The organism is Clostridium disporicum, from assembly GCF_001405015.1.
Lineage (GTDB): Bacteria > Bacillota > Clostridia > Clostridiales > Clostridiaceae > Clostridium > Clostridium disporicum_B.
The window spans coordinates 1-57,671 of record NZ_CYZX01000002.1 but is presented as its reverse complement, the minus strand read 5'-3'; the positions used below and the strand labels follow the sequence as shown (position 1 = coordinate 57,671).

Annotated in this window: 54 protein-coding genes and 1 other annotated feature (1 of these 55 running past the window's edge); of the genes, 2 read left to right on the top strand and 52 right to left on the bottom strand. The window is 29.0% G+C overall.

Translation table 11 applies throughout. From position 1 onward, the window contains the following. The 46 genes from ARA56_RS01450 to ARA56_RS01225 all read right to left on the bottom strand — a co-directional run. A protein-coding gene (locus ARA56_RS01450; RefSeq protein WP_055263215.1) for a DUF512 domain-containing protein crosses the window boundary here: on the bottom strand, positions 1 to 1,245 show its 5' portion. Its footprint begins 90 nt before the window's first position; the window shows 1,245 of its 1,335 coding nt (coding positions 1–1,245); it begins with the start codon at positions 1,243 to 1,245; its stop codon lies beyond the left edge, outside the window. A 137-nt stretch (positions 1,246 to 1,382) separates the two neighbouring features. Then, complete coding sequence (phoU, locus tag ARA56_RS01445) at positions 1,383 to 2,039, bottom strand: phosphate signaling complex protein PhoU (protein ID WP_055263213.1); 657 nt, start codon at positions 2,037 to 2,039, stop codon at positions 1,383 to 1,385. Between the two features lie 21 nt (positions 2,040 to 2,060). Further along, complete coding sequence (gene pstB / locus ARA56_RS01440) at positions 2,061 to 2,825, bottom strand: phosphate ABC transporter ATP-binding protein PstB (protein ID WP_055263211.1); 765 nt, start codon at positions 2,823 to 2,825, stop codon at positions 2,061 to 2,063. Positions 2,826 to 2,870: 45 nt separating this feature from the next. Then, positions 2,871 to 3,695, bottom strand: coding sequence for a phosphate ABC transporter permease PstA (pstA, locus tag ARA56_RS01435; RefSeq protein WP_055263209.1), 825 nt, complete (start codon positions 3,693 to 3,695; stop codon positions 2,871 to 2,873). A gap of 2 nt (positions 3,696 to 3,697) precedes the next feature. Then, positions 3,698 to 4,594, bottom strand: coding sequence for a phosphate ABC transporter permease subunit PstC (gene pstC, locus ARA56_RS01430; RefSeq protein WP_055263207.1), 897 nt, complete (start codon positions 4,592 to 4,594; stop codon positions 3,698 to 3,700). An 89-nt stretch (positions 4,595 to 4,683) separates the two neighbouring features. After that, positions 4,684 to 5,532 (bottom strand): phosphate ABC transporter substrate-binding protein, encoded by an 849-nt coding sequence (locus ARA56_RS01425; protein WP_055263205.1) that lies wholly within the window; start codon positions 5,530 to 5,532, stop codon positions 4,684 to 4,686. A 202-nt stretch (positions 5,533 to 5,734) separates the two neighbouring features. After that, complete coding sequence (locus ARA56_RS01420) at positions 5,735 to 7,420, bottom strand: ATP-binding protein (protein WP_055263203.1); 1,686 nt, start codon at positions 7,418 to 7,420, stop codon at positions 5,735 to 5,737. 3 nt (positions 7,421 to 7,423) lie between these two features. Further along, complete coding sequence (locus ARA56_RS01415) at positions 7,424 to 8,122, bottom strand: response regulator transcription factor (RefSeq protein WP_055263201.1); 699 nt, start codon at positions 8,120 to 8,122, stop codon at positions 7,424 to 7,426. Positions 8,123 to 8,145: 23 nt separating this feature from the next. Next, positions 8,146 to 8,883 (bottom strand): peptidoglycan editing factor PgeF, encoded by a 738-nt coding sequence (gene pgeF / locus ARA56_RS01410; RefSeq protein WP_055263199.1) that lies wholly within the window; start codon positions 8,881 to 8,883, stop codon positions 8,146 to 8,148. A 195-nt stretch (positions 8,884 to 9,078) separates the two neighbouring features. Further along, positions 9,079 to 9,531: a transcriptional regulator NrdR gene (nrdR, locus tag ARA56_RS01405; RefSeq protein WP_055263197.1), complete on the bottom strand. Its 453-nt coding sequence runs from the start codon at positions 9,529 to 9,531 to the stop codon at positions 9,079 to 9,081. Positions 9,532 to 9,591: 60 nt separating this feature from the next. Next, positions 9,592 to 9,870 carry a YlmC/YmxH family sporulation protein gene (locus tag ARA56_RS01400; RefSeq protein ID WP_055263195.1) on the bottom strand — a complete coding sequence of 93 codons (279 nt, stop codon included), beginning with the start codon at positions 9,868 to 9,870 and terminating at the stop codon, positions 9,592 to 9,594. 90 nt (positions 9,871 to 9,960) lie between these two features. Continuing rightward, the gene (gene sigG, locus ARA56_RS01395) at positions 9,961 to 10,734 is read right to left on the bottom strand and encodes an RNA polymerase sporulation sigma factor SigG (protein ID WP_055263193.1); all 774 of its coding nucleotides are present in this window, start codon (positions 10,732 to 10,734) and stop codon (positions 9,961 to 9,963) included. An 80-nt stretch (positions 10,735 to 10,814) separates the two neighbouring features. Next, entirely contained in the window at positions 10,815 to 11,522 is a 708-nt protein-coding gene (gene sigE, locus ARA56_RS01390) for an RNA polymerase sporulation sigma factor SigE (RefSeq protein WP_055263191.1), read from the bottom strand. An 8-nt stretch (positions 11,523 to 11,530) separates the two neighbouring features. Further along, positions 11,531 to 12,334 carry a sigma-E processing peptidase SpoIIGA gene (locus ARA56_RS01385; RefSeq protein WP_055263189.1) on the bottom strand — a complete coding sequence of 268 codons (804 nt, stop codon included), beginning with the start codon at positions 12,332 to 12,334 and terminating at the stop codon, positions 11,531 to 11,533. Between the two features lie 187 nt (positions 12,335 to 12,521). Next, positions 12,522 to 13,646 (bottom strand): cell division protein FtsZ, encoded by a 1,125-nt coding sequence (gene ftsZ / locus ARA56_RS01380; RefSeq protein ID WP_055263187.1) that lies wholly within the window; start codon positions 13,644 to 13,646, stop codon positions 12,522 to 12,524. Between the two features lie 413 nt (positions 13,647 to 14,059). Continuing rightward, positions 14,060 to 15,115, bottom strand: a complete 1,056-nt coding sequence (locus ARA56_RS01375) for a type IV pilus twitching motility protein PilT (RefSeq protein WP_055263185.1) — start codon at positions 15,113 to 15,115, stop codon at positions 14,060 to 14,062. A 101-nt stretch (positions 15,116 to 15,216) separates the two neighbouring features. Then, positions 15,217 to 15,912: an RNA polymerase sporulation sigma factor SigK gene (gene sigK / locus ARA56_RS01370; protein ID WP_055263183.1), complete on the bottom strand. Its 696-nt coding sequence runs from the start codon at positions 15,910 to 15,912 to the stop codon at positions 15,217 to 15,219. A 128-nt stretch (positions 15,913 to 16,040) separates the two neighbouring features. After that, positions 16,041 to 17,666 carry a penicillin-binding transpeptidase domain-containing protein gene (locus tag ARA56_RS01365; protein ID WP_084758924.1) on the bottom strand — a complete coding sequence of 542 codons (1,626 nt, stop codon included), beginning with the start codon at positions 17,664 to 17,666 and terminating at the stop codon, positions 16,041 to 16,043. A gap of 55 nt (positions 17,667 to 17,721) precedes the next feature. After that, positions 17,722 to 18,339: a uridine kinase gene (gene udk, locus ARA56_RS01360; RefSeq protein ID WP_055263181.1), complete on the bottom strand. Its 618-nt coding sequence runs from the start codon at positions 18,337 to 18,339 to the stop codon at positions 17,722 to 17,724. A 21-nt stretch (positions 18,340 to 18,360) separates the two neighbouring features. After that, positions 18,361 to 19,596 (bottom strand): peptidase U32 family protein, encoded by a 1,236-nt coding sequence (locus ARA56_RS01355; protein WP_055263179.1) that lies wholly within the window; start codon positions 19,594 to 19,596, stop codon positions 18,361 to 18,363. A gap of 3 nt (positions 19,597 to 19,599) precedes the next feature. Beyond that, on the bottom strand, positions 19,600 to 20,244 hold the full coding sequence (locus ARA56_RS01350; RefSeq protein ID WP_055263177.1) for an O-methyltransferase: 645 nt from the start codon (positions 20,242 to 20,244) through the stop codon (positions 19,600 to 19,602). Positions 20,245 to 20,261: 17 nt separating this feature from the next. Next, the gene (gene mltG / locus ARA56_RS01345; RefSeq protein WP_055263175.1) at positions 20,262 to 21,275 is read right to left on the bottom strand and encodes an endolytic transglycosylase MltG; all 1,014 of its coding nucleotides are present in this window, start codon (positions 21,273 to 21,275) and stop codon (positions 20,262 to 20,264) included. A gap of 87 nt (positions 21,276 to 21,362) precedes the next feature. Further along, positions 21,363 to 23,189: a translational GTPase TypA gene (typA, locus tag ARA56_RS01340; protein ID WP_055263173.1), complete on the bottom strand. Its 1,827-nt coding sequence runs from the start codon at positions 23,187 to 23,189 to the stop codon at positions 21,363 to 21,365. 207 nt (positions 23,190 to 23,396) lie between these two features. Continuing rightward, on the bottom strand, positions 23,397 to 25,064 hold the full coding sequence (locus ARA56_RS01335) for a ribonuclease J (protein ID WP_055263171.1): 1,668 nt from the start codon (positions 25,062 to 25,064) through the stop codon (positions 23,397 to 23,399). A gap of 64 nt (positions 25,065 to 25,128) precedes the next feature. Then, complete coding sequence (locus ARA56_RS01330; protein WP_148315727.1) at positions 25,129 to 25,593, bottom strand: Fur family transcriptional regulator; 465 nt, start codon at positions 25,591 to 25,593, stop codon at positions 25,129 to 25,131. Between the two features lie 20 nt (positions 25,594 to 25,613). Further along, a complete protein-coding gene (locus ARA56_RS01325) occupies positions 25,614 to 25,886 on the bottom strand; it encodes a DUF1292 domain-containing protein (RefSeq protein WP_055263167.1) in 273 nt (90 codons plus the stop codon). Positions 25,887 to 25,938: 52 nt separating this feature from the next. After that, a complete protein-coding gene (gene ruvX, locus ARA56_RS01320; protein ID WP_055263165.1) occupies positions 25,939 to 26,358 on the bottom strand; it encodes a Holliday junction resolvase RuvX in 420 nt (139 codons plus the stop codon). A 43-nt stretch (positions 26,359 to 26,401) separates the two neighbouring features. After that, a complete protein-coding gene (locus tag ARA56_RS01315) occupies positions 26,402 to 26,659 on the bottom strand; it encodes an IreB family regulatory phosphoprotein (protein WP_032118073.1) in 258 nt (85 codons plus the stop codon). A gap of 130 nt (positions 26,660 to 26,789) precedes the next feature. Then, positions 26,790 to 29,438 (bottom strand): alanine--tRNA ligase, encoded by a 2,649-nt coding sequence (gene alaS, locus ARA56_RS01310; RefSeq protein WP_055263163.1) that lies wholly within the window; start codon positions 29,436 to 29,438, stop codon positions 26,790 to 26,792. A gap of 64 nt (positions 29,439 to 29,502) precedes the next feature. Next, positions 29,503 to 29,677 (bottom strand) — a binding site (T-box leader). A gap of 63 nt (positions 29,678 to 29,740) precedes the next feature. Further along, positions 29,741 to 30,769: an AI-2E family transporter gene (locus tag ARA56_RS01305; protein ID WP_341379650.1), complete on the bottom strand. Its 1,029-nt coding sequence runs from the start codon at positions 30,767 to 30,769 to the stop codon at positions 29,741 to 29,743. Next, positions 30,766 to 31,254: a PRC-barrel domain-containing protein gene (locus ARA56_RS01300; protein ID WP_055263159.1), complete on the bottom strand. Its 489-nt coding sequence runs from the start codon at positions 31,252 to 31,254 to the stop codon at positions 30,766 to 30,768. Before ARA56_RS01300 ends, ARA56_RS01305 begins: the two co-directional genes overlap by 4 nt. A gap of 128 nt (positions 31,255 to 31,382) precedes the next feature. Then, positions 31,383 to 32,459 (bottom strand): tRNA 2-thiouridine(34) synthase MnmA, encoded by a 1,077-nt coding sequence (gene mnmA / locus ARA56_RS01295; RefSeq protein ID WP_055263157.1) that lies wholly within the window; start codon positions 32,457 to 32,459, stop codon positions 31,383 to 31,385. 18 nt (positions 32,460 to 32,477) lie between these two features. After that, entirely contained in the window at positions 32,478 to 32,921 is a 444-nt protein-coding gene (gene nifU / locus ARA56_RS01290) for a Fe-S cluster assembly scaffold protein NifU (RefSeq protein ID WP_042395324.1), read from the bottom strand. A gap of 1 nt (position 32,922) precedes the next feature. Beyond that, positions 32,923 to 34,107 carry a cysteine desulfurase NifS gene (nifS, locus tag ARA56_RS01285; protein WP_055263155.1) on the bottom strand — a complete coding sequence of 395 codons (1,185 nt, stop codon included), beginning with the start codon at positions 34,105 to 34,107 and terminating at the stop codon, positions 32,923 to 32,925. Beyond that, positions 34,108 to 34,560, bottom strand: coding sequence for an RrF2 family transcriptional regulator (locus tag ARA56_RS01280; protein ID WP_055263153.1), 453 nt, complete (start codon positions 34,558 to 34,560; stop codon positions 34,108 to 34,110). It abuts the gene before it with no gap. A gap of 186 nt (positions 34,561 to 34,746) precedes the next feature. After that, positions 34,747 to 36,015 carry a replication-associated recombination protein A gene (locus ARA56_RS01275; RefSeq protein WP_055263151.1) on the bottom strand — a complete coding sequence of 423 codons (1,269 nt, stop codon included), beginning with the start codon at positions 36,013 to 36,015 and terminating at the stop codon, positions 34,747 to 34,749. 152 nt (positions 36,016 to 36,167) lie between these two features. Further along, positions 36,168 to 36,977 carry a CAP domain-containing protein gene (locus ARA56_RS16265; protein WP_070205626.1) on the bottom strand — a complete coding sequence of 270 codons (810 nt, stop codon included), beginning with the start codon at positions 36,975 to 36,977 and terminating at the stop codon, positions 36,168 to 36,170. A gap of 287 nt (positions 36,978 to 37,264) precedes the next feature. After that, the gene (adhE, locus tag ARA56_RS01265; protein WP_055263149.1) at positions 37,265 to 39,916 is read right to left on the bottom strand and encodes a bifunctional acetaldehyde-CoA/alcohol dehydrogenase; all 2,652 of its coding nucleotides are present in this window, start codon (positions 39,914 to 39,916) and stop codon (positions 37,265 to 37,267) included. Positions 39,917 to 40,219: 303 nt separating this feature from the next. After that, positions 40,220 to 40,804, bottom strand: a complete 585-nt coding sequence (locus ARA56_RS01260; RefSeq protein WP_055263147.1) for a hypothetical protein — start codon at positions 40,802 to 40,804, stop codon at positions 40,220 to 40,222. 141 nt (positions 40,805 to 40,945) lie between these two features. Then, on the bottom strand, positions 40,946 to 41,407 hold the full coding sequence (locus ARA56_RS01255) for a MarR family winged helix-turn-helix transcriptional regulator (RefSeq protein WP_055263145.1): 462 nt from the start codon (positions 41,405 to 41,407) through the stop codon (positions 40,946 to 40,948). 135 nt (positions 41,408 to 41,542) lie between these two features. Beyond that, a complete protein-coding gene (locus ARA56_RS01250; RefSeq protein WP_055263143.1) occupies positions 41,543 to 42,460 on the bottom strand; it encodes a tetratricopeptide repeat protein in 918 nt (305 codons plus the stop codon). Between the two features lie 43 nt (positions 42,461 to 42,503). Further along, positions 42,504 to 42,833 carry a hypothetical protein gene (locus tag ARA56_RS01245; RefSeq protein ID WP_055263141.1) on the bottom strand — a complete coding sequence of 110 codons (330 nt, stop codon included), beginning with the start codon at positions 42,831 to 42,833 and terminating at the stop codon, positions 42,504 to 42,506. Positions 42,834 to 42,847: 14 nt separating this feature from the next. Then, positions 42,848 to 43,975 carry an SEC-C metal-binding domain-containing protein gene (locus tag ARA56_RS01240; protein WP_055263139.1) on the bottom strand — a complete coding sequence of 376 codons (1,128 nt, stop codon included), beginning with the start codon at positions 43,973 to 43,975 and terminating at the stop codon, positions 42,848 to 42,850. Between the two features lie 122 nt (positions 43,976 to 44,097). After that, positions 44,098 to 44,478, bottom strand: coding sequence for a zinc-ribbon domain-containing protein (locus ARA56_RS01235; protein ID WP_055263137.1), 381 nt, complete (start codon positions 44,476 to 44,478; stop codon positions 44,098 to 44,100). Positions 44,479 to 44,653: 175 nt separating this feature from the next. Continuing rightward, positions 44,654 to 45,598, bottom strand: a complete 945-nt coding sequence (locus ARA56_RS01230; RefSeq protein WP_055263135.1) for an SPFH domain-containing protein — start codon at positions 45,596 to 45,598, stop codon at positions 44,654 to 44,656. Position 45,599: 1 nt separating this feature from the next. Beyond that, a complete protein-coding gene (locus tag ARA56_RS01225) occupies positions 45,600 to 46,028 on the bottom strand; it encodes an NfeD family protein (protein WP_055263133.1) in 429 nt (142 codons plus the stop codon). A 327-nt stretch (positions 46,029 to 46,355) separates the two neighbouring features. Here ARA56_RS01225 and ARA56_RS01220 point away from each other — a divergent pair, with 327 nt between their 5' ends. Further along, on the top strand, positions 46,356 to 48,260 hold the full coding sequence (locus tag ARA56_RS01220; RefSeq protein WP_055263131.1) for an NAD(+) synthase: 1,905 nt from the start codon (positions 46,356 to 46,358) through the stop codon (positions 48,258 to 48,260). A gap of 21 nt (positions 48,261 to 48,281) precedes the next feature. Here the strand turns inward: ARA56_RS01220 and ARA56_RS01215 are convergent, their stop codons facing one another. The 6 genes from ARA56_RS01215 to ARA56_RS01190 form a co-directional block, all read right to left on the bottom strand. Further along, positions 48,282 to 48,878, bottom strand: a complete 597-nt coding sequence (locus ARA56_RS01215; protein WP_148315726.1) for a hypothetical protein — start codon at positions 48,876 to 48,878, stop codon at positions 48,282 to 48,284. Between the two features lie 39 nt (positions 48,879 to 48,917). Beyond that, complete coding sequence (locus ARA56_RS01210) at positions 48,918 to 49,568, bottom strand: deoxynucleoside kinase (protein ID WP_055263127.1); 651 nt, start codon at positions 49,566 to 49,568, stop codon at positions 48,918 to 48,920. Between the two features lie 51 nt (positions 49,569 to 49,619). Next, positions 49,620 to 51,533, bottom strand: a complete 1,914-nt coding sequence (locus ARA56_RS01205) for a hypothetical protein (RefSeq protein ID WP_055263125.1) — start codon at positions 51,531 to 51,533, stop codon at positions 49,620 to 49,622. A gap of 91 nt (positions 51,534 to 51,624) precedes the next feature. Then, positions 51,625 to 52,488 carry an NAD(P)/FAD-dependent oxidoreductase gene (locus tag ARA56_RS01200; RefSeq protein WP_055263123.1) on the bottom strand — a complete coding sequence of 288 codons (864 nt, stop codon included), beginning with the start codon at positions 52,486 to 52,488 and terminating at the stop codon, positions 51,625 to 51,627. A 14-nt stretch (positions 52,489 to 52,502) separates the two neighbouring features. Beyond that, on the bottom strand, positions 52,503 to 52,817 hold the full coding sequence (gene trxA / locus ARA56_RS01195) for a thioredoxin (RefSeq protein ID WP_032118049.1): 315 nt from the start codon (positions 52,815 to 52,817) through the stop codon (positions 52,503 to 52,505). Between the two features lie 150 nt (positions 52,818 to 52,967). Next, positions 52,968 to 54,677 (bottom strand): ABC transporter ATP-binding protein, encoded by a 1,710-nt coding sequence (locus ARA56_RS01190; RefSeq protein ID WP_055263121.1) that lies wholly within the window; start codon positions 54,675 to 54,677, stop codon positions 52,968 to 52,970. Between the two features lie 177 nt (positions 54,678 to 54,854). Between ARA56_RS01190 and ARA56_RS01185 the strand changes: the two genes are divergently transcribed. Beyond that, positions 54,855 to 57,467, top strand: coding sequence for a cation-translocating P-type ATPase (locus tag ARA56_RS01185; RefSeq protein ID WP_055263119.1), 2,613 nt, complete (start codon positions 54,855 to 54,857; stop codon positions 57,465 to 57,467). Positions 57,468 to 57,671: the final 204 nt, after the last annotated feature.

The window sequence follows — 57,671 nt, the reverse complement described above, 5'->3', positions numbered from 1 at the left end:
TTCTATATCCTCTACTCTCACATCATCTAGCATTATATAATCAGCAGGCGCTAACTCATATCCTTTTCTGAACATATTACTAGACATAATTAAATATTCACTTTTAATTCTACCCTTTAATTGACTTATTATATCTTTACCAGTTAAAAGACCTGTAACTGTTATAGATTCACCATAAAAATGATTTATTATTTCAAATACATCAATTTTTATATTTTCATTAGCTTTCATTATCTTCTTAGCACCATTCATAACTTCATTAAATGCAAGTTTTCCAGTAGCTATAGTAAATGTACCGCTAATATCTTTTCTTAGATTTTGCACTCCATAATTAATTGCTTCTCTAAAGCATCTAATCATTCCAACTCCATCTTCAATTTGTTCATACCCTTTATAAAATTCCTCTTCAGGTACATCTATTCCTGATACAATATAAAATTCATCAGACATTCTTATAAAAGGATCTCCAATTTCATTCATAAATTTTTCTTGGAATTTCATAACCATTTCTAATTCTTCTCTGGCTAATTCTTTATCAAATGTTTTTACCTTCACTAGTCCATCTCTAAACTTAGTAACGCCTATTGGTACTACTGCAACATTAGCTACTGATGGATACAGGCTATATAAATCATTTATAGTTTTCTTTAGCTCTTCCTTATTATTTACTTCTGGAATAAGAACTATTTGGCAATGCATTTCAATACCAGCATCTGCTAACTTTTTCATTCTATCATATACTTGCCCTGCAAATCTATTACCAAGCATCTTAACTCTTAACTCTGGATTTGTAGTATGTACAGAAATATTTATAGGACTAATCCTATATCTAATAATTCTATCGATGTCTTCATCTTTCATATTTGTTAGTGTTACAAAATTTCCTTGAAGAAAAGATAGTCTTGAATCATCATCTTTAAAGTATAAGGTTTCTCTCATTCCTTTAGGATTCTGATCTATAAAGCAAAACATGCACTTATTACTACACCTTTTTGCTTTATCCATTATTCCGCCGCCAAATTCTAATCCAAGTTCTTCGCCGTAATCCTTCTCGATTTCGTATTCCCAAACTTCTCCATTAGACTTCTCCATTTCTAAAACTAACTCTTCATCTGCTGTTAAAAATCTATAATCAATAATGTCTGTTATTTTTTCTCCATTTACTGATAATAAAATATCATTAACTTCGATGCCAACCTCTTCAGCAATACTATAAGGTATTACATTTGTTACTACATTCCTCATAACGTCACTCCTATAATAACCTATCATCTCTATGATATATTAACCTAATAATTATCTTCAGTCAACAAAAGAGATTATTCTAAGCCACATTTTCACAATAAAATAAAGAATATGAGAAGTTCTCATATTCTTTATTATTACTCATTTAAATCTACATAATCACCTTTTTTAGAAAAAATTATCCACTCGCAAATATTTGTTACGTGATCCCCAACTCTTTCTAGGTATTTTGATGCAAATAAAATTTGTGCTCCTCTATTTATCATAGTTTCATCTTTAGCCATCTTCTTTAACATTTCATTGAATAGCCCACGATACAATATATCAACTTTATCATCCATTTTACATATCTCATAAGCTTCTTCAACATTTCCATCCACAAATGCTTCAATTGATTTTCCAATCATTTTAATTAGAATATCAACCATCTCCCATATTGAATCACACTCTTCACCTATTGGTTCTAACTCAACCCTTTTAGTTATTTTACATATGTCTACTGCATAATCTCCCATTCTTTCTAAATCTGTAACAATTTTAGATGTCGTAAAAATTTTTCTTAAATCTGTAGCAACAGGGGATTCCATAGCCATAAACTTCAAACATTGCTCTTCAATTTTTTTATTTAGTTCATCTACCTTATCATCATTTTTCATTACATTTTCTACAAGATCCATATCTCTATTTTTAAAAGCTTCAATACTATCATATAATTGTTTTTCTACCAAACTTCCCATTTCTGCCAATTCAGAAATTAGTACTTTCATTCTATTATCTAGAACAGTTCTTGTCATAATCTCACTCCCTTTTAAATTTTAGCCGAATCTTCCTGATATATAATCCTCTGTTCTCTTATCTTGTGGTCTATAAAAAATATCTTCTGTTTTTCCATATTCTATAAGTTCACCGGATAAAAAGAATGCAGTTTTATCTGCAATTCTTCCTGCTTGTTGCATGTTATGTGTAACTATAACAACGGTATAATCTTTTTTTAGTTGATCCATTAGCTCTTCCATTTTATTTGTAGATATAGGGTCTAGAGCCGATGTGGGTTCATCCATTAATATTATTTCAGGTGATACTGCAATAGTTCTTGCAATACAAAGTCTTTGTTGTTGCCCACCTGATAAACCTAAAGCACCTTTTTTGAGTCTATCCTTAACTTCATCCCATAATGCAGCACCTTTTAAACTTTTTTCAACTATTTGGTCTAAAGTCTTTTTATCTTTAACCCCATGAACTCTCGGACCATATGCTATATTGTCATATATAGACATTGGAAATGGGTTCGGCTTTTGAAATACCATTCCTACTTTCTTTCTTAAATCTATTTCATTAAAATCTTTATATATATCTTTACCATCAACTAGAATTTCACCATCTATCTTCACTCCTGCAATAAGATCATTCATTCTATTTAAAGTTCTTAAAAAAGTCGATTTACCACATCCTGATGGTCCTATTAATGCTGTAACCTTGTTTTTTTCTATATCTATATTAATATTCTTCAGAGCTTGATTATCTCCATAAAACAAATCTAAATTTTTTACCTGAATTTCAGGCGTTATTATATTTGACATACTTACACCTCTTAAAATTGTATAATACTCACTATTTAAATTTAATTAATACTCAGCCTTATTTAACTTCTTACTTATTAACTTAGCTACAATATTTAATATTAAAATCATTACTATCAAAACTATTCCAGCAGCAGCTGCAGATGCAATATCACCTTTTTCTTTTGTTTCTAAAAAGGCATGAACTGTCAATGTTCTTCCGCTAGACATAATACTCTTCGGTATTTTATATACTGTACCTGCTGTTAAAAATAACGCAGCCGACTCTCCTATTACACGTCCCATTGATAATATTACTCCTGAAAGTATTCCTGGTGTTGCACTTGGGAGAATAACTTTATACAAAGTTTGAAACTTAGTAGCTCCAAGTCCTAAAGAAGGCTCTCTATATGATGATGGAACAACTTTCAATGCCTCCTCTGTAGTACGTATTATTACAGGTAATATAATTATAGATAAAGTTAATGAACCTGCAATAAGTGAATATCCAAAATTTAATGCAGCCACAAAAAATGCTGCTCCGAATAATCCATATACTATAGAGGGTATCCCTGCTAAAGCTTCTGTTGAGTACCTTATAATCTTTACCATCTTTCCTTGCTTAGCATATTCTTGTAAATATACCGCAGAAAGAACTCCTATAGGTGTAGCTATTGCAAGTGATAAAGCAACTGTATACAACGTAGATATAATAAATGGTTTTATTCCTCCACCACCAGAAGGTTTATATTCACTAAATAAATAATTAAAATTAATTATTTTATATCCTTTTATAAATATAAATCCAAGTATGAAAACTAATATGCTAACAGTTATTACAGCTGATAAATATAATAATACTTTTAAAATACTCTCTTTGAATTTTCTCATTTTTATTTACCTTCCTTACTAGAAAGTTTTGAAATAACTAAATTTAATATTAAAATAAATGCAAACAACACGACCCCAGTTGCAAATAATAATTCTTGATGTGCTTGTGATGCATATCCCATTTCCAACGCTATATTACTAGTAAGTGGTCTTACCTTATCAAAAATAGCTGTTGGTATTTGTACTGAATTACCTGCCACTAAAATTATAGCCATCGTCTCTCCAATAGCTCTTCCACTTCCAAGAACTATTGCTGCTAATATACCTGACTTTGCTGCAGGCACAACCACTTTAAAAGTGGTCTCTATATGTGAAGCTCCTAATGCTAACGAACCCTCTTTATAACTTTTAGGAACTGCTTTTATCGCAGTGGTTGAAACTGAAATTATTGTTGGTAACATCATTACAGCTAGTACAATAATTACTGCAAATAAACTTTGTCCTTGCGCTAAATTAAAAGTTCTTTGTATCCATGGAACAATTATTGCCAAACCAAATAATCCATATAACACAGATGGTATTCCAGCTAAAAGTTCAACTGCTGGAATCATAAATTTTGATACTCCTTTTGGTGCAACTTCAGCTATAAATATAGCTGTTAGTAATCCAATTGGAACCCCTATAATTAAAGCTCCTACAGTACCATATATTGAAGCAATTATCATCGGTAATATACCGTATTTAGGCACTTCTGATGTAGGGTACCAATCAGTACCAAATATAAATTCTATAAAAGATTTATCTCCTGTAACAAAAGGCTTTAATCCCTTCATAAATACGAATCCTATAATTAAAATTAAACTTACCACTGCAACAAGTGCACATATTAAGAATATCACTCTAGTAATCTTATCAACAATATATTTACTCGTATTACTCTTTATATTTCCCTCTACCATTTTAGTCCTCCTAATGGTAATAAATATCCTTGATTTTATGTAGTAAAAACGCCTCAAGCATTGAGGCATTCTTACTCAAATATTAATTATTATTCTAAAGTTATTAATTTGTTATCTTTAACAATTTGTTGACCTTCTGAACTTAAAACATATTCAATTAAAGCTGCTCCAGCTTCAGTTAAAGTATCTTTCTTAGTTACTAATAAGAAAGGTCTTGATAACTTATATTCTCCTGCCTTTACGTTATCTGGTGTTGCTTCAACATCATTTACTTTTAAAGCATTTACACTATCATCTATATATTCAAAAGAAGCAAATCCTATTGCATTTTCATTCCCTGCAACTGTAGTTTTAACAGCTCCACTTCCATCTGCAATTGAAGCATCTTTTATTAATTCCTCTGATTTATAACCAACTATTTCTTGGAAGGCATCTCTTGTTCCTGAGCCTTCTTCTCTACTTATAACAACTATTGGAGAATCAGATCCGCCTAACTCTTTCCAGTTAGTTATTGTTCCTGTATAAATTCCTTTAATTTGTTCTAAAGTTATGTTTTCTACTTTATTTGATGGATTTACTAGCAATGCAATACCATCATGAGCAATTACTGTTCCATCCACTTGTGAAGCTTCTTCACTCTTTAATTCCCTTGAAGACATTCCAATTTCTGAAACACCATTTATAACATCTTTAATCCCTGCACCTGAACCATTTTCTTGAACTTCTAATGTTATGCCTTCATTTGCAGCTTCATATCTTTCTTGAACTTTTAACATTAATGGCCCAACAGAAGTAGATCCCGAAATTGAAATAGTTGTTTGAGTTTCAGTTCCAGCATCTCCGCTTTGTCCATTATTTCCTCCACAACCTGTTAAAGTTGCTCCCATCATCATTACTACTAAAGCACCTACCATCAATTTTAACTTTTTACTCTTCATAAATTTTCCTCCAAATCCACTTCATTTAATTTGTTCGATTTATCAATTTATTACCTTACAATAACAATAATAATATCTTAACGTTAAAGGAATATTATGCTATTGTTAAAGAGTATTATAAGAATGTTAAGTTGCTGTTAATTGTAATAATATAAAAAAATTAAAAGAGTTTATTGGCGTGTAAAGCCATAAACTCTTTTAATTACTTTCTAATTTTAACTATAAACTTTGTACCTTCTCCTAATTCTGAATAAACATCTACTTCGCCATTAAATAGTTTTACAATATGTTTTACAATAGCGAGCCCTAATCCAGTACCTTTACTGGATCTTGATTTATCAACTCTGTAAAATCTTTCGAATATTCTCGGTAAATCTTCCTTTGGTATACCAACCCCATTATCTTCTACTTCCATTATAAGATAATTATTCTTTTCTAAAAGCTTAACTTTTACCTTCCCATTCTCTTTTGAATATTTCACTGCATTATCAATAAGATTCATACTTAACTGATAGAATTTATCTCTATTCCCACTTAAGTCCCCATTATATTCATCAACTAACTTAACTTCTATGCCTTTAGAGCTAGCTTCAGTACTTATTACATCTATAACCTCTTGTACTACATCCATCGGCTTAAATTTTTCCATTCTAGTTACTTTCATATTTTCAATATTAGATAAAATTAATATATCATTAATTAGTCTACTTAATCTATCAGCTTCTTTATTTATAATATCTAAAAATTTCTTTCTAGTTTTATTATCATCAACATACTTTAAAGTTTCTGAAAAACCTTTTATAGATGTTAATGGAGTTTTTAGTTCATGAGAAACATTTGCTACAAATTGACTTCTCATGTTCTCTAATCTTTTTATATCTGTTATATCAGCCAAAGTTATAACTATACCTATAGTATTTACATTACCATTAATTATAGGAGCTTTTTTCACCTTTAACTCTCTTTCAACTGGATGAAATAATTTTATTTCTTTAGAATCAATTTCTGGAATGTCTTTAACAAATTGCAAAAAATCATAATCTATAATACACTCTTCAATTTTCTCTCCTATTATTTCTCCTTTTAATCCAAATAAATTTTTTGCATAGTTATTTATAAGCATTATCTTTCCATAGTTATCAATTGCGATAACTCCACTATCCATACTTTCTAATATTGCTTCTAATTTGTTTTGTTTATCGTAAGAATCATTAATCTTAATCTGTAATTCATCTGCCATTTTGTTAAAACTTCTTGCTAAAGATCCAATTTCATCATCATTATATACCTTAGCTCTATTGTATAAGTCTCCATTCAAAATCTTAGCAGTAGCCTCTTCTAATTCCTTTATTGGGTATATTATAATCTTTGTTAATTTAACAGATAACCATAAAGCTAAAATAGCTACTATAATTATAATAAATATATAATATTTATAAGTTCCTGATAAAAATACCATTATTGCACTTGTTGGCACAGAACTTCTAACTACAGTATTTTCATCTATTTTGGTCGCGTAATATACTAGATTAACTGTAGAGGTACTACTATACCTTACGCTTGAACCCTCATTATTAATAAAAGCCTGATGAATCTCTTCTCTATCAATATGATTATCAGAAAGTGATCCCTTACTTTCTGAGTCATACAAAACATTACCTTGTCTATCTATTATAGTAAATCTAACTTGATTATTATCTATTCTAAATTTACTGAAATCAACATCATTCTCTTTAATTTCTTTAATAAATAACTCATTATATACAGATAAAATACCCTTAGTTCTATCTATCTCTTGTATATTTATTAATTCTTTAAATGCTAAACATACTAATACTAGAGAAAATATTACAGTTGCAAGAGATGAGATTATAATTCTCTTTTTCATATATTATAGATCTGGGTTAAATCTATACCCTACTCCTCTTATAGTCTCAATAAATTTAGGGTTTTTATCATCATCTTCTATTTTCTTTCTTAAATATCTAATATGAACATCTACTGTTCTAGTTTCCCCTATATATTCATAACCCCAAATCTTATCTAAAAGCATTTCTCTTCTTAAAATTTTACCTCTATTTTTAATTAACATTTCTAATAATTCAAACTCTTTCAATGTTAAATCTACTTTTTTACCCTTTATTCTTATTTCCCTTTTTTCAAAATTTGCAGATAAATCCCCGAACACCATAATATCGCTTTGTTCTTCTTTAGCACCTACTCTTCTTAATACAGCCTTTACTCTTGCCAAAAGTTCTCTTACTGAAAACGGCTTTGTTATATAATCATCCGCCCCTAACTCTAGTCCTAAAATTTTATCAAACTCTTCACTTTTAGCAGTAAGCATAATAATTGATATATTTTTCACTTCACTCTTTGTTCTTATCTCTTTACATACATCATACCCATCTTTTCCTGGAATCATCAAATCTAAAAGTATTAAATTAGGTCTTTCATTTATAGCTAAATTAACTGCATCTATTCCATTATTACATGTTATTACATCATATCCTGAAGATAACAAGTTATATTTTATAAGTTCTACAATATGTTCTTCATCATCTACTACTAATATTTTTTCATTAGCCATTAAGTATTCCCCCTGAACTTTTATTATTTCTTGTAAGCAAAAGTAAATAACCTTCCATACGTTCCAACACTTTTTCTATAAGAAAATAATTTTATGTCTTTTTCACAATAAGTACACAGATTAATTGTATAAATATTATCTTCTTTAATATTTATATTTCTTAAATCTTCTAAGATACAACGCTCCATACTAAGATTTCTACCTTTAAATAGCTCATTTTCATTTATTTTAGTCTTATTTAAAAAGCTTTCTTTTAACTCTTCAGATACCTCATAACAGCACTGTCTTATATGAGGTCCAATATAAACTTTAATATTCTCTATTTTAACATCATATTCTTGAATCATTTTTTCAATAGTCTTTTTTGTTATCGAGTTAAAAGTTCCCTTCCAACCACTATGAATCGCAGCTATGACACCTTCTCTTTCATCTACTAAAATTACCGGAACACAATCTGCTGTAAAGGCTCCAATAATAACTTTTTCTTCTTTTGTTATTATAGAATCCCCTTCATACTCTCTAAATTCTTCTGCATCACCTTCAAATACAAATACATTATCACTATGTATTTGATGAAGATACACAACTTCATTAACATTAAAATCTTCCTTTAATGAATTTATATTTTTTTGCCCTTCTTCAGTATTTCTATTAAAACTTCTAGAATCCTTAGCTGTTGAAAATACAACATCAACCTTCTCCCCTTCAATAACTAAAAAATCCTTAAAAACTTTTAAATTATTTATATTTATTTTTTTCATAAAAATCCTCACTTTTAATATACTTGTGCATATTTTAACATTTTTTATATTTGTTTTCTATTCAATTATATATTTTTTACTTAATTTTAACTTTAAGTAAAAATGATAATATAAATTTTAATTTATATATAATTATTATCTTTGCCATAAACAATATAAAAATAGACTTTCTAAATTGAGAAAGTCTATTTTTTATTATTTAGTCATTAAATTTTTTATTTCTTCTAAAAATGTATTTATATCTTTAAACTGTCTATATACAGAAGCAAATCTTACATATGATACTTCATCTATTTTTTTCAATCTTTCCATTATCATTTCACCAATCAACTTTGTCTCTACTTCTGTCAGCATTTTATTAGATATAGACTTTTCTATATCTTCAGCTATATCCTCAATTTGCCTTCTAGAAATAGGTCTTTTTTGACATGCAATAATTAGCCCATTGACGATTTTTTCTTTATTAAAGTTTTCTCTTGTTGAATCTCTTTTTATAACTAAAATTGGAATATCCTCAATTTTTTCATAAGTTGTATACCTTTTGCTACAGTTTGCACACTCTCTTCTTCTTCTAATAGTTGTATTATCATCTGTAGATCTAGAATCAACTACCTTGCTTTCGTCAAATCCACAAAAAGGGCACTTCATATTTATCAAACCTTTCTCATATGTACTTTACTATATTATATTATCTTTTAATAAAATTTGCTAGATTCTATTTTGCTCTAACTCCCTTTGAATATCACTTCCATCAATCAATAAAACATCAACACCTAATTTAATCACTTTTTCCCATGGCACTTCTATATCTTCTTCTTTTCCAAACCAACTTTTAGTAGGCGATGGTAATGTTAGTGATATAACTCTTTGCTCATTTACATCCACCCTAAAATCTTTAACATATCCTAGCTTAGAACCTGTAGATATATCGATAACCTCCATACTTCTTATAGCATTTGTTGAAAATAAAACTAAATCTTCATCCATAATTACCCCTCCTATTCTACTTAATTATTTATATGATTACTAATATAAATTTATTATAAAAATAGCGAAAAAATAGGACTCAAAAGAGTCCTAAATATATTTTCTCATATGTTTTAATGCAGTTTTTTCTAATCGTGAAACCTGAGCTTGAGAAATGCCTATTTCATCTGCAACTTCCATTTGAGTTCTTCCATTAAAAAACCTTAATGTTAAAATTAATTTTTCTCTATCATTTAACTTTTTCATAGCCTCTTTAATAGATATATTTTCTAACCAACTGTCATCACTATTCTTTGAATCACTAATTTGATCCATAACGTATATAGCATCACCACCGTCATGATAAATCGGTTCAAACAATGATACTGGATCTTGGATTGCATCAAGTGCAAAAACTACATCTTCTCTAGGGATATTAAGTTCCTTTGCAATTTGAGAAATAGTTGGTTCTTTATTATTATCTTTAACTAATCTATCTCTAACTAATAAAGCTTTATATGCTATATCCCTTAAAGATCTACTGACTCTTATAGCATTATTATCTCTAAGATACCTTCTAATTTCTCCTATTATCATCGGAACTGCATAAGTTGAAAACTTAACATTTTGTGATAGGTCAAAATTGTCTATAGCCTTCATAAGTCCTATGCATCCGACTTGGAATAAATCATCTACATTTTCGCCTCTATTATTAAATCTTTGTATAACACTTAATACTAACCTTAAATTTCCTTTAATAAATGTTTCCCTAGCAGTTTTATCGCCTTCTCTCATCTTTAGAAGGAGTTCCCTCTTTTCTTTTTCTTTAAGTACTGGTAACTTCGAAGTATTTACTCCACAAATTTCAACCTTGTTAATGATCAAAATCTTCAACTCCTCTTTAAGAAATAACATACTGCATTTTTAATTATTTCCGATAGAGGTATCTTTTATACTAAGACAAACTATATCATTTTATTGATTTCTTTTTTTAATCTATTTATAATCTTCTTTTCTAGTCTAGAAATATATGACTGAGATATTCCAAGCATATCAGCTACTTCCTTCTGTGTCTTCTCTCTATAACCATCTAATCCAAATCTTAATTTTACAATTTCTTTTTCTCTTTCATTTAAATTTTTTAAAGCTAAAAATAATAATTGTTTATCAACCTCATCTTCAATTAAGTTGTAAACAGTATCATTTTCAGTTCCTAAAATATCTGATAACAATAATTCATTTCCATCCCAATCTATATTCAGAGGTTCATAAAATGATACTTCAGCTTTCACTTTACTGTTTCTTCTCAAGTACATAAGTATTTCATTTTCAATACATCTTGAAGCATATGTTGCTAATTTTATTTTTTTATCAGGATTAAAAGTATTAACTGCTTTTATTAATCCTATAGTTCCAACTGATATCAAATCTTCTACACCTACACCTGTATTTTCAAATTTTCTTGCTATGTAGACTACAAGTCGCAAGTTTCTCTCAATTAATATATCTCTTATTTCACTCCCACCGGTCATTAATTTTTCAACTAATTCTTCCTCTTCATCTTTCTTTAATGGTGGTGGTAATGCATCGTTTCCACCTACATAAAATACTTTTTTAGCAAATAAATTAAACTTAGATAAAATTTTATTTAATAGTAAAATTATTTTTCTCATACTTCCTCCTATATAACCCCTCTTGATAATAACGCTTGATAATCATTGTCTTTACTTAAAACCATTGGACTCTTGCAAATTATTGCATCAATTCTTTGCCACTCATCATTTAAACTGTTCCTTATCATTATCTTATCGCCCTTAATTCCTTCAAGTTGTCCACATTCTGTTATCGTATTATAATTTATTATATATTTATCATTTTCTTTAATATCAATTTCTTTTAAATACCTATCCTCAATTATTATACACGGTAAATTACTTACTACTTCTCTAAGTTCATTTCCAGTATCTAAAAATGCTTTTAAAATTAATATATTTCCACCAATATTAATATATATATCATATATAAAATTATTAATTGTAGCTCTATCTTTCAAGTAGTCATTAATCCTTACTAAAACTATATAAAATACCATAATAGATAATAGTATCCACTTAATAGAATAGTTGTTAATACTAAAGCCTTCTCCTAATACATAAGTATTTTGCATCATTACAAGTCCAAAACATAAACCACATAACATAAAAGAATTAATGAAAAACACTATAGTTCCTTTAATTATATTTGTAATTCTTCTTGGTCTTATAACCATTGCAATCATCAACATAGCAACTAATATTTTGAATACTAAAGATGATAACATTTTAATATCTATAAACAACACTAGGGTATATATGGCTCCTATTATTGCCGCTAGATAAATATTAATATTTCTATATTGATATTTTAATAACTTGGTAGTAATCAATAATAAAAATAAGTTTATTATAAAATTTTCTACAACTATAACATCTACATAAATTTCCATACCACCCCTCCTCATTTAATAAAATTATACTTCTAAGTTAATTATTTTTTTGTCATAATTAAGTTCAAATATTAATTTTTTAGTCTAATTTTTTTTACAATAAAGCACATTATTTTTATTACATAAAAATAAAAAGCTACCAAAACTTAATTTGATAGCTTTTAAACACTTCATTTTATTTATTATATTATCTTCTTGATCTTAAGAAACTTGGTATATTAACACTTTCTCTGTCAATATCTAATAATGGATCCACCTTTGAAACGACTTCTTCTTTAACAACTTCCTCTACTTTTTGAGTAATTGGTGTTTTTATTTCCATTTTTGGCTCGCTAGCTTTTAATGATGATTTAGCATTATCATCCTCAAAACCTGTTGCAATTACAGTTAATCTTATTTCATCATTTAAAGTTTCATCAATAACTGCCCCGAATATAATATTTGCATCCATATCTGCAGCTTCTCTAACAATTTCAGCAGCTTCATAAACTTCTATAGCTCCTAAATCAACTCCACCTGTAAAGTTAATTATTACGCCAGTAGCCCCATCAATTGATGTTTCTAATAATGGTGATGATATTGCTTGTCTTACTGCATCTTGAGCCTTATTATCTCCTTTACCATATCCAACACCCATATGAGCTAACCCTTTATTCTTCATTACAGTTTCAATATCTGCAAAGTCAGCATTTACCACACCAGGAATTGTTATTAAGTCAGAAATAGCTTGTACCCCTTGTCTTAATACATCATCTGCTAATCTAAATGAATCTAATAATGTTGTTTTCTTATCTGCCATAGCTAATAACTTTTCATTAGGTATTATAACTAATGTATCAACTTTTTGCATTAAGTTTTCTATTCCCATTTCAGCATGTCTCATTCTTCTTTTACCTTCAAATGGGAACGGTTTAGTAACAACTCCAACAGTAAGTATATCCATAGACTTAGCTATTTCTGCAACCACAGGGGCAGCACCTGTTCCTGTTCCTCCGCCCATACCAGCAGTTATAAATACCATATTAGCGCCTTTAATCGCTTCAGCAATTTCTTCTCTACTTTCTTCAGCAGCTTTTTTACCTATTTCAGGATTAGCTCCAGCACCTAATCCTTTTGTTAACTTTTCTCCAATTTGGATTTTAGTATTAGCATGAGATAACAATAATGCTTGTTTATCTGTATTAACAGCAATAAATTCTACATTTCTTAATCCTTCAAGTACCATTCTATTGACAGCATTACCTCCGCCGCCACCGCAACCTATGACCTTTATATTAGTTAATTCTTGCATATCTAATTCAAAATCTAACAAAACAATTCCTCCTTTAAAAATCTCTATTAGTAAAGTTTAAATAATTCCATAAAAATACTCAACAGCATAAGTTAAATTATACCTATATTAACTTTAAAAACTTATCCTATTATAATTTTACATCATTTTATATACATTTAACAATAGAAAAAATATATTTATTGAAGAATTTTGTAGGTTTTAGCAGACTTTAAGTATATCTTACCAATTTAACAAAAAACTCCACGAAAATTACTATAAACTATTCTTTAATTAAATACATTAAGTAGTTCTAAAATACAATTTAAATGAATATATTTTTCTACTCAATTAATTTATTCAACATACATTATTTATTTCCTTTATATTTTTTCAAAAAATTTCAAAAAAATAAAGGAGGAACAACTCCCTCCTAATATTTTACTTTTTAAATTTTAAATTATCATAAGCCTTTTTAACGTTTCTCTATCAACTGCGTAACTAATAGCTGACTCCGATGTTATTTCACCTCTTTTATATAAATCTGCTAAAGCCATATCCATTGTTTTCATTCCGTATTTACTTCCTGTTTGAACCGCAGATTCAATTTGATGAGTCTTTCCTTCTCTTATAAGGTTTTGAATACCCGGAGTAGTAACCATAACTTCTAAAGCTGCAGTTCTTCCACTTCCATCAGCCTTCTCTATAAGTTGCTGAGATACTACTGCTTGCAGAACTGACGCCAATTGAACTTTAACTTGTTGTTGTTGATATGGAGGAAATACATCTATTATTCTATCAATAGTCTTTGCTGATCCTATTGTATGAAGCGTTGAAAGAACTAAATGTCCAGTCTCAGCTGCTGTGATAGCAATAGAAATAGTTTCAAGATCTCTCATCTCACCTACTAAAATAACATCTGGATCTTCTCTTAATATCGCTTTAAGAGCATTTTTATAGCTTTTGCTATCCTTTCCAATCTCTCTTTGATTAATTATACAAGATTTATGTTTGTGTAAGTACTCAATAGGATCTTCTAAAGTTATTATATGTCCTTGTCTTGATGAATTTATTTCATTTATCATAGCTGCTAAAGTTGTGCTTTTACCACTTCCTGTTGGTCCTGTAACTAAAATCAATCCTCTTTGTTTATTTGAAATATCTTTTAATACCGATGGATATTTAAGTTCATCAAGAGTCGGTATTTTCAAAGCTATTACTCTTATTGCTATCGCATCACTATTTCTTTGTTTAAATATATTGGCTCTAAATCTTCCTACTCCAGTTAAAGAATAGGATATATCATATTCTCCAATCTCCAGGTATTCTTCGTATTTCTCTTCTAATATCTCTCTTGCAAATTTCTCTATATCTTCAGGCAATAAATTTTCATTACCTATTTTAATTAACTTACCATTTTTTCTTACAGTAGGAGGTACTGCTACAGTTAAGTGTAAATCTGAAGCTCCCAACTCTAATGTATTAACTAATAGTTCTTTTAAAAAATACATATAACTCCCCCTTATAGGCTTAAAATATCTAGCCGTTATATATATTCTATAAAATATATGGTAATAATTCAATGTATTTTAATTTTTTATAATATTTTGTATTATTTAGTTGATAATTCTTTTTTTAACTTCTTTAAAGCTTTTTTCTCAATTCTAGATACATAAGATCGTGAAATTCCCAAATCTCCAGCTATCTCTCTTTGAGTTCTACATCTTCCATCAATCAATCCATATCTCATTTTTAAAATTTCTGATTCCCTATCGGTTAATACTGTACTCATTTTAGTATATAAAGCTTTTATCTGTAAATTAACTTCTACTTTATCAAGAACAGAGTCTTTATCACTACTTAAAACATCTATTAAACATATTTCATTTCCTTCTTTATCCACTCCAATAGGGTCTTGTAATGATGTTTCACTATTCTGCTTTTTATTATTTCTAAATAGCATTAAAATTTCATTTTCTATGCATCTAGAAGCATATGTAGCTAATCTTGTCCCTTTTGATGCATCAAAAGAATCTATAGCTTTAATTAGACCCACTGTTCCAATAGAAATTAATTCATCAATATCTTTGTTTGGAAAAGAATATTTTTTTACTATATGAGCTACAAGTCTCAAGTTTCTTTCTATAAGAATGCTCTTTGCTCTTTTGTCCCCTTCTTTCAACAACTCTAAATACTTCTCCTCTTCCTTTTCGTCCAAAGGCTTTGGAAATGTATTATTTCCCGAAATATATCCAGTTAAAAGAATATTGTTAGAAAAGAATTCCATAATATTAGAAAATAATATCACTCCATTTTCCTCCTAGCAGTGCTTATTATATAATATGATGTTTTCTAAAAATATTGCTTCATTTAATTTTAAATTTTATGAATAAATAATAGACGGCTTAAATAAGCCGTCTATTATACTATTTTTATTTAATTATTTGAATTCAGAGAATTAATTATTTGCCTAAAGATTGGAGCTCCAGTATTACCTCCACCAAGTTCTCTTCCATCTGGATGACTATCTCCAATATTAGGTGCAACTACGAGCAAAGTATATTTTTTACCATCCATTTCAAAGTATCCAGCAAACCAACCATGATTAGTTTTTCCACCTTCACCTGTAGAAGTACCAGTTTTTCCACCTTGTTTTATTCCTTCTACCTTAGCTTCATAACCAGTACCTTTCCAAATTACATTTGTCATACTATCCTGAACTATTTTTGCTGTTGTCTCACTAAATACTCTATTTCCTTCAATATCAATATGCTCAACCTCATTATCATCATTATCTATAATTGAATCTATAATTGTTGGTTTAATATAAATACCATCATTTACAACCGCATTTATAGCTCCAGCTATTTGCAATGGAGTAACTGTTACACATTGTCCTATTGAAAAATTACTTATTCCATCTTCATAAGTGGCTTTAATCCCTGCTGCTTCTTCTTTGTTTTCACCTGAAAGACCTAATACCTTTTGATATAAGCCTAACTTTTCAGTGTATTTTATCATATTTTCATAGCCTGCTAATTCTCCAACCTTAGCAAATATATCATTACAAGATACTTGTAATGCTTCATCTACTGTTAAAGTTCCATGTGCATATGGTTCACCTAGCTTAGTACAAATTTTACCTTCACAAGTAAACGTACTTGACGAAGAAATCTTTCCTAAATCTAAACCTATAGCTTCTGTTAATACTTTAAATATTGAACCTGGTTCATATCCTATGGTGCCTATTCCCAAGTTTACATTTGCTTTACTTTCATCCTTTTGTACCATAGCTCTAATTTTTCCTGTTTCACTCTCTAATAAAACAACACCTATATTATCTAAAAAACTATAAGAATCATCTAGAATTACTTTTCTTATTTTTTCTTCCCACTCTTTATTTATTGTAAGTTTTAAGTTTTTATTATTTTCTCCATAATTTAATACACTTTCAGTGTAATTTGCTTTTTGATCTAAATTAAAGCTAATTGAAGGATATTCATTATTCTCAACTATATCTAATATTTCTCGTTGAAATGATCCTTCCACTGCATTATCTTCAGTAATATTAGATATAAAATTTTCTATTCTCCACCCCTCATCACGATCTATCATATCATAAACATATAAATATATACCCTTAATATTATCTAACTTTTTAATTTTATTATATGTCTCTTCGGTTATTTCATCATAATAAGTTTTACCATTTAAAGCTATTATATCTGAATAATTAAAATCAGGATCCTCTGATTTCATAATAAAATTTAATGCTAATAAATCTTCTAGTGTTTCTTCATAATTATTAAGTTGAAAAGGCTTAGAATCAATTACTAAAACATATTTTTTCTTATATCTTAATAAATCTTTTCCATTTGTATCTAAAATTCTATAATTAAGTTCTGCTAATGTTTCTATCTGGTGATTTTGTAACTCCCCTTGAACTTGGGTAGATGGTCGTACTTGAAGAAAATATAATCGTACTGATAATAAAATTAGTACTGATGCATATATAATCAAAATAAAAATTATTCTTCTCTTATCTATAACATGTTTATACAAAAATAAAACACCTCCCTTTGAATAAATTCTATCCAAAAAAAGGTGTTTTATACAATTACTTCAATATATCCTTGATTTTAGTCATAAGAAGGTCTATAGCTACATAATTATGTCCACCTTCTGGAACTATGATATCTGCATATCTTTTACTTGGTTCAGTAAACTGCATATGCATAGGTCTAACCATAGTTAAATATTGATCTATAACTGACTCAACAGTTCTTCCTCTTTCATTTATATCTCTAACAAGTCTTCTTAATATTCTTATATCAGCATCAGTATCTACATATACTTTTATGTCTAATAAATCTCTTATTCTCTCATCTTCTAAGATAAGAATTCCTTCAACAAGTATAATATCTCTTGGAGCTATTGTTGTAGTTTCTTTTGCTCTATTATGTACAGTAAAGTCATAACTTGGTTTTTCAATAGAATCACCATTTATAAGTGACTTTAAATGCTCAACTAATAAATCATTGTCAAAAGCCATTGGATGGTCATAATTTGTTTTAACTCTTTCCTCCATTGATAAATGACTTTGGTCTTTATAATACATATCTTGTTGTATCATCGCTATACAATCTTCTGAAAAAGTAGAATATAACGCGTCAGCTATAGTACTTTTTCCGGATCCTGTTCCCCCAGTAATCCCTATTAACACAGGTCTTCTCATTAATAGTCCTCCTCTATGATTCTACAAAGTAAGTTTCTTACTTGCTTTAACTAGCATATCATTTTTCTTAAGTGGTTTATTAACCTTAGCTTTAAACATCATATGTGCTCTATTAGCTACATCAGTCTTTACGTTCTTATCCATATCAAACATTTCTGTTAATGTTACTTTAAAGTATGGATCTTCAGCTCTTAGAACTTCAACTTCATCATTTTCAAAAACTCTATTTTTTTGAAGTATTGTAGCTACCCCAGTTTCTTCATCATATTCCTTTACCATACCTACTAAATCATAATCTCTTAAATATGATGATTCATCATAATTTTCCTCACCATTTATCCCAAGATAGAATCCTGTATGGTATTTTCTATGACTTATTTTTGTTAAGATATCCATCCATTCATCTTTAAATTCATATTCATATGGATTTTTTAAGTATGAATCAACAGCTTCTCTATAAGCTTTAACAACTGAAGCTACATAAAACTCACTTTTCATTCTTCCTTCTATTTTAAAAGAATAAATTCCACTTTCAATAAGTTCTGGTATATGTTTGATCATACATAAATCTTTAGAATTCATTATATAAGTTCCATTATCATCTTCTACCACAGGATAGTATTCATTTGGTCTTGTTTCTTCAACTAAATAATATTTATATCTACAAACATTACCGCATATCCCTTTGTTCGCATCTCTACCTAACATATAATTAGATATTAAGCATCTTCCTGAATATGCTACACACATAGACCCATGAACAAAGGCTTCAATATCACATCCATTAGGCATATAAGATGTAATAGTCTTTATTTCCTTAAATGTTAACTCTCTTGCTAAAACAATTCTTTTAACTCCAAGTTCATACCAAAACTTAACAGCTCTCCAGTTTACAGTATTAGCTTGTGTACTTAAGTGGATTTCAAGTTCTGGTGCTACTTCTTTACATATAGCCACAAGCGAAGGGTCTGCAACAATTACTGCATCTACGCCTATTTCATAAAGTTCTCTAATATAGCTTTCTGCCCCTTCTAAATCATGATTTCTTGGGAAAACATTTAAAGTTACATATAACTTTCTTCCTCTATCATGACAATATTTTATACCTTCGATTATTTGTTCTGTAGTAAAATTATTTGAAAAAGCTCTAAGATTAAGCCTTCCTCCACCTATGTAAACTGCGTCTGCACCATAGTCTACAGCAATTTTTAATTTTTCTAGATTACCAGCCGGAGCTAGTATTTCAGGTTTTCTCATTTTTTACCTCCTTCTAGTAATAGCAATTCCATCTCCCATAGGTATTACTGATGTTACTAAATTTTTATCATTTGAAACCATCTCTAAATATGTTCTCATTCTTTTAACTATAGTTATTTTTCTACGTTTAACTAAATCATCTGATGCAACCATACCTCTAAATAACACATTATCTGCTATAATAATTCCATCTTCTTTTAAAAGTCTTAAACAGTGAGGAAGGAAATGGTTATAATGACCTTTCCCTGCATCCATAAAGATAAGGTCATATGGCTCTTCTAGTCTTTCTAAAACATCTAAACAATCTCCAGCTTCAATAGTTATATTCTTCTCTAAACCAAAGCTTTCGATATTTTTCTTAGCGAACCCGATCATTTCCTCGCTTCTCTCAATAGTTGTTATATGTGGATTAGTTCCTGCAGCTTCATACATTAATATAGCAGAATAACCTATAGCGGTACCAAGCTCTAATATTCTTAAAGGCTTTTTCATCCCTACCATAAATTCAAGAAATTTTATTGTTTCTTTCTGTGCTATAGGAACTTTATTTTCCTCAGCAAAATCTTCTAATTCTTTGATTTTGCCTTCACTTTCAGGTATTAATGACCTTATATATCCTTCCATGTAATCATAGGTAATTCCACTCATTATATTCCTCCTACTAGTTAATATCCAAGTTCTTCTTGCTTCTTCATAAAATCTTCATCATTATTTGTAAAATAATGCTTATTATCACTTTCTAAAACATAAAATAGATAATCTGTATCTTCTGGCTTTAATGCTGCAATAATAGACGGTGCTCCTGGATTACTTATTGGTCCAATCGGTAATCCTTTGTAAAGATATGTATTATATAAAGAATCTATCTCTAAATCTTTATAATAAAGTTTATCCTTATGATATCCGTGAGCATATAATACAGTTGCATCAATACTCAATGTCATATTTTCATTTATTCTATTGTATATAACTGATGCAATAGTAGCTCTTTCTTCATCTACTCTTGCCTCTTTTTCAACCATTGATGCAACAGTAATTATGTTTTCAATATCATCATTATTGACTTCAACACCCAGGTTTGTTATTATTTCATTCCAAACCTCATCAAATCTATTCAATAAAGTTTGAACTATCGCTTCTGGTTTTATACCTTTTTCAAATTTATATGTATCTGGAAATAAGAAACCTTCTAGGTTATATCTTTTTTCACTATTTTCTTTTATGTATGATGGTAGAGGATATTCTTTTACAGCATTAATAAACTGGTCACTTTTACATATACCCTCATTTTCTAATTTTTCTGCTATGTCATCAATTGTAAAACCTTCAGGTATTGTAAAGTTTATGTAGCTATCTTCTGATTCTCTTTTTAATAGTTCAATAATATCCTTAATAGACATATCTTTATTCATTATGTACTGACCAGGTATAATATCTAAATTAAGTCTATTAATTTTAGTGTAAGCTTTTATAATTACTGTATTTTTAATAACGCCTTCTGATTTTAGTTCATTTAATAAGCTATAAAAACTTTCACCTTCATCTATCGTTACCTGATAATCTGAAACTATTTTTAAAGGTTTATCTATTACAGATTTAAATGCAACTATACCTACGATAATAAAACATAAGATTGTTACCATTGCAATCTTAATTAACCTTTTAGATTTAAAATTCATAAATACCCCCTATATATAAGTAAATAGCCCCTAAAGGCTATTCACTATTATAATACTTTTTTATGAAATTTTAAAGAAATTTAGCTATTATTTTTTACTTCTGCTTATTAATCTCTTTCTTTCAGCAGCATTTAATGCTCTTTTTCTCATTCTTACACTAACAGGAGTAACTTCAACTAATTCATCATGATTTATAAACTCTAATGATTGTTCTAATGTTAATTGAGTAACTGGTACAAGTTTAACTGCATCATCTGAACCAGACGCTCTTGTATTTGTTAACTTTTTACCTTTACATACATTTATATCTATATCTTCTGCTCTTGAACACTCTCCAACAATCATACCTTCATATACTGGTGTTCCAGGAGTTATAAATAACTTACCTCTTTCTTGAGCATTAAATAATCCGTAAGCAATTGCTTCCCCTTGTTCAAATGAAACTATTGAACCTCTGCTTCTTGTTGGAATATCTCCTTTATATGGACCATATCCATTAAATACGTGGTTCATTATACCATTACCTTTTGTATCAGTCATAAATTCACTTCTGAATCCGATAAGACCTCTAGCTGGTATATTGAATTCTAATCTAGTATAACCATTTACAGCTGATGTCATATTAACCATTTCACCTTTTCTTGGTCCCATCTTTTCCATAACAGGTCCCATGAACTCTTCTGGTACATCTATAGTTAAGTATTCCATTGGTTCCATCTTTTTACCGTCAATAGTTTTAAATATAACGTTTGGTTTAGAAACTTGAAGCTCAAATCCTTCTCTTCTCATTGTTTCTATAAGTATAGATAAGTGTAATTCTCCTCTTCCTGAAACTTCGAAGCAATCAGGAGTTATCTCATTTACTCTTAAACTTACATTTGTTTCAAGCTCTTTCATTAATCTATCTCTTAAATGTCTTGATGTAACGAAGTCACCTTCTCTACCTGCAAATGGTGAATCATTTACCATAAAGTTCATGTTTAATGTTGGCTCATCAATTTCTATGTATGGTAAAGCTTCTGGATTTTGTGAATCTGCTATAGTTTCACCTATATTAGCATCAACAACACCACTTAAAGCAATTATATCTCCTAAAGATGCTTCTTGAACCTCTTCTCTTTGTAATCCATTATATCCAAATACACCTGATACCTTATAAGTAGAAGTTGTACCATCTTTTCTTACTAATGCAACTTGTTGATTTTTTCTTACTTTTCCTCTGTGGATTTTACCTATAGCAATTTTCCCTAAGTACTCATTAGTATCTAAACTTGTTACAAGCATTTGGAAAGGTCCATCAATATATCCTTTCGGACATTCAACATTCTCTATAACAGTCTTAAATAATGGTTCCATTCCCATATTTGTATCTTCAACATTGTATCTAGCAAAACCTTCTCTTGCTGATGCGTATATTATTGGGAAATCTAATTGCTCATCATCTGCACCTAATTCTAAGAATAACTCAAATACTTCATCAATAACCTCTTCTGGTCTTGCATTCGGTTTATCTATTTTATTTATAACAACGATTGGTTTTAATTTTAATTCTAATGCTTTCTTTAAAACGAACTTTGTTTGTGGCATAGGTCCTTCATATGAATCTACTACTAATAAAACTGAGTCTACCATATCAAGTACACGCTCTACTTCTCCGCCGAAATCAGCATGCCCTGGAGTATCTACAATATTTATCTTTATTCCATTGTACATAACTGCAGTATTTTTAGAAAGGATTGTTATACCTCTTTCTTTTTCTAAATCATTTGAATCCATAACTCTTTCATCAACTTTTTCATTAGATCTAAATACGTGACTTTCCTTAAACATAGCATCAACTAATGTAGTCTTACCATGGTCAACGTGAGCTATTATAGCTATATTTCTAATATCATCTCTACTTATTAATTCCATATATATTTCCTCCAAATTTGTAATAATAATTTTAAATTATATTGTCAGAAGTTTTAAAAGAGTAACTTCAAATTATTTAAATTATTATCTTTGCTTTAATGTAAACCTATAAATATTTTACCCAAAAAGAAAATTGGATACACATGTATCCAATTTCCAAATCTATAAGCTATTCTACTATCTATTTGACCTCTTGTCAACTTCCAGTTATATTTCCATTATTATTGGTAAAATCATCGGTTTTCTCTTAGTCTTTTCATATAGATAACTTCTAAGTTCATCTCTTACTCTAGACTTTAATGTAGCCCAATCATTTATCTTCTTTTCTTCACACTCTAATAATATAGATTTAACTATATCTCTCGCTTCATCCATCAATGGTTCAGATTCCCTTACATAAACAAATCCTCTAGATATAATGTCTGGTCCTGCAACAATTGCTTTATTTTCCTTTGATAATGTTACTACTACTGTTAAAATACCATCTTGAGATAAATGTTTTCTATCTCTTAAAACTATATTTCCAACATCACCAACGCCTAATCCATCAACAAACACTTGCCCTGCAGCCACTGATCCATTTTTCTTTATAGAGTTTCGTGTAACCTCGATTACATCTCCTATATCAGCAATAATAAGATTGTTTTCTGGCAATCCTACTGACATAGCAAGCTCTCCATGCTTCTTTAAATGTCTATATTCACCATGAACTGGTATAAAGAACTTTGGTTTTACTAATGCTTGCATTAACTTTAACTCTTCTTGATAAGCATGACCTGATACATGAATTTGTGCTAAAGATTCGTAAATAACATCTGCACCGTTTTTGAAAAGCTGATTAATAACTCTAGATACAAGCTTTTCATTTCCTGGAATAGGTGTCGCAGATATAATTACTGTATCTCCTTGTTTTATATTTACTTTTCTATGATCTGATGAAGCCATTCTTGAAAGAGCTGACATCGGCTCGCCTTGACTTCCTGTAGTAATAACAACTAATTCATTATCATTATATTTGTTAATATGATCTATACCTATAAGTGTTTCTTTATCTACATCTATATAACCAAGATCCATAGCAACTTGCATATTATTTTCCATACTTCTTCCAGAAACAGCAACTTTTCTGCCGTAAATTTTACCGGCCTCTATTATTTGCTGAATTCTATGGATATTTGAAGCAAAAGTTGCTATTATAATTCTTCCTTTAGCTTTACCAAATATTTTAACTAAACTTTCACCAACCACTTTTTCAGACATAGTATATCCAGGTCTCTCAACATTTGTTGAGTCTGCCATCATTACAAGTACACCCTTTTTACCTAATTCTGCAAACCTTGCAAAATCCATTGGTTCACCATCAATTGGTGTATAATCAACCTTAAAGTCTCCTGTATGAAGCACCACTCCAAGTGGTGTATGAATTGCTATAGCAACTGAATCTGCTATAGAGTGATTTGTTTTGATAAATTCTACTGAAACAGAATTTAGTCTTATGACATCTCTAGGTTTAACCCTAATCAATTCTGTTGTGCTTAATAATCCATGTTCCTTAAGCTTTGTTTCTACTATCCCTAAAGTTAGTTTTGTTCCATATACCGGTACATTTAATTGCTTTAAAAAGTATGGTAATGCTCCTATATGGTCTTCGTGTCCGTGGGTTAGAAAAATCCCTGTAACTCTTTCTCTATTTTTAAGAAGATATGTTATATCTGGAATAACTAAATCAATTCCAAACATATCTTCATCTGGAAATCTTAAGCCACAATCTATTATAACAATATCATTTTTGTATTCGATAGCTGTTAGATTTTTTCCTATCTCGTTTACTCCGCCTAAAGGAATAATCTTAACTTTAGCTTTTTCGTTTTTCATATGTCCCCTCCTTCATCTCTTTCTTGTATATGTATCAATCACGCTTTTAAGCGAGAGTTCCCCCTTATTTTAAGTCTTCGTTACAGTCGCAACACTCTGAACAAATTCCAAAAAACTTTACACTATGATCTAATATCTTGAATTTATAAGTTTTTTCTATTCTTTCTTCAAGTTCTTCTAATAAATCATCTTGAACTTCATAAACTCTTTTACACTTATTGCATACTAAGTGATGATGTCTATGCTCCTCATCACTATGAACTAATTCATATCTACTACATCCATCATTTAAATCTAATTTATATATAACATTAACTTCTTCTAAAAGTAATACTGTTCTGTATACTGTTGCTAAACCTATATCAGGACATCTTTTCTTTACTTCATCATAAATCTCTTCTGCAGTTAAATGTTGACCTTCTTTTTCTATTATTATATCAAGTATAGCTCTTCTTTGAGGCGTTAATTTATATCCCTTTTCCTTTAAATTTTCTTTTAGTTCATTTATATTAATACTTATTCCTCCCATCATAACACCTCTTCATATATTTATTCATCAATAAAAATAGTATTATATGCTTCTTCTACAGCTGCTAGTTCTACTTCATTATCTATTAGTTCAAAAGCTTCTTCTCCATCTTCATCCTTAGTTACTTTTAAAGCAAATGGATTTTCATCTGGATATGCTTCATCTTCTACTATAACATATTCACATTTCTCATCGTTATCTGGATTAACCACATCAAAAAAAGCTATTACCTTTAAGTTTATTTCATTTCCATCTTCATCGTATAATTTAATGTTTTCTAATTCTTTTTCCATTTTTTTCTCCTTTGAATCATTTTAAATTTTATTTTAATGTATTGTCATTTTTTTATTTACTAAGTCTTAACTTGTCAAGATAACCTTGAAGTATGTATATTGCAGCTATCTTATCAACAATCTTTTTTCTCTTTCCTCTTGAAAGATCTGCTTCTAGCATTGCTCTATGTGCAGCAACAGTAGTTAGTCTTTCATCCCACATTTCTATAGGCAAGCCAGTTTTCTCTTTAATTACTTCTGCTAGAGCAATAACTCTCTCCCCAGACTCTCCTATAGTTCCATTCATATTTTTAGGTAATCCAATAACTATAGTTTCTACACCATATTCCTTACATATCTTATGAACTTCTTCTATATCTTGTTCTTTTTTTGTCCTTCTAATAGTTGTAATTCCTTGTGCTGTCCATCCTAGGGGATCACTTAAAGCTACTCCTATAGTCTTTGAACCAACATCTAGCCCTAATATTCTCATTAAAAACTCCTTAAATTAAAAGTGCCCGATTAACGGGCACTTTCTACTTTATTTCTAAATAAGATTTTATTACTTCTTCTAGTATTTCATCTCTTTCAAGCTTTCTAAGTAAAGCCCTTGCTCCGTTGTAACTTGTAATGTAAGAAGGGTCTCCTGAAATTAAATATCCAACTAATTGATTTACAGGATTATAGCCTTTTTCTTTTAATGCCTTATATACATCTGTTAATATAGACTTTGTTAAATCTTCTTTATCAACACCTAAGTTGAATTGCATTGTTCTGTCAAGATTGTTTTCCATACTGTGCTGCTTATTTGCAGCTCACCCCCTTACGTTTTTTACAACTATTAATAGTATTATCACTTTTAGATTATTTATTCAAATATTGTTAACTTAATTATATAACAAAACTTTATAAAAGTATACTATTTTACTTAACTAAATTTTCTATTACTTCGTAAGCAACTTCGATAGCTTGTGAAATATTACTTGGATTCTTACCACCAGCTTGAGCCATATCCGGTCTTCCTCCACCGCCGCCACCAACAACAGCTGCAACTTCTTTTATAATCTTTCCACAATGGATTCCATTAGCTAATACATCTTTAGTTGCCATAGCCACTAAATTAACCTTATCTCCACCATTACTTAATAAGATTACCACACCACTACTCATCTTACTTCTAATTTTATCAGCTAAATCTCTTAAAGCATTTCCATCAACGCCTTCTAATCCATAAGCTATAGCTTTAATTCCAGATATATCTCTTGCAGAATTTAATATATCATCTTCTGCACCTGAAGTTAGTTTAGCTTTTAATTCAGCTATTTCCTTATCTTTTTCCTTTATTTCATTTCCTTGAGATGCAATCTTCTTTAAGATATCTTTCTCATTACATTTTAGTGTTGAACACGCTTCTTTTAATAGTCTTTGTTTTTCTTCCATATATCTTATAGCATTTTTACCTGTTAAAGCTTCAATTCTTCTTATTCCAGCTGCAACACCAGTCTCAGATATAATTTTAAAGAAACCAATCTCTCCAACATTACTAACATGAGTACCACCACATAATTCTTTTGAGAACTCACCAGCTGATACAACTCTTACCTTATCTCCATACTTTTCATCAAACAGTGCAGTTGCACCTGATGCTTTAGCTTCGTCAATTGTCATTAACTTAGTGCATACAGAATCAACTTCCATTATCTTTTCATTAACTAAATCTTCAACTTTTTCAATTTCTTCAATTGTTAACCCTTGGAAGTGAGTAAAGTCAAATCTTAATCTTTCATTATCAACATATGAACCTGCTTGATGTATATGTGATCCTACTATTTCCTTTAAAGCTGCTTGTAACATGTGAGTTGCAGTATGGTTTTTACAAACACTATTTCTTCTAACCTTATCAACCTTTAAAGTTACAACATCATTAATTTTTATAGTTCCATTTTTAACTTCAACATAATGAATAGTTTTTCCACCAACATTTTTCTTAGTATTATAAACTAATGCTGTTCCATTTTCTCCTTCTATTATACCTGTGTCACCTATTTGACCACCCATTTCTGCATAAAAAGGAGTTTTATCTGTTAGAATATAACCTTTATTTCCTTCTGATAATTCTTCAACAAACTCTTCATCTGTTGCTAGAACTACAACTTTTCCTGTTCCTATAGTATCAGTATATCCAATAAATTCAGTTTCTACATCTGCTTTAACTTTATTTATTGGAACTTCTTCACTTCCCATATACGAAGTTTCGCCTCTTGCACTTCTAGCTCTTTCTCTTTGAGCTTCCATTTCCTTCTTAAACTCTTCTGAATCAACAGTCATCTCTTTTTCTTCTAAAATCTCTTCTGTTAATTCTATAGGGAATCCATAAGTATCATAAAGCTTAAATGCTTTTTCACCACTTAAAACTTTAGTTCCTATCTCTTCTAACTCCGCAATATAACCTGATAATATATTCATACCAGCATCAATTGTCTCATTAAATCTTTCTTCTTCTAAAGTTATTATCTTCGTAATATACTCTTTATTTTCTACTAGTTGAGGATATGATCCACCGTAATTTTCTATTACAGCATCTACAACTTCCTTTAGGAATAAGCCTTTAATTCCGATAAGTCTTCCATGTCTAGCAGCTCTTCTAAGTAATCTTCTTAAAACATAACCTCTACCTTCATTACTTGGTTGAACACCATCAGATATAAGCATTGTAACAGCTTTAACGTGATCTGTTATAATTCTTAAAGATACATCAGTGTTACTTTCTTTTCCGTATTCAACACCAGATAGCTTAGATACTCTATTTAGTATATTTTTAACTGTATCTATTTCAAATATGTTATCAACACCTTGCATTATAGTTGCAATTCTTTCTAATCCCATACCTGTATCTATATTTTTATTCTTTAATGGAGCATAGCTTCCATCTTCTTGTTTATCAAATTGAATAAATACTAGGTTCCAGAATTCAACTATTCTATCTGCATCAGATGCAGCTACGAAATCTTCAACATTTGTAACTGGTGCTACGTCTACACCTCTATCAAAATGTATTTCAGTACAAGGCCCACATGGTCCAACAGTTCCAACTTCCCAGAAGTTATCATCCTTACCTAATCTAAAAATTCTATTTGGGTCTATATCAGTTTTAGAAGTCCAAATATCATAAGCTTCATCATCTTCTAAATAAATAGTTACGTATAGTTTTTCTTTAGGTAACTTTAAAACTTCAGTTACAAATTCCCATGACCATGGAATAATTTCATTTTTAAAATAGTCTCCAAAGGAGAAATTTCCTAACATTTCAAAGAAAGTACCGTGTCTTGATGTCTTACCAACATTTTCAATATCACCGGTTCTTATACACTTTTGACATGTAGTTACTCTCTTACTTGGTGGGGTTTGTATACCTGTAAAATATGGCTTAAGCGGTGCCATACCAGCATTAATCAATAATAAACTATTATCGTTCTTAGGTACTAATGGAAAACTTTCCATTCTTAAGTGTTCTTTAGATTCAAAGAACTTTAAAAATTGCTCTCTTAAATCATTTGCTCCTATGAATTGCATATAATTTCCTCCATTTTTACTATTATTATAATTTTATAAAATAAAAAAGTCTTCATCCCTAAAAACAAGGGACGAAAACTTGAATTCCGCGGTACCACCCTAATTATGTACTAAATTGCACATCACTTAAAGCATAAAGACTCCAAGATAGCTTCAATATGATAAATAAGAAGTTTGCACCAACCACTTCCTCTCTTTATATTTATTACATACCTACTCATTCTTTTCATCGTCTTTTATATTTATTTGTTTATTCCTAGGCAAATTATAGTTTATTTATAGCATTATGTCAATTCTTATCCTTAAAATAAGTAATAATTAATATCATCATATATCACTTTTATTATAACCAATATAGGAACAGCTAAGATCATTCCAGCAGCTCCTCCAATTTTACCACCTAATATAAGCAATATAATAATGATTATAGGATGAAAATTTATACATACCCCAGTAATTTTAGGCGCAAGCAAATCTCCTTCAATCTGTTGAATTACAAATGCGCCTATTAGAGCTAATATAGCTTTTGTAGGTGATTGCATTAATGCTATAAATACTATAGGAGCTCCCCCTATAATTGGGCCGAAATAAGGGATGATATTAGCTATTGCATTAAGTATAGCTAATATAAGTGGCAATTTTATTCCTAAGATTATTAACATTATAAAAGTTAGCACACCAATAATTCCTGATAATAATAACTGACTGATAATATACCTACTTAGAACCTTGTCAATATTACCATTTATTTTTCTAATTAATATCCTTTTATCTGTTGGGAATATTAATAACAATTTGTTATATATAAGCTCCCCATCAGCCAAAAAATAATATGCCACTACAGGAACTATAGCAAATCCAACTAAATTTTCTAAAATAGAAGCTATATTGTCTATTAAATTTCCTGATAAAGATGCTAAAAACAAATTTATTTTTTCATTTATTTGAATGTATGCAGTTTCAAACAAACTCAAATCACTTAAATTAAGTTTATTAGCCATATTCATTAAATACAATTCAACATTATCTAACATAACTCCAAAATTTCCACTTTCATAAATTATAGTAGGAACTATAAAATATATTATAGTAGTAAATAAACCTATGGATAAGATAATTATAATTAAAGATGATATTCTTTTAGAAATTTTAAACTTATCACAGAAATAGTTTCTTAGAGGCTTTATTGCATAGGCTATAATAAAAGATATTAATATTAAATTTACAACAGAACGTACTGGATCATAAAAAAAATAAATTGATAAAAGTAATATAAAAATAAGTACTATACATATTTTTATTAATATAGATTTATATTTTCTTTTAATCACGATATTATTCCTCCTAAGTTATGAGGTAATGTTTTAAGCCTAATATAGTCCTTCCCTTTATAGAGAATAAATTTTTCGCATAAAACACATCCACTAGATAAAATGATTTCTTTCCCTTTAAACATTGTATCTATAACTCCAGAGCTTATTATCATACCTTTAACAGTAAATGTATCCTTATCTATTATAAGATCCTCCAAAACACCCTTCATAACATTTTTATTATCTATAACATCCATAAATTTAATATTATTAAATGTTAGACCTTTATAACTTTCAATAGAAGAAACTATAAGTACATCCTCTAAAGAGAGTATACTTTCTTTTTTAATAAAATTCTTTTTACTAAAAATAGATAAACTTGAGATAATAAAACCTATAATACTGCCCTCATCAAAATCTATAGCTATATCACTTATTGCCCCTAGATACTTTCCATTTGTATCATAGACTTTCATCAAATAAAAATCTCTAGTTTTAAACATAGATTTTCTCCTTTTAAATATTATTTTTTTATTATTGCCTTATCTAAATAATATTATTACTAACAACTAGCTATTTTTTCTAATAAAAAAAGAAGTCATATAAAATGACTTCTTACAAGCTAAATGTATTATAGAATCTCTTCTATTATTCCACCACCAACAACTATATTACCTTGATAGAAAACAACAGATTGACCTTTAGTTATAGCTCTTTGTTTATCTTTAAAGCTAACTTTAACCCTATTACCTTCTAATTGTGATATAACGGCTTCTGCTGGTCTTCCTGAATATCTAACCTTCGCTTCAACAGTTAGTTCGCCCTCTAATTTATCAAAAGGAATAAAATTAACATCTTTGGCAACAAGATCTGTTTTAAATATATCTATCTCTGGTCCTAGAACTACTTCATTAGTTTGCGGATTTATATCAGTTACAAAAACCGGTCTTCCAAGTGCTATTCCTAACCCTTTTCTTTGACCTATAGTATAATAAACTATACCTTTATGTTTACCTAATATATTACCATTCTTATCAACAAAATTTCCTGGAACAACCTCTAAAGGTCTAGCTTCTGAAATATATCGTCCGTGATTATTGTCTGGAATAAAACATATTTCTTCACTATCCTTTTTATTATGTACCGCTAATCCGATTTCTTTAGCAATCTCTCTAATTCTGTCTTTTGTATATTCTCCACAAGGCATTAATGTATGTGCTAATTGATCTTGAGTAAAATTATATAATGCATATGTTTGATCTTTTCTATCATCATCAGAACGAATTAAAAGATACCTTCCATCTTTCTCTTCTATCTTTGCATAATGACCTGTTGCTACATAATCAGCACCAATCCCTTTTGCTTTTCTTAATAACTCATCAAATTTCAAATATTTATTACAAGCTATACAAGGATTAGGAGTCTTTCCATCTATATATTCTTGAACGAAATAATCAATAACTTTTTCCTTAAAACTATCTCTAAAGTTCATTACATAGAAAGGAATACCTATTTTATCCGCAACTCTTCTTGCATCATCAACAGCAGAAAGTGAACAGCATCCACCTTCTCTCTCTGTATACTCATTATCTTCTTGCCATATTTGCATTGTTACACCAATAACATCATAACCTTGCTCTTTTAAAAGGTAAGCAGCAACGGAACTATCTACTCCGCCGCTCATACCTATAACTACTTTCTTTTTCATTAACTCACACCTTAAATTTTATTCATGACCATGAACAGCATCATGTAATTCATCGTGATCTGTTTCTTCAAATTCCCATCCTTCTGTGCTTAATCCAGCATTTTTTCTGTAGTCATTTATAGCTTTATGAATAGCTTCTTCAGCTAACACTGAACAGTGCATCTTAACTGGTGGAAGTCCATCTAACGCTTCAGCAACAGCCTTGTTTGAAAGTTCCCAAGCTTCTTCTAAAGTTTTACCTTTAATCATTTCAGTTGCCATTGAAGATGAAGCTATAGCAGATCCACAGCCAAAAGTTTGGAACTTAACATCTTTTATTATATTATCTTCAACCTTTAAGTAAACTCTCATTATATCTCCGCACTTAGCATTTCCTACTTCTCCAATACCATTTGCGTCTTCAATTTCTCCTACATTTCTTGGATTTCTAAAATGGTCCATAACCTTATCTGTATATATCATATTATTTTTCTCCCTTCTTCACAAAATCACTCCATAATGGTGACATATTTCTAATTCTTTCTATAATTCCAGGTAATACCTCAATAACATAATCAACATCCTCTTCTGTTGATCCATCTCCTAAAGTTAATCTTAATGATCCATGAGCTTTTTCATGTGGTAATCCTATCGCTAATAATACATGCGATGGATCTAATGATCCTGAAGTACAAGCACTTCCACTTGATGCACATACCCCCTCAAAATCTAGAGATAAAAGTATAGATTCACCTTCTATAAATTCAAATCTTACATTTACATTACCAGGTAATCTTTTATCTCCTCTTGGTCCATTTAAATATGAATATGGAACTTTTTCTAATATTCCGTCTATTAGTTTATCTCTTAATGAAGATAATTTCTCCATATGACATTGTAAATCTTCAGTTGCTAACTCTATAGCTTTTCCTAATCCTACTACAGAAGCAATATTTTCAGTACCAGCTCTTCTAGCTCTTTCTTGCCCACCGCCATGGATTAAGTTGTCAATCTTTATTCCTTTTCTTATGTATAATGCACCTATACCTTTAGGACCGTATATCTTATGTCCTGCTAAAGATAATAAGTCTATATTCATTTCTTTAACATCAACAGGGATATTTCCTACTGCTTGAACTGCATCCGTATGGAAGAATACCTTTCTTTCTCTACAGATTTGACCTATTTCCTTTATAGGTTGAATAGTTCCAATTTCATTATTAGCAAACATAATTGATACTAAAATAGTTTTATCAGTTATTGCATTTTTTAATTCTTCTAAATCTATAAATCCTTCTTCATTTACATCTAAATATGTTACATCAAAACCATTTTTCTCTAAATATTCACAAGTGTGAAGAACAGCATGATGTTCTATCTTTGTAGTTATTATATGATTACCTTTTTTTCTATGTGCTGAAGCAATTCCTTTTATCGCCCAGTTATCTGCTTCAGATCCACCTCCTGTAAAGTAAACCTCATTAACATCACAATTAAGAGCTTTAGCCACTTGACCTCTAGCCTTATCTATAGCCATCTTCGTTTCTCTTGAAATCCCATAAAAAGATGATGGATTTCCAAATTTTTGAGTAAAATATGGCATCATTTCTTCTAAAACCTCTGGCTTAACATATGTAGTAGCCGCATAATCCATATATACTGTTCTCATTTACTGTTCACTCCTCTTTAAAACTAAAGTTTCATTCTTTTCTTTTATTCTATTGTAGTCATCTACTATATCTTGTAATGTTATGTTTTCCATAACTTCATCTATACTATTTTTAATCTTTGTCCATAAAAGCCTTGTAGCACAACAATCAATGTTATCACAAGATACCCCTTCAATACAATCAGCAATTTCTATAGGTCCCTCAAGAACATACATTATATCAGAAACTTTTATGTCTTTTGGCTCCCTCCCAAGGACGTACCCCCCTTGAGCACCTCTTATACTATTTATAAGCTTTGCCTTTCTCAAAGGAGAAAAAAGTTGTTCTAAATAATATTCAGAAATACCTTGTCTCTGAGAAATAGTTTTTATTGATAGAGGGGATTTACCATGGTTTATAGCAAGTTCTACCATAGCTTTTACTCCATATCTTCCTTTTGTAGATAGTTTCATTTTCTCACCCCTTATTCTGACTCTTTTGCTCTGCTTTATATTTATATCATACTAACTTACTCTGCTTTTGTCAACTATACTAATTAGTTTTTTAAATTTTTAATTAATAATAAGTTTTTCATATACTTTTTTGTCAAAACTTTTATTTTAAATATAAAAAATGCTTATTTTATTAATCTATAGCCATTATTTTTCCTTAATCGCTCTCCAATAATCTTTAGTAGCTTTTTCAAATTTATTATCACCATATTTGTAATAACTTCTATCTTTAATGTTATCAGGAAGATATTGTTGTTCTACATAATGCTTAGGATAATTATGAGGATATTTATACTCTAATCCTCTTCCTAACTTAGAAGCCCCACTATAATGAGCATCCTTCAAATGCCTAGGTATATCCCCTATAGTAATATCTTCTAAATCTCTAAGCGCAGCATCTAATGCCAAATACGCCGAATTTGATTTAGGACTTGTTGCCAAAAGTATAGTTGCTTCAGCTAATGGTATTCTGGCTTCTGGAAAACCTAGCTCCCTTGCTGAATCTACTAATGATTTTACAATTAAAGCTGCTTGTGGATAAGCAAGCCCTATGTCCTCAGAAGCTATAACTTGAAGCCTTCTACAAATAGAAATCAAATCACCTGCCTTAACTAATCTAGCTAAATAATGAATAGCTGCATCTGGATCACTACCTCTAATTGATTTCTGAAAAGCACTTAAAACATCATAATGAGCATCTCCATCCATATCATAAGATATAACTTTATTTTGTGTAGAATCTTTAACTACATCAATATCTATTAATATAACCTTATCTTCATTAGGTTTAGTAGAATTGAGAGCTACTTCTAACCCATTTAAAGCTTTTCTAACATCACCATTACAATATGATGCAAGGTACATCTTCGCCTCATCTGTAACTTCCAACTTTATTTCGCTATAATCTTTAATTTTAATATCTATAGCTCTATTTATAGCTTTTTTGATATCCTCTTCACTTAAAGGTTTAAATTCAAAGATAGTCGATCTAGACAACAACGCTTTAAATATGTAAAAATACGGATTTTCTGTTGTTGATGCAATAAGGGTAATTCTTCCATCCTCTATATACTCTAATAAGGATTGTTGTTGCTTCTTATTAAAGTTTTGTATCTCATCTAAATATAAAAGCACTCCATTTATCCCCATGAATGTATCCAATTCTTTTGTTATATCTTGAATATCCTTCAAGGATGCATTTGTAGCATTTAATTTATAAAACCTTTTACCAGCTTTCTCTGCTATAATATTGGCTACTGTAGTTTTCCCAACACCTGGTGGCCCATAGAAAATCATATTAGAAATACGTCCACTTTTTACTATTCTATCTAAAATCTTGTTTTCACCCAATATATGTTGTTGTCCATAAACCTCACTTAACTTTTTTGGCCTAACTAAATCCGCTAACGGTTTCATTCTAACACCTCAAATTTATTTAAATTAAAAATTTTAAACTCCTATCATCACAAAAGTATAACATAATTTATATTATATATTAAAATCTATAATAAAAAATAGGAGCTATTACAAAATGTATAGCTCCTTAAATAATTAAAGTTAATATTTATCTATCTATAAAACTCTTGTGTTGCATAAACTGTATTACCAATCTTATATACCCCTACTCCAATAGAAGTAAAATTAGTTGATAATATGTTAGCTCTATGACCTGATGAATTCATCCAGTTAGTCATAAATTGATTAGCTAATGTAGCTGCATCAGAAACGCCACCTATATAAGCTATATTTTCTCCCCACGAACTATAACTTACACCATCCCTTTGCATTTGAGCTGTTATAAGTTCGCCTTCTGGATTATTATGGTCAAAGTATCCCCTGTCTCCCATATCTTGAGATTTTATTCTTGCATAACGCTCCATCGTACTATTATAAGATAGTGGAGCAAGTCCATTTTTACTTCTTTCTTCATTCACTTTATTAAAAATCATACTTTCTACTTCAGACATAAAATCAGAAGAGTAGCTTGGAGTTTGTGTTTCAATGTTTGGTTCAGAGAATTCAATAGTATTCTGCTCTGATTCTACTACCTGTTTGGATTCCTCAGTATAATTCTCTATAGCATCATTAGATGCTTCCGTTTCTTTTTCTACATAATTTTGGATTGGCTGCGAATTTTCTATCATTGCAGTTTGGACATCACTATCATTGGTAATTTCTACGCTTTCAACCTCTACGTTTTCTTGAGATTTATCATCATCTTTTTCTCTAGAATTATTATCTTCTATACTTTTCTCTTGAATAACTTTTTTATCAGCTAACTTGCTTGAATCATCAACCTTTGAACCTAATACAATAGCAGCACCCAATCCCCCTATTATACAAATCGATATAATCGCGGCTATAAGTTTATTTTTCATTGTACCACCCCTTTTTATTTTTTCGAACAACATAATACTTGTCCAATATTTTATTAGTAAAGTACTTTTACTTCACTTAACATAGCCAATTACATTTATACCATAAAGCTGCTATTATCTTAATAGTAGATTCCTGTTTAACATTGAATAATCTCTCTTTATTTTCATAACTTTCTTTAATTACTATATGTAACCTCTATTCTTTTACAATAAAAATAGGACCTTAGCATTTCTACTAAGATCCCTATTGAAAGTAATAAATTTTTTACATCATTATTTATAAAGTACTATTTTTGTTTCTTTTCTTTTTTCTTTGTATTCTCTACTGCTGCTTCTGCCATAACATTAGCCTTTTCTCCATAATATGAAGTAATATACATTTCTTTTAACTCACTCATTAATGGATATCTTGGATTTGCACCTGTACATTGATCATCAAATGCTTGCTCTACCATTTCATCTAATGTTTCCATAAATTTAACTTCACTTACTCCAGCTTCTTGAATTGTCTTTGGCATATTAACCTTTGCTTGTAATTCGTCTATTGCCTTTAATAATAATTCAACTTTTTCAGCTTCAGTATTTCCGCCTAATCCTAAGTGATCAGCAATTCTTGCGTATCTCCATGCTGCATTTGGATACTTATATTGAGCAAATGCTGCTTGCTTAGTTGGTGCATCAGTAGCATTAAATTTGATAACTTCTTTCATAACTAAAGCATTAGCCATACCGTGTGGTAAGTGATGGAATGCACCTAGCTTATGAGCCATTGAGTGATTAATTCCTAAGAATGCATTACTAAATGCCATACCTGCCATACATGAAGCATGAGCCATCTTTTCTCTAGCTTTAACATTAGTAGTTCCCTCGTTATAAGCATCTGGTAAATATTTAAATACTAATCTTATTGCTTCTAACGCTAATCCATTAGTATATTCTGAAGCCATAATTGAAACGTAAGCTTCAATTGAATGAACTAATACATCTATACCAGCACAAGCTGTTAACCCTTTTGGTGATGTCATCATTAATTCAGCATCAACTATAGCCATATCAGGTGTTAATTCATAGTCAGCTAATGGATATTTAACTCCAGTTTCTTCATCAGTTATTACTGCGAACGGTGTTACTTCTGATCCAGTACCAGCTGAAGTTGCTATAGCAACCATCATTGCTTTTTGTCCCATTGTTGGGAATTTGTATATTCTCTTTCTGATATCCATAAATGTCATAGCTAAATCATGGAAGTTAACTTCTGGATGTTCATACATAACCCACATAATCTTTGCAGCATCCATAGCTGATCCACCACCTAATGAAATAACAACATCTGGTTGGAAGCTTGTCATTTCTGCTGCTCCAGCTCTAGCACATCTTAAAGTTGGGTCTGGCTCAACATCAGAGAATATTTTATATTGAATTCCATTCGCTTCTAATATTTCAGTAACTTTATTTGTATATCCTAATTCAAATAACACTCTATCTGTTACTATGAAAGCTTTCTTTTTACCCATCTCTCCTAATTCTTGTAAAGCAACTGGTAAACATCCGTATTTGAAGTAAGTTTTTTCTGGAACTCTAAACCAAAGCATATTTTCTCTCCTTTCAGCTATACTCTTAACGTTTATTAAATGCTTAGGACCAACATTTTCTGAAACTGAGTTTCCACCCCAAGAACCGCATCCTAATGTTAATGATGGTGCTAATTTGAAGTTATATAAATCTCCGATTGCCCCTTGAGCTGCTGGCATATTTATTAAAGTTCTAGCAGTTTTCATTCTTTCGCCAAATACTAATACTCTATCTCTATTTATTATTTGATCTGTATAAAGGATTGAAGTATGTCCCATACCACCTAATTCAATTAATCTATCAGCTTTATCTAAAGCTTCTTCAAATGTAGTAGCCTTGTACATAGCTAAAACTGGAGATAATTTTTCATGAGAGAATGGTTCTTCTAATTCAACAGATGTAACTTCTCCAACTAATACTTTAGTTGTTTCTGGAACATCAACACCAGCCATTGTTGCTATCTTATGAGCAGTTTGTCCAACTATATCAGCATTTAAGCCGCCTCTTTCATTTAAAATAACTTTTCTTACTTTATCTATTTCTTCACCTTTAAGGATATACGCTCCTCTTTCAGCTAATTCAGTTCTCACTTCATTATAAACTTGTTCTAAAACTATTATTGATTGTTCTGATGCACAAATAACTCCGTTATCAAATGTTTTTGATAATAAAATTGAATTTACAGCCATTTTAATATGTGCACTTTCATCTATAATTGCTGGTGTATTACCTGCTCCAACACCTAAAGCTGGTCTTCCTGATGAGTAAGCAGCTTTAACCATTGCTGGCCCACCTGTTGCAAGAATTATATCTGACTCTCTCATAACATTTTGTGATAATTCAACTGATGGTTCATCTATCCATCCAATTATTCCTTCTGGAGCTCCAGCTTTTACTGCTGCATCTAATACTATTCTAGCTGCTTCAATTGTCGCTTTTTTAGCTCTTGGATGTGGTGATATTATTATTGCATTTCTAGTTTTTAAGGCTATTAAACACTTAAATATCGCTGTTGATGTTGGGTTTGTTGTTGGAACTATTGCTGCAATAACTCCGATTGGCTCAGCGATTTTAGTAATACCATTTGTTTTATCTTCTTCTAAAACCCCACAAGTTTTTAAGTTTTTATATTGATTATATATATATTCAGCTGCAAAGTTATTTTTAATTACTTTGTCTTCAACTATTCCCATTCCTGTTTCTTCAACAGCCATCTTTGCTAATTTAATTCTATTATGGTTAGCTGCTAAAGCTGCTTGTCTAAAAATTTCATCAACTTGTTCTTGATTAAATTTTGAAAATTCTCTTTGAGCCTTTCTTAATTCTTCAATTCTTTTTGTTAACTCTTGAGCATTTGTTACTATCATTCTATTTCCTCCTAAATATATATGAATTTTACTTATTTACTTATTTTAGTTATTTAACTTATACTGTGTTTGTTATTTTTTTAACATCTCCTATGTCTTTATTTTATTCTATTGTTTATTTTTTGTCAATCTTTTTTTATGGTAATTTTTGAATTTTATTTTTAAATACTTCTCCCCCTTGTAAAACCTTTATATTTACAGATATTTTTATTCATTATTTCCTTTTTATCCTTTTTTTACTTTTAAAGCACAAAAGCAATTGTTATATAGATAACAATTGCTTTTGTGTATGTATTATCAATCCTAATTAAATTCTGTTACTATTTCCTTATTTACTATACCAGTTTTATTAAATATTATTTCTTTTACTTTATTACTCTCACTATTAGCTACTCTAAGGTATATTTCTTTGTTAGCCGTATTAATAACTATAAACTTTCTACTACCTATCTGATTTTGTACGGTAGTTATTGATTTTATCTTATCCCATGATAAAAAATTTCCATCATAACATACAATTCCTTCTTCATACATAATAGGTTTTACAAGTATACTTAAAATAAAATTTATTATTAAAAAAAGACTCAAAATACCTATAGTCAGCTTATTTAAAGTTCCAGATTTACTATAAAGTTTCTGTACCATTACACTTAACATATATTTACTAATAATTATTTCCTCATCACTTTTTTTGGTTAATCCAATTAAATTACTCATAAATATAATTAATCCAAGTAAAGGATAATATCTAATTTTACCTTTAAAACTATATATCTTTTTAGATATTTTTGTATTATTTATAATCTTTTTAATTATCATAGAACCAAAATCATATATACTATATACAGATAACCCTATCGCTATTATCATAAGTACATCTTGCCACATTTCTTCACCTCGTAATAATTTACAATTTTAATATTATATAAATATGATTCAACATTAAGCATATATTTATTCATTTTTCATATTAAGTTATCTTAATTATAAAAAAATAGACATCAAATCAGATGTCTATTTAAACACTTATTATTTTATAAGATGGTATTTTTCTTCAAAGAATTCAGATACTCTCTTTAATGCCGATACTAAAACTATCTCCTCTTCTTTAGAGAAACTATCAATAGTGCATTTTACCATGTCATTATGAAATTCTTCATGATACTTAAATACTTCTTTCCCTTTATCAGTCAACATAACTAATACAACTCTTCTATCTTCTTCAATTCTTCTTCTATCTACATATCCCTTTTTTACAAGTTTATTTATAGCTGTAGTTAAAGTCCCAACGGTAATGCTTAAATCATAAGCTACTTCACTCATAGTTCTTTCTTTATCTAAAGATATTGCTTCAATGACATGAATTTCTGTCACCGAAAGATCCGAAAATTCACTATTTTGTAACCACTTTTCTTCAATATCTAAAATATCTCTAAACAACTGAACTAATAATTTATTCAGTACGCTTTCTGATTCACTTCTATTAGTCATCAATTTCACTCCTACTTAATTACTAATCCTATTCTAATAATAATAAATATTAGTTAAACTTTCAATCAAATTTTGATTTTTTTCTACAATTCTTTTATAATATTTATTTTATATATACACTATATAAGTATTACCTTAATCTCCATATAACTGTATATACTTATTTAGCGTTCTTATTGGATTTAATTCTTCATCATTTCTCATGTATTCTTCAAAAATTTCATCAAGCTTTATAGACATATGTAAATCTTCAAAAGCTTTATCATATTCTTTTAAATTAACATAAAAGCATGCTCTATTATAATATAAAAAACCTTGTTTCGGATTTTCTTTTATTCCTTCACTTATAATATCAATAGCCTCTTTAAATTTATTCTTCTCTCTATATAATACTGCATAATTTAAATAGCTATATGGAAATTTACTGTTTTCTAAAATAGATTTTTTATAAAACTCTTTAGCTTTCTCTTCATCTCCACACTTGGCCATGAACACTCCCATATTAAATAGTATTCTAAAATGATTTGGTGCTATCTCCAAAGCATTCATCATATATTTTAGTGCTAATTTGTTTTCTCCGATTTCATCATATATACAGGCTAAATTCGCATTTGCCCATAAATCTTCTGGATTTAAATTTATTACTTTTTTATAGCAATCTATCGCTTTCTCTTTTTCTCCAATCTCATCATAACAATTAGCCAAAAAGAAATATGCTTTATCATAATTCTCATCAATAGAAATTGTCTTTTTATAATATTTTATAGCTTCTATAAAATTTTCACTTTCATCATAAAGTACTCCAATTCCATAGTATGCTCTAGCTTCATTTTCATCTATATTCAAAACCTCTTTGTACATTTTCTTAGATAGTACAGGATTACCAAGCTTATCATATAAAAGTGCTATATCTAAAATTAATTCTACATCTTCTTTTCCTTCTTCACATTCATAAGCCTTCTTAAGAAATTTCAATGCTTTCATATTATTCTTTTCAGCTAAAAAACCTCTAGCTATACTTATATAATTATTAAACAAATACGACTTATCCAACGCTAACCACTTCCTATAGCAAAATTCACAATAAGTATAATACCTATTGTGAATCCTTTATTATATCTTTAATTCCTTTATTTATCCTTTTATAACTTAAAAATTCTACTATTGATATTTCTAAGATTAACATAAACCAATCTACATTAAATGCTATAGCTATACTTGCAAGAAATACATACATACTTCCCACAATACCATAATTCTCACCTATCCATTTATTTAATATTGATTGAATCTTTCCTTCTTCATCTTCAAAATCATAAAGAAATTTGATAAATCCATTTATCTTTTTAGATTTTGAAAAAACACTTATGGTTACACCTATACAAAACTCAATTATTCCAATTACTATAATGGCCATATTGAACATAATTTATAACCTCATTATTTTCCACAACACTTTTTGTACTTCTTACCACTTCCACAAATACAAGGATCATTTCTTCCAATTTTAACTTCATTAACTACTCTTTGCTCATTCTTCTTTATCTCGTTTTCATTATTTCCTTTTAGAGTCCATCTTCTAATACTTCTAGCAAAAACATCTAATTCATGTTTAAAAATATCTTTTTCTTCATCAGATTCAATTTCGTAAGCTTCTAAGAAAGCTTCTATAGCTTCATCTTTTGACATTTCATTCTTGATAGCTATTATGAATGAATCCATTTCTTCTCTTAAAATATTATTATCTATAACAAATAATTCTCTAAAAACTTTTTTTAGTTTTTCAGCCTGTTTATTTTCTTCAATAAAATCTGGTTCACCAGCCTTAATTAAACTTTTCTTATCAAATTTATAATAATCATTCTGACATAAACTTTGATCTTTTATTAATTTTTCAACATCTTCAACATCTATATGGTATAAGACTTCCTCATCAACCACATAATCATATCCTAATTCTTCCCCAGTTAGCGCTATAGTCTTTATAAAACCTAAATCAAATTCACATACGAATACTCTTTCTAAATTTTCCTTAATAGAAGTTATATCCATAACTCCATAATAATATATCATCCCTGCTATAGCTCTTATTATCTCTCTATTTAGTCTAGCTTTTTGATATAACTCTTTATTTATTTTTTCTTTAAATAATTCTATAAGTTCTTTTGGTAATATTACAAAAAGTTCGTCATCTACAGTTCCTGTAAATACTAATCCTCTATTTCTTAAATAATTTGAATATATTATATCATTACAGCTATATAATTTTTGTCCATTATTCTCTATTAACTCTTCAATAAATTTTAAAGTATCTTCATCGATAACATCTAAAGCTTGTTCATATTTTTCTAAAATACCATTTTTTATTCTTTCAACAACATCTGCTTTCTTTAAAGATGTTAGTCCTTTAATGGAATACTTTTTAGCAACTTTAACTAATTCTTCCTTTGTCATTTTTTCTAATAAAGACTCCAATAAGTTATCTTGAATGCTATTTTTCCACAGTCTCTCTACCGCTTTAATATCTGCCTTTATTATTTCTTCTTGTATTTTATTATTATCTGCCATATTATATTAAGTCACCTCATATCATATTCTGAAAAATCACATATACAATTATATATGTTTTTTTGATATAGTCAAAATTTTTTACTTATTATGTAATTAAACTTGACAATCACTTCAAAATTCTATTTTAATTTTTCACCACAATATTGACAAAATACAAAACCTTCTTCTATTTTTCTTCCACAATTAATACATATATTACCACCATTATAACTATATCCATCTAAGTCTTTTAAATCCCAATAATTTATCTCTATTTTCTCACCACCTTCTATACGTTTACCTTTTTCTTTTGATATACCATAAATATGATTACACTCATTATAAATAACATAATATTTTTCATTCCACTTAAATAGTGGAATGAAGAAGAAATGAAAAAAGCTATACTTTTTAATAACTTTCCCTAATTCGTACTTATTACATCCTTTACAGTATATATTCTGACTTTCATTTATTACTCTTTCTTTATTATCAACTCCAAATATTCCAATAAAAAACATATTAACCTCCACTATTTTCTTTCATTAACTCTATTATATCATAGTAGTTCTCCTTCTTATGTCAATTAATAATCAAAATTATACAAAAAAAGAATTGCCATATGAAAATTCATACGACAACTCTTCCTACGTAACCCTGTTGGGCTATTTATAATATTTCCTTATTTCTTTACTTTTATTCGTTATTACCTTTTAACATTTCTCCTATAGCAGCAATGCTTCCTAAAGATGATAATGTCTCATTAGGTAAAATTAACTTGTTAGCTGGATTATTTGCCATTTCTTTAAGAGCTTCTACTTGTTTTAATGCTATAACTGTTTCATTTGTACCTGATTCAATAATTGCTTGGTTAACTTTTCTGATAGCTTCTGCCTCAGCAATAGCTATTTGTTCTATAGCCTTAGCTTTACCTTCAGCTTCTAATAATTGAGACTCTCTTAAACCTTCTGCTCTTCTTATATTAGCTTGTTTTTCAGCTTCTGCTGATAAAATCTTAGCTTGCTTTTCCCCTTCAGCTCTTTCAATTTGAGATTGTCTTTGCCCTTCGGCTTCAAGAATAGCTGCTCTCTTATCTCTTTCAGCCTTCATTTGTTTTTCCATCGCTTGTTGTATTTCAGCTGGTGGAATTATATTTTTAATTTCAACTGATAGAATTTTAATACCATACGCATCTGTAACTTCATCAATTATACTTAAAAGATCTGAATTTATCTTATCTCTTCCTGATAATACTTCATCTAAAGTCATGTTACCAATGATATTTCTCATATTAGTTGTTGCTGAGTAAACTATACCTGATTTAAAATCTTCTATATTATATACAGCATCCCTTGCATTTAACATCTTATAGAAAATAACATTATCTACAGAAATTTTAACATTATCCTTTGTGATAACTGATTGAGGTGGTACATCTAAAATTTGTTGTTTAGTTGATACCTTTTTTCTTACAAAATCTACTCCAGGAATCATAAAGTGCCAACCTGGTTCTAAAATTCTATGAAATTGCCCCAATCTTTCTACTACGTATAAATAACCTGTGTTTACTACCTTAATAGATGATAGTAATACTAATAATACTATTAGTAATAAAACTCCAATAACAATTAATTTAATCATACTAATTCTCCTTTAATTCAACTATTAATTTATTACCTTCTATTCCTACTATAACGAATTGATCGTCCTTACTTATCTTCTTTCCTTTGTTATATGCTGTCCAATATATTCCATCTACTTTAATCTTAGATTTTTCAACTATATCTTCATTTGCTTTCATAACTCTTCCTATATATGCTTGTTCCATAGTAAGTGTATGATTTTTTTCTACCTTAAATTTCTTCTTAGCCCAAGGATACCCCACAGCAATTAAAACTATTCCCGTTATCAAGAATACTATAAACTGCAAAGCCATACTTATGCCAAAGAATGATAAAATTATTGCTACTAATGCTCCTATTGAAAACCACATAAATATAAAACTACTTGTAACTATATCAACTATTATTGCGACAACTGCTACTACTAACCAAATAATAACATCTAACATAGTTCTCCCCCTTTCATTAATAATAAAAGTATTTTACCATGAAATATATAGATACAACTTTGTGGATAAGTTTATTATATAACACTTTCCAATAAATTGATATTTATATATTTTATTCTTCATGCTTACAGTATATGCTATTTTTTATTTTATTGCAAGTTATTTTTTATTATTTTATAAGTTATTTCAAACCATTTAATATCGTAGTTTTAATTTTCCTTTTCTTTTCGTTGATTTTATAGCATTTTCCTTTTATTATTGTCTTATATGTATTATATTAACTTTTTAATCTAATACTAAATAATATTTATTTACGGAGATGATAAAATGGATTTTATAAAAGTCGGAGCAGCGTGCCCTAAAACTAGAGTTGCAGATATAGTTTATAATATAGAAAATATATGTCATTGTATTGAAGATGCAAAAAATAAGAATATAAAATTCTTAGTATTTCCTGAATTATGCGTTACTTCTTATACTTGTGGAGATTTATTTTTAAATTCTTCACTTATAAATGCATCTATAAAAGGTTTAGAGTCTATTGTGAAAAGTAGCATAGATAAAGATATGTTAATAGCAGTAGGTGCACCACTTTTACATAATAACGTATTATACAATTGTGCCTATCTAATTTTTGAAGGAAATATCTTAGGTATCGTTCCTAAGTCATATATTCCTAACTATAGTGAATTCTATGAAAAAAGATGGTTTACTCAAGGTGTCAACATAATAGACCAAAAAGTTAACCTTTCATTCCAAAAAGATATTCCTTTCGGTACAAACTTAATATTTAATGCTGGAGATTATAAATTTGGAGTTGAGATTTGTGAAGATTTATGGGTAACTATTCCCCCTAGCTCTTATCTTTCTTTAGCTGGTGCCAATATTATAGGTAATCTTTCAGCCTCTAACGAACTAGTTAGCAAGAAAGATTACAGAAAATCTTTAATTTCTAACCAAAGTGCTAGATGTATGTCTTCTTATATCTATTCTTCAGCCGGTGTATATGAATCTACAACAGATTTATTATTTAGTGGTCACCTTATTATAGCTGAAAATGGATCTATCTTGGAAGAAAACTCAAGATTCCAAAGAGAAAATGAAGTTATTTCATCTTGTGTAGATGTATTTAAATTAAACTCTGAAAGATTAAAGAATTTAAGTTTTAGAGATTCTTCATCTTTTTTACTACATCAATTTAAATATATTAATTTCGCTTTTAAAGATGTTAAAATAAATGAATTTACTAGATATATAGATAAGCATCCTTTCGTTCCATCAAATATTCATGAGCGCGATGAAAGATGCAAAGAAATCTTTAATATACAATCATCAGCTCTTGCAAAAAGACTAGAGCATGTTGGCTTAAAAAAAGCTGTTATAGGAATTTCCGGAGGACTTGATTCTACTTTAGCATTACTAGTAATTGCTAAGACATTTAAACTTCTTGGCATTGATAATAAAAATATTATTACTATTACAATGCCAGGCTTTGGAACTACAGATAGAACTTATAATAATGCTTTAACTCTATGTAAGGAACTTAACTGTGACCTTAGAGAAATAAACATAGTTGAAGCCTCTCTTCAACACTTTAAAGATATAGGCCACGATAAAGATATACACGATGTAACATATGAGAATGTTCAAGCTAGGGAAAGAACTCAAATACTTATGGATTTAGCAAATAAAGAAGGTGGATTACTTATAGGTACTGGAGACCTTTCTGAATTAGCATTAGGTTGGTGTACTTATAATGGAGATCATATGAGCATGTACTCCGTAAATCCTTCAATTCCTAAAACTCTTGTAAGGTATTTAGTTAAGTATGTAGCTGAAAATGAATCTAACAAAGATGTTTCTGAAACATTATTAGATATTTTAGATACTCCAGTAAGTCCTGAATTGCTACCTAAAGATAGCGAGGGAAATATCTCTCAAAAAACAGAAGATATAGTAGGTCCTTACGAGCTTCATGACTTTTTCCTATATCACTTTATAAAACATGGTTCTTCAAAAGAGAGAATATTATTCTTAGCAGAAAATGCCTTTAAAAATGACTATTCTAAAGAAGAGATTGAAAAATGGTTAGATAAATTCATATATAGATTTTTCACTCAACAATTTAAACGAAGCGCATTACCTGATGGTCCAAAAGTTGGAACTATTTCTTTAAGCCCTAGAGGTGATTGGAGAATGCCATCTGATGCATCATTTGCTTCATTTAAATAATAAGAAGAAAAAGAGTGGAATTTAATTTCCACTCTTTTTGTTTAATTCTAATTTAATTTCAATATTAGACTTTGGTATATATTCTATAACAACACTTTTCTCATTTAATTCATTAATATTAAAATCTTCTTCTGAAATATTTTTTAAATCTATTTCTTCCAATATTTTATTCGTTGACTTATTCACTATATTTATACTATCAAAATCATCTCTATTTAAACTAGATAGTATTATATACTTTTTTCTATTATTCTCATAAATATCTATCATAGCAATAGAATTATCACTTTTAACAATTCTCTCGAGATTATAAACATTATACTTGCCAAATTTCCCTTTATTTTCATAACTCAAAATTATATTTTCTTGACAATCTGCTTCATAAAATATCAATGTTCTATTATTATAATCTCTTTCCCCAATAATAGTTATATTCTCATTGTAACCTTGTCCACTATCTCTACTTAAAAAATCCTCCAGTTGCACCTCTAAGTAATTCTCAGTAGCATAAGTCAAAAATTGAAATCCTCCAGAAGCTAATTTAAATAGCACTACTGAAATTAACATTATTACTCCTAAACTAATTGAAAGTAATATTATTTTTGCTTTCTTCGTCATCCCCTCACATCTCACTCTCTAATACTCTTATACCTTTTATTATCCTCTTACTTCTCTTAACTTTTCTTCTACTAATTTTATAAGTATTTCTTTATCATCTTCATTATTAACCACGTCTAAATTGTCCATATCAATTACCACAACTTCTGACGCATTATAATAATTATTTATCCAATTATCATAATCCTCCCATAAAAAATGATAATAATCTCTTAAGCTATCATCAATTTCAAAATCTCTTCCTCTTAAATTTATTCTTTTCATTACAGTTTCAAATGAACCTTTTAAATATACCATAATATCTGGAGCCTTCTTAGGAAGTTCTTCTAACTCACTCATCATGTTATTTAATAAACCTTCGTATATATTCATTTCTAATTCTGATATTCTTCCTAACTCCATATTTTTCTTTGCAAAATACCAATCTTCATAAATTGATCTATCAAGAACATTATTATCATAATGAAGTGCATCCTTTATGCTCTTAAATCTTGTATTTAAAAAATATAATTGTAATAAAAATGGATATCTTTTTTTTGCTATTTCTTCCTCTGTTTCACTATAAAATAGTGGTAAAATCGGATTATCATCTACACTTTCATAAAATACCTCTGATTTAAAATGTTCCCCTAATATTTCTGCTACAGAACTTTTCCCAAGCCCTATCATTCCACCTACTACTATCACCATATTTCACCTATCCTTCATCTTTTGTGCTGATTATACTTATTATTCAAATTATTAATTCAAGTATCCATTAGGATTTCTAATAACCATATTAAAAGCGTTAGAAACTTCTTTTATAACATCTTCATAACTTAAATAAAGCGCCAATTCTATTTCTTTATAATCTTCACTTATATTTGCAATTTTGCCGTATATTATTTTACCCCAATCCATAAGATTTTTCAAAACAATATTTTCTTTACTTTTTATATAACCAATAAAATAACCATCATTATTAAAAATTGATATTTTGTCACCTGTATCATTATTTTTATCAACTTTTAAATACACAATGTCCTCTTCATACAATTCTCTTCTTAACTTTATAATTTCTATATTTTCTGTTTTTTCAACCCATATATTAGTTAAGTATATATCTTTTACATGAATTTTCACTCTATACTTATCTAAATTCTCTTTCTCATTATTTATAGTTTCTTCGTCTAACAACAATAATAGTGATCTCAAGTTTTTCTTCTGATAACTATCAATTTCTTTTTCATACGTTAACTTAATCTCTTTAATAGCTTCGTCATCTAATCTATCTTTAATACTTTTTAAATTATTTAAGGCTTCTATTTTTGTTTTTATATATCTTGATTTAAGAGCTAATAAATTTAACTTTAAAAAGTCCTTATAATTTCTATCCATACAAACTATTATCAATAAAAAACAATAATCTTCTATATACTCTTCATCAAAATCTTCATCGTTTATGAGTTCATTTGTGTTAATTATTTTATCAAAATTTATTTTATCTAAAGCAAACTCAATTAAATCACTTCTATCTTTATCACTTCCACAGTTCATAACATAATTATATATTGAAATATCAAGAGGATTATCTTTAAGCGTACTTATTAATTCATCAAAAGTTAAATAAACATCCAAAGCCATGGCTACATCAATAATTTTACTTATTTCAGCACTCTTTAATTTAATACATTTTTTTAAAATATCAGTATAATCACTCTTTATAAAATTTTCTATTTCATAATCTATAAACTCCTCTTCTTCTTTTGATAATTCTAATTTATCAATTAAGCTACTCTCACCATCAACCTTATAGAATAGTGAAAATAATGCACACATAACATACAAACTATCAAATGAACATTTATATTTTTTAAACCAACCACAATAAATATCAATTAGTTCAAAAGAGATACTATTTACAAAACTTTCTCTAAGTTCATAAAGTAAAGATAAATTTCTAGTTAAAATTTTAAACATTTTATTTGTTTTTTCTTCTTCACTAAAGTATTGAACATAATCAATCTTATTAAATGAAATAGCAACTAAAAACTCTTGTAAAAATATATTGTTTACAGCGTCTCCTACTATCCATTTTTTTATTTCTAAAGCTATTGGCTCAATTTTAGACAATGATATAACTCGTCCATACCCAGTAGATCTTTTTGCAATCTCAAAAATTATAGAATTACATTTTTCATATCCCTTTATTCCTTCTATAGAATAAAAAATAAAATCATTATGATTAGAAAAAATCTTTAATATATTTAACCCTTCTTCATTAGAACCAAATCTTAACATCAATAACCCTAACTTTATTACCTCAAAGTCATCATATCTTTTTACAAAAGAAATAGCCAAATTATGCAATTCATCTTTTACAACAATTCCCTCTTTAATTAATATATCTAACTTTGATAAAAACTTATCATAGAAGTCAAGTAACTTATATCTTGTTATATAGTTTAATATTGGCTCTATATCATCTCTATAATCAATAATTAATTCCAATAATGCATCTGCAATTTCAGACTGTATATTTTCAGTATAATAATCATTGCTGTAGATCCTATCACATTCATCTTTGCCTGCTATATTAATATTCTGCTTTTTATAAGGTTTATGACCATTTTTATTCCAATGATTTTCTAAATTACTATATAATTCTGTACTCATAAATAATACCCCTTAAACACTTAGTCATAATAATTATATCAAAATATATAAGTAAAAAAAAGGAAACTACTTTGTGTAGTTTCCTTTTTTTTTACTTAACCTTTAAATTATCTAAATGCTTAACTGCACTCAACGCTGCTATATTACCTTCTCCAGCTGACTTAATATATTGATATGGCTTTCCAACACAATCTCCGGCAGCAAAGCAACCTTCTATATTAGTTTTCATTTCTCTATCAACTTTTATATGTCCATCTTCAATTTCTAATCCTGGAACTAGTTGCCCAGGTGAAATAGTATCTTTTAAGACAAATACTGCATCAGTTTCTAATTCAGCATTTTCTAATTTAAGTTTATTAACTTTTAACTCTCCACTTATTTCAACAGGTTTATCATGAATAACTTCAATACTATCATTTAATTCATATTCACCTTTATACATAGGAACATAATAAAGCTTACTTGCAAGCTCACTAACATATCTAGCCTCTTCTTCAGCCTCTTTATTATATCCTATTATTGTAACAACTTTATTTTTATAAAGAGGTGCATCACAAGTAGCACAATATCCTACACCTCTACCTAAAAATTCAAGTTCACCCTTTATAGCTTTTGTGTATTCCATACCTGTAGCTAAAATCAAGGTTTTCGCCTCATACATTTTTTCATTTACCATTAAAGCAAAATAATCACCCATAGCATAAATATTATTTACTCTCTCATATGTTATATTTATATTCATAGCATCTAAATGTTCTTGAAATTTATTTTTAATCTCTTCACCATTCATGCCATAAAACCCTAGGTAATTATTTACTTTAGGAGCTTTAACTAACTTATTAGTTAAATTCTTATTTCCAAAGATAATAAACTTCTTATTACGAATTTTTGCATTTAATGCAGCGGATAACCCAGCTGGGCCACTTCCTACTATAGCAATATCATATCTCTCCACCTATATCACGCTTCCTATACGTGCTTAGCAATAGCATCCTTTAATTGTGGTTTAGGCATAAAACCAACTAAAGTATCTACTGGTGCACCATTTTTCATAATTAAAATAGTTGGAATACTAGCTATTCTAAATTGATTCGCTAAATTTGGATTCTCATCTACATTAACCTTTACAAATTTAGCATTAGTTATTTCTCCAGCAACCTCTTCAAATATTGGAGCAATCATCTTACAAGGACCACACCATGAAGCCCAGAAATCTACTACTGAAACTCCATCAAAATTTAAAACCTCTGCTGAGAATTCATTTTCTTGTACATGTTTAACCATAATATTTCCTCCTAGTGTACCCCCACGGGGTATATTGTTTAAGTTCATTTTACTCTTTTAGATATTTTTAGTCAATACGAACTTAATATATTAACATCCTTATTTTGTCCCACTATCAACTATTTTATATTAACTTCTACCAGATAACTATTAGCTAACAACAGCATATCTATTTAACTCTGCATAAATTCCACTTTTCCTTATTAACTCTGCATGACTACCTTTTTCTTCTATGCCATTCTCTGTTAATACTATAATTTCATCAGCATTTTTAATTGTAGATAATCTGTGAGCTACTACTATTGTTGTTCTTCCCTTGCAAAGTTCCTCTAAAGATTTTTGTATTAAATACTCAGTAGTATTATCTAACGCAGAAGTTGCTTCATCTAATATTAAGATTGGTGGATTCTTAAGAAATACTCTTGCAATAGATATTCTTTGCTTTTGTCCTCCAGATAGTTTAACACCTCTCTCACCTATAAACGTATTATAGCCATCCTTCAAGCCAATTATATAATCATGAATATTAGCCTTTTTAGCTGCCTCTATAATTTCAGCATCTGTTGCATCTTGCTTTCCATATTTAATATTTTCTTTAATAGTTCCAGTAAATAAAAATACTTCTTGTTGTACTACACCTATATTATTTCTTAAAGATGATAAAGTTATATCATAAATGCTTATACCATCAATTTTTATATCTCCACTATCTACATCATAAAACCTAGGTATTAAATTACAAAAAGTAGATTTTCCTCCACCTGATGGGCCAACAAGTGCTAACATTTTTCCCTTTTCAATTTTTAAAGATACATCTTCTAATATTTTATTATCTTCGTAACTAAAATTAACATTACTGAATTCTATTTCTCCTTTGATATCCTTAATTTCAATTGCAGTATCACTTTCTTTTTCTATATCTTCTTCTATTATTTTAATAAATCTCTTAAATCCAGTCATACCACTTTGATATTGCTCCATAAAATTTACTAGCTTTTTAATAGGCTGAGTAAATAGCTTAATATAAAGCATATAAGCAAGAAAGTCTCCTATATCTATAATATTATAAAATGTAAATATTCCTCCTGATATTAATACAACGTAATCTAAAAAGTCTATTCCAAAATTAACTCCTGCAAAATATTCAGCCATTACTTTATATGCTCTTTCTCTCGCAGCTTTAAATTTTTCATTTCCTTTGTTAAATTTCTTCTTTTCATAATTATGTGATACATATGATTTCGAAATTCTTATTCCTGAAATTGAATTTTCCAAATTTGAATTAACTTCTGATGTTTCCACTCGTGTTTCCATAAAAGCATTATTCATTCTTGTTCTTTGTTTCCAAGTAAACATAACTATAAATGGAACAAATGCAAAGATTATTAATGTAAGTGGAAAGTTTATTGTACTTAAAACTATAAATGATCCTATAAGCATTACTACAGATATAAATATATCTTCTGGTCCATGATGCGCAAGCTCCGATACTTCCATAAGATCATTTATCATTCTACTCATTAAATCACCAGTTTTATTATTATCAAAATATGAATTAGGTAACTTCTGAAGATGATCAAACATATCCTTTCTCATATCAGCTTGCATTCTAACCCCAACAACATGTCCATAGTAATTCATAAAGTAACCACAAGCTGCTTTTATTAAATAAATAATTAAAAGAGTAATTGCAAAAACTCCAATAGTTCTAATATCTCTATTAGGAACAGCTTCATTTACTAGTTTTCTAGTCATCATAGGATAAAATAAATCAACACCTGATGCTATGGCTGCTACAATTAAATCTAAATAAAATAGTTTTTTATATGGTTTGTAATATGATATAAATTTTTTTATCATCAAACTCCCCCTCTACCGATAATTTATATCTTAATTAAACATTATACATATTTTTGCTTTTTATAACAATATACGAAAATCATTTCTATCAATAGTTCCCTTTAAAGTCATTATTATTAATTTCTTTTAATAACATATTTATATAAAACTTTTTATTAATTATTAGAGGTGATAAATATGTATTCTAATGAGCCTATCGATAAAGTTATATCTATGCTTAATGCAGATATAACAAATGGCCTTTCTTCTAAAACTGCAGAAGAAATTCTCTTAAAAAATGGTAAAAACAAACTAATTACAAAAAAGAAAAAAACGCTTCTAGAACTATTTCTTTCACAAATTAATGATGTGATGATATATATACTTATTGCAGCTGCTCTTATATCAGCTTTTCTAGGAGAAATAAGTGATTCTATAATCATTGTTATAGTTATTCTTTTAAATGCCACTATAGGAGTTATTCAAGAAAATAAAGCTGAAAAAGCTTTAGAAGCTTTAAAATCTTTATCAACACCTAAAGCTATTGTAAAAAGAGATGGGGTAATACTTGAGATTCCTTCTGAAGATGTTGTAGTAGGTGACCTAGTTATAATAGACGCTGGTAGATACATTCCTGCTGATTTACGATTAATAGAATCTATCAATCTGAAAATAGATGAATCTGCTTTTACTGGTGAATCATTGCCTGCTGAAAAAGATTCAACTATAGTTTTATCTCATGATGATACTGCAATAGGAGATAAAGTTAATATGGCTTTTATGTCAACCTTGGCTACCTATGGTAGAGGAACTGGTATTGTAGTATCTACAGGTATGAACACTGAAATAGGTAAAATTGCTAAAATGCTTGATAGCGAAAATGAAAATATTACGCCTCTTCAAAAAAACTTAGCTCATCTAGGTAAAATTCTAGGTATAGGGGCAGTATCTATCTCTATATTAATGTTTATAATATCAATGTTACAAGGTCGAAATTTTCTTCAAATGTTCATGACATCTATAAGTTTAGCTGTTGCAGCTATACCAGAAGGTCTACCTGCTACTGTTGCTATAGTTCTTGCCCTTGGTGTACAAAGAATGAGTAAAGAAAATGCAATAATAAGAAAATTACCCGCTGTTGAAACTCTTGGTTCAGTAAATATTATATGTTCCGATAAAACCGGCACATTAACTCTAAATAAAATGACTGTTAAAAAGGCTTTTGTAAATAATTCTATAATCGATATTGATAAATTAGATATTAATCAAATTGAAAATAAACTTTTAATTGAAGGAATGGTCTTATGTAATGATGCAACTTCAACAAATGATTCTAAAAGTGGAGATCCTACAGAAATAGCTTTAATAGATATAGGCAATACTTTCAATCTTCTAAAAGACACTTTAAATACTACTCATAAAAGAGTATATGAAATCCCTTTTGATTCTGACCGTAAACTAATGAGCACAGTACACTTATACCAAAATAAATATAGAGTATTTACTAAGGGTGCTATAGATAATATCCTTAAAATCTCAACAAAAAAATTAGTAGATAACGAGATAGTACCTCTAAGTGATGAAGATAAAAACTATATATTAAATGTTTCAGACAAAATGTCTGATTCAGCCTTAAGAGTTTTAGCCCTTGCTTATAAAGATATAGATGGTCCTTATGAAAATATTCCAATAGAATCTGACCTAGTTTTTATAGGTTTTATGGGCATGATTGATCCACCAAGAAGTGAAGTTAAAAATTCAATAGCCATAAGCAAAAAGGCAGGAATTAGAACTGTTATGATAACTGGTGATCATAAAAATACAGCTTTTGCCATAGGTAGCGAGCTTGGCATAGCAAGTGATATTTCTGAAGCTTTATCAGGAAGTGAAATAGATTCTTACTCACAAGATGAATTTAATAAAATTGTTAATAATTATAATATTTTTGCAAGAGTTTCTCCTGAGCATAAAGTAAAAATTGTTAAAGCTTTAAAATCTCATGGTAATATTGTTTCTATGACGGGTGATGGCGTAAATGATGCTCCTTCACTAAAATTTGCTGATATAGGTGTAGCCATGGGAGTTACAGGAACTGATGTTGCAAAAGGTGCTGCAGATATGATTCTTACTGATGATAATTTTTCAACTATTGTAAAAGCAATAGAAGAAGGTAGAAATATATTTAACAATATAAAAAAATCTATAGTATTTTTACTTAGTAGTAATTTAGGAGAAGTACTAACTTTATTCGTTGCTATACTTCTTAATTGGCCTTCTCCTCTATTACCTATCCATATATTATGGATAAATCTTATAACTGATAGTTTACCTGCTTTAGCACTTGGAGTAGACCCTAAAGATCCTAATGTTATGTTAGAAAAGCCTCGTAACCCTAAAGACAATCTATTTTCTAACGGTACTGCAACAACTTTAATATTACTAGGAGTAATAATAGGCTTTACAACTTTATTTGCTTTTAAAGTAGGTGAATATCTATATCCTAACTCTTTAGTTCATGCTCAAACTATGTCATTTGTGGTCTTAAGCGGTTCGCAACTTATACTCTCTTTAGCTATGAGAAGTGAGAAAGTATCTGTTTTCAAAATTGGTCTATTTAAAAACAAAAAATTGCTAGGAGCTGTTTTAATAGGTATCATTCTTCAGATATCTATAGTTTCTATCCCACCAATTGCTAAAATATTTAGTGTTTTCTCTTTAACATTAAAAGATTGGCTTTTTGTATCCTTGCTATCCATAATACCATTTACCTTTTTTGAAATATCAAAGTTTTTTAGAAAAACTACTTATTAATAATATTACAACCACATTTTAATATTTGTGGTTGTATTTTTTATATTTTCCTTTTATTACACAATACCACCCCTTGCAGATAAACATACGTTCTGATAATATAAATATATCAATATTGGTGTTAGTATAAAGTAGTGGACACATTAAATCGAACTAAGTAAAATAATATTTAGTTAAGAAAGGATGTGTCCATTATGGGAAAGG

Coding starts and splice junctions, on each gene's coding strand:
- nrdR (WP_055263197.1), bottom strand. CDS start 9,531: ATGAAGTGCCCTTTTTGTGGATTTGACGAAAGCAAGGTAGTTGATTCT.
- nifU (WP_042395324.1), bottom strand. CDS start 32,921: ATGATATATACAGATAAGGTTATGGACCATTTTAGAAATCCAAGAAAT.
- ARA56_RS01335 (WP_055263171.1), bottom strand. CDS start 25,064: ATGAAAAACGAAAAAGCTAAAGTTAAGATTATTCCTTTAGGCGGAGTA.
- ARA56_RS01230 (WP_055263135.1), bottom strand. CDS start 45,598: ATGATTAAATTAATTGTTATTGGAGTTTTATTACTAATAGTATTATTA.
- trxA (WP_032118049.1), bottom strand. CDS start 52,817: ATGGTTAAACATGTACAAGAAAATGAATTCTCAGCAGAGGTTTTAAAT.
- ARA56_RS01375 (WP_055263185.1), bottom strand. CDS start 15,115: ATGTATTTTTTAAAAGAACTATTAGTTAATACATTAGAGTTGGGAGCT.
- ARA56_RS01280 (WP_055263153.1), bottom strand. CDS start 34,560: ATGAAACTATCTACAAAAGGAAGATATGGAGTAAAAGCTATGGTAGAA.
- ARA56_RS01190 (WP_055263121.1), bottom strand. CDS start 54,677: ATGATAAAAAAATTTATATCATATTACAAACCATATAAAAAACTATTT.
- pstA (WP_055263209.1), bottom strand. CDS start 3,695: ATGAGAAAATTCAAAGAGAGTATTTTAAAAGTATTATTATATTTATCA.
- ARA56_RS01205 (WP_055263125.1), bottom strand. CDS start 51,533: ATGAGTACAGAATTATATAGTAATTTAGAAAATCATTGGAATAAAAAT.
- ARA56_RS01300 (WP_055263159.1), bottom strand. CDS start 31,254: ATGTTTAAAACTAGAGATTTTTATTTGATGAAAGTCTATGATACAAAT.
- ruvX (WP_055263165.1), bottom strand. CDS start 26,358: ATGAGAATATTAGGGCTAGATGTTGGTTCAAAGACTATAGGAGTAGCT.
- ARA56_RS01245 (WP_055263141.1), bottom strand. CDS start 42,833: ATGTTCAATATGGCCATTATAGTAATTGGAATAATTGAGTTTTGTATA.
- ARA56_RS01235 (WP_055263137.1), bottom strand. CDS start 44,478: ATGTTTTTTATTGGAATATTTGGAGTTGATAATAAAGAAAGAGTAATA.
- ARA56_RS01355 (WP_055263179.1), bottom strand. CDS start 19,596: ATGAGAAAACCTGAAATACTAGCTCCGGCTGGTAATCTAGAAAAATTA.
- phoU (WP_055263213.1), bottom strand. CDS start 2,039: ATGACAAGAACTGTTCTAGATAATAGAATGAAAGTACTAATTTCTGAA.
- ARA56_RS01225 (WP_055263133.1), bottom strand. CDS start 46,028: ATGTTAGATGTTATTATTTGGTTAGTAGTAGCAGTTGTCGCAATAATA.
- ARA56_RS01255 (WP_055263145.1), bottom strand. CDS start 41,407: ATGACTAATAGAAGTGAATCAGAAAGCGTACTGAATAAATTATTAGTT.
- ARA56_RS01325 (WP_055263167.1), bottom strand. CDS start 25,886: ATGGAAAAAGAATTAGAAAACATTAAATTATACGATGAAGATGGAAAT.
- adhE (WP_055263149.1), bottom strand. CDS start 39,916: ATGATAGTAACAAATGCTCAAGAGTTAACAAAAAGAATTGAAGAATTA.
- ARA56_RS01215 (WP_148315726.1), bottom strand. CDS start 48,878: ATGACGAAGAAAGCAAAAATAATATTACTTTCAATTAGTTTAGGAGTA.
- mnmA (WP_055263157.1), bottom strand. CDS start 32,459: ATGAAAAAGAAAGTAGTTATAGGTATGAGCGGCGGAGTAGATAGTTCC.
- ARA56_RS01385 (WP_055263189.1), bottom strand. CDS start 12,334: ATGGAAATTTATGTAGATGTTATAGTTGTAGAAAATTTTATAATAAAC.
- udk (WP_055263181.1), bottom strand. CDS start 18,339: ATGAGAAGACCTGTGTTAATAGGGATTACTGGGGGAACAGGATCCGGA.
- ARA56_RS16265 (WP_070205626.1), bottom strand. CDS start 36,977: ATGAAAAATAAACTTATAGCCGCGATTATATCGATTTGTATAATAGGG.
- sigE (WP_055263191.1), bottom strand. CDS start 11,522: ATGAGAAAAATAATTTTACTATTAAATAAAATTTTATCTAAGTTTAAT.
- ARA56_RS01415 (WP_055263201.1), bottom strand. CDS start 8,122: ATGGCTAATGAAAAAATATTAGTAGTAGATGATGAAGAACATATTGTA.
- ARA56_RS01185 (WP_055263119.1), top strand. CDS start 54,855: ATGTATTCTAATGAGCCTATCGATAAAGTTATATCTATGCTTAATGCA.
- mltG (WP_055263175.1), bottom strand. CDS start 21,275: ATGAATTTTAAATCTAAAAGGTTAATTAAGATTGCAATGGTAACAATC.
- ARA56_RS01425 (WP_055263205.1), bottom strand. CDS start 5,532: ATGAAGAGTAAAAAGTTAAAATTGATGGTAGGTGCTTTAGTAGTAATG.
- ARA56_RS01330 (WP_148315727.1), bottom strand. CDS start 25,593: ATGGGAGGAATAAGTATTAATATAAATGAACTAAAAGAAAATTTAAAG.
- ARA56_RS01420 (WP_055263203.1), bottom strand. CDS start 7,420: ATGAAAAAGAGAATTATAATCTCATCTCTTGCAACTGTAATATTTTCT.
- pgeF (WP_055263199.1), bottom strand. CDS start 8,883: ATGAAAAAAATAAATATAAATAATTTAAAAGTTTTTAAGGATTTTTTA.
- ARA56_RS01240 (WP_055263139.1), bottom strand. CDS start 43,975: ATGGCAGATAATAATAAAATACAAGAAGAAATAATAAAGGCAGATATT.
- nifS (WP_055263155.1), bottom strand. CDS start 34,107: ATGAGAACAGTATATATGGATTATGCGGCTACTACATATGTTAAGCCA.
- ARA56_RS01350 (WP_055263177.1), bottom strand. CDS start 20,244: ATGAGTGGAATTACCTATGATTACATGGAAGGATATATAAGGTCATTA.
- ARA56_RS01275 (WP_055263151.1), bottom strand. CDS start 36,015: ATGAAACCGTTAGCGGATTTAGTTAGGCCAAAAAAGTTAAGTGAGGTT.
- alaS (WP_055263163.1), bottom strand. CDS start 29,438: ATGCAATTCATAGGAGCAAATGATTTAAGAGAGCAATTTTTAAAGTTC.
- ARA56_RS01210 (WP_055263127.1), bottom strand. CDS start 49,568: ATGGTGATAGTAGTAGGTGGAATGATAGGGCTTGGGAAAAGTTCTGTA.
- ARA56_RS01315 (WP_032118073.1), bottom strand. CDS start 26,659: ATGGAAAACAATCTTGACAGAACAATGCAATTCAACTTAGGTGTTGAT.
- ARA56_RS01260 (WP_055263147.1), bottom strand. CDS start 40,804: ATGTGGCAAGATGTACTTATGATAATAGCGATAGGGTTATCTGTATAT.
- pstB (WP_055263211.1), bottom strand. CDS start 2,825: ATGTCAAATATAATAACGCCTGAAATTCAGGTAAAAAATTTAGATTTG.
- pstC (WP_055263207.1), bottom strand. CDS start 4,594: ATGGTAGAGGGAAATATAAAGAGTAATACGAGTAAATATATTGTTGAT.
- typA (WP_055263173.1), bottom strand. CDS start 23,189: ATGGAATTAATAAGTAGAGATGATATTAGAAATATAGCTATAATAGCT.
- ARA56_RS01400 (WP_055263195.1), bottom strand. CDS start 9,870: ATGGATGAAGATTTAGTTTTATTTTCAACAAATGCTATAAGAAGTATG.
- ARA56_RS01220 (WP_055263131.1), top strand. CDS start 46,356: ATGGATTTTATAAAAGTCGGAGCAGCGTGCCCTAAAACTAGAGTTGCA.